This is a genomic window from Bittarella massiliensis (ex Durand et al. 2017) (genome assembly GCF_009876955.1).
GTDB classification, from domain to species: domain Bacteria; phylum Bacillota; class Clostridia; order Oscillospirales; family Ruminococcaceae; genus Bittarella; species Bittarella massiliensis.
The window spans coordinates 1-57,671 of record NZ_WWVY01000007.1 but is presented as its reverse complement, the minus strand read 5'-3'; the positions used below and the strand labels follow the sequence as shown (position 1 = coordinate 57,671).

54 protein-coding genes and 2 pseudogenes are annotated in these 57,671 nt (G+C 57.2%); 46 read left to right on the top strand and 10 right to left on the bottom strand.

Annotation, left to right across the window (positions count from 1 at the left end; genetic code table 11):
- Nucleotides 1–56: 56 nt before the first annotated feature.
- From GT748_RS09020 to GT748_RS08900, 23 genes and pseudogenes are all read left to right on the top strand, one after another.
- Nucleotides 57–242 (top strand): hypothetical protein, encoded by a 186-nt coding sequence (locus GT748_RS09020; protein ID WP_033118356.1) that lies wholly within the window; start codon nt 57–59, stop codon nt 240–242.
- The gene (locus GT748_RS09015; RefSeq protein WP_006859272.1) at nt 243–575 is read left to right on the top strand and encodes a hypothetical protein; all 333 of its coding nucleotides are present in this window, start codon (nt 243–245) and stop codon (nt 573–575) included. It abuts the gene before it with no gap.
- Complete coding sequence (locus GT748_RS09010) at nt 572–874, top strand: DUF3847 domain-containing protein (protein WP_006859273.1); 303 nt, start codon at nt 572–574, stop codon at nt 872–874. Before GT748_RS09015 ends, GT748_RS09010 begins: the two co-directional genes overlap by 4 nt.
- A gap of 289 nt (nt 875–1,163) precedes the next feature.
- Nucleotides 1,164–1,466, top strand: a complete 303-nt coding sequence (locus GT748_RS09000; protein WP_161213471.1) for a TfoX/Sxy family protein — start codon at nt 1,164–1,166, stop codon at nt 1,464–1,466.
- Nucleotides 1,467–1,655: 189 nt separating this feature from the next.
- Nucleotides 1,656–3,245, top strand: a complete 1,590-nt coding sequence (mobQ, locus tag GT748_RS08995) for a MobQ family relaxase (RefSeq protein ID WP_161213472.1) — start codon at nt 1,656–1,658, stop codon at nt 3,243–3,245.
- Between the two features lie 63 nt (nt 3,246–3,308).
- Entirely contained in the window at nt 3,309–3,944 is a 636-nt protein-coding gene (locus GT748_RS08990) for a CHC2 zinc finger domain-containing protein (protein ID WP_161213473.1), read from the top strand.
- A gap of 13 nt (nt 3,945–3,957) precedes the next feature.
- Nucleotides 3,958–5,250 (top strand): VapE domain-containing protein, encoded by a 1,293-nt coding sequence (locus tag GT748_RS08985; RefSeq protein WP_161213479.1) that lies wholly within the window; start codon nt 3,958–3,960, stop codon nt 5,248–5,250.
- A 241-nt stretch (nt 5,251–5,491) separates the two neighbouring features.
- Entirely contained in the window at nt 5,492–5,689 is a 198-nt protein-coding gene (locus tag GT748_RS08975; RefSeq protein WP_015544974.1) for a hypothetical protein, read from the top strand.
- 6 nt (nt 5,690–5,695) lie between these two features.
- On the top strand, nt 5,696–7,360 hold the full coding sequence (locus tag GT748_RS08970) for a recombinase family protein (protein WP_161213474.1): 1,665 nt from the start codon (nt 5,696–5,698) through the stop codon (nt 7,358–7,360).
- An 89-nt stretch (nt 7,361–7,449) separates the two neighbouring features.
- A pseudogene (locus GT748_RS08965) lies at nt 7,450–7,533 on the top strand (Maff2 family mobile element protein); the annotation flags it as partial.
- A 73-nt stretch (nt 7,534–7,606) separates the two neighbouring features.
- Nucleotides 7,607–8,470, top strand: coding sequence for a VirB6/TrbL-like conjugal transfer protein, CD1112 family (locus GT748_RS08960; RefSeq protein WP_002604481.1), 864 nt, complete (start codon nt 7,607–7,609; stop codon nt 8,468–8,470).
- 10 nt (nt 8,471–8,480) lie between these two features.
- Nucleotides 8,481–9,029: an MT-A70 family methyltransferase gene (locus tag GT748_RS08955; protein WP_002604480.1), complete on the top strand. Its 549-nt coding sequence runs from the start codon at nt 8,481–8,483 to the stop codon at nt 9,027–9,029.
- 1 nt (nt 9,030) lies between these two features.
- On the top strand, nt 9,031–9,423 hold the full coding sequence (locus GT748_RS08950) for a PrgI family protein (protein ID WP_002604479.1): 393 nt from the start codon (nt 9,031–9,033) through the stop codon (nt 9,421–9,423).
- A complete protein-coding gene (locus GT748_RS08945) occupies nt 9,383–11,779 on the top strand; it encodes a VirB4-like conjugal transfer ATPase, CD1110 family (protein ID WP_002604478.1) in 2,397 nt (798 codons plus the stop codon). The genes GT748_RS08950 and GT748_RS08945 overlap by 41 nt, the downstream gene beginning before the upstream one ends.
- Nucleotides 11,776–12,732: a DNA-methyltransferase gene (locus GT748_RS08940; protein WP_002604477.1), complete on the top strand. Its 957-nt coding sequence runs from the start codon at nt 11,776–11,778 to the stop codon at nt 12,730–12,732. Before GT748_RS08945 ends, GT748_RS08940 begins: the two co-directional genes overlap by 4 nt.
- 38 nt (nt 12,733–12,770) lie before the next feature.
- Nucleotides 12,771–14,699 (top strand): CD1108 family mobile element protein, encoded by a 1,929-nt coding sequence (locus tag GT748_RS08935; protein WP_425516017.1) that lies wholly within the window; start codon nt 12,771–12,773, stop codon nt 14,697–14,699.
- A gap of 13 nt (nt 14,700–14,712) precedes the next feature.
- Nucleotides 14,713–15,435, top strand: a complete 723-nt coding sequence (locus GT748_RS08930) for a phosphoadenosine phosphosulfate reductase domain-containing protein (protein ID WP_002604475.1) — start codon at nt 14,713–14,715, stop codon at nt 15,433–15,435.
- Nucleotides 15,436–15,441: 6 nt separating this feature from the next.
- A complete protein-coding gene (locus GT748_RS08925) occupies nt 15,442–15,708 on the top strand; it encodes a DUF4315 family protein (protein ID WP_002584965.1) in 267 nt (88 codons plus the stop codon).
- Nucleotides 15,698–16,447 (top strand): DUF4366 domain-containing protein, encoded by a 750-nt coding sequence (locus GT748_RS08920; RefSeq protein ID WP_002584964.1) that lies wholly within the window; start codon nt 15,698–15,700, stop codon nt 16,445–16,447. The genes GT748_RS08925 and GT748_RS08920 overlap by 11 nt, the downstream gene beginning before the upstream one ends.
- A complete protein-coding gene (locus GT748_RS08915; protein ID WP_002584963.1) occupies nt 16,444–18,519 on the top strand; it encodes a type IA DNA topoisomerase in 2,076 nt (691 codons plus the stop codon). The genes GT748_RS08920 and GT748_RS08915 overlap by 4 nt, the downstream gene beginning before the upstream one ends.
- Nucleotides 18,516–18,884, top strand: a complete 369-nt coding sequence (locus GT748_RS08910) for a cysteine-rich VLP domain-containing protein (RefSeq protein WP_002584962.1) — start codon at nt 18,516–18,518, stop codon at nt 18,882–18,884. Before GT748_RS08915 ends, GT748_RS08910 begins: the two co-directional genes overlap by 4 nt.
- 125 nt (nt 18,885–19,009) lie before the next feature.
- On the top strand, nt 19,010–22,357 hold the full coding sequence (locus GT748_RS08905) for a YodL domain-containing protein (protein ID WP_002584961.1): 3,348 nt from the start codon (nt 19,010–19,012) through the stop codon (nt 22,355–22,357).
- A 4-nt stretch (nt 22,358–22,361) separates the two neighbouring features.
- A complete protein-coding gene (locus tag GT748_RS08900; protein ID WP_002584960.1) occupies nt 22,362–22,571 on the top strand; it encodes a transposon-transfer assisting family protein in 210 nt (69 codons plus the stop codon).
- Nucleotides 22,572–22,772: 201 nt separating this feature from the next.
- Here GT748_RS08900 and GT748_RS08895 read toward each other — a convergent pair whose 3' ends face one another.
- From GT748_RS08895 to GT748_RS08885, 3 genes are all read right to left on the bottom strand, one after another.
- The gene (locus GT748_RS08895; RefSeq protein WP_155202595.1) at nt 22,773–24,107 is read right to left on the bottom strand and encodes a relaxase/mobilization nuclease domain-containing protein; all 1,335 of its coding nucleotides are present in this window, start codon (nt 24,105–24,107) and stop codon (nt 22,773–22,775) included.
- The gene (locus tag GT748_RS08890) at nt 24,068–24,397 is read right to left on the bottom strand and encodes a plasmid mobilization protein (RefSeq protein ID WP_002584958.1); all 330 of its coding nucleotides are present in this window, start codon (nt 24,395–24,397) and stop codon (nt 24,068–24,070) included. The genes GT748_RS08895 and GT748_RS08890 overlap by 40 nt, the downstream gene beginning before the upstream one ends.
- A gap of 201 nt (nt 24,398–24,598) precedes the next feature.
- A complete protein-coding gene (locus tag GT748_RS08885) occupies nt 24,599–24,955 on the bottom strand; it encodes a helix-turn-helix transcriptional regulator (protein WP_002584957.1) in 357 nt (118 codons plus the stop codon).
- Between the two features lie 398 nt (nt 24,956–25,353).
- Between GT748_RS08885 and GT748_RS08880 the strand changes: the two genes are divergently transcribed.
- The 10 genes from GT748_RS08880 to GT748_RS08835 all read left to right on the top strand — a co-directional run bounded on the left by GT748_RS08880 (nt 25,354) and on the right by GT748_RS08835 (nt 36,808).
- Nucleotides 25,354–25,539, top strand: coding sequence for a cysteine-rich KTR domain-containing protein (locus GT748_RS08880; protein ID WP_003431289.1), 186 nt, complete (start codon nt 25,354–25,356; stop codon nt 25,537–25,539).
- A gap of 16 nt (nt 25,540–25,555) precedes the next feature.
- The gene (rlmN, locus tag GT748_RS08875) at nt 25,556–26,539 is read left to right on the top strand and encodes a 23S rRNA (adenine(2503)-C(2))-methyltransferase RlmN (protein WP_002584956.1); all 984 of its coding nucleotides are present in this window, start codon (nt 25,556–25,558) and stop codon (nt 26,537–26,539) included.
- A 473-nt stretch (nt 26,540–27,012) separates the two neighbouring features.
- Complete coding sequence (locus GT748_RS08870; protein ID WP_002604474.1) at nt 27,013–27,450, top strand: sigma-70 family RNA polymerase sigma factor; 438 nt, start codon at nt 27,013–27,015, stop codon at nt 27,448–27,450.
- Entirely contained in the window at nt 27,434–27,676 is a 243-nt protein-coding gene (locus GT748_RS08865) for a helix-turn-helix domain-containing protein (RefSeq protein WP_002604473.1), read from the top strand. Before GT748_RS08870 ends, GT748_RS08865 begins: the two co-directional genes overlap by 17 nt.
- A 458-nt stretch (nt 27,677–28,134) precedes the next feature.
- The gene (locus tag GT748_RS08860; protein WP_002604472.1) at nt 28,135–28,308 is read left to right on the top strand and encodes a transposon-encoded TnpW family protein; all 174 of its coding nucleotides are present in this window, start codon (nt 28,135–28,137) and stop codon (nt 28,306–28,308) included.
- Between the two features lie 77 nt (nt 28,309–28,385).
- Nucleotides 28,386–30,059 carry a recombinase family protein gene (locus tag GT748_RS08855; protein ID WP_002604471.1) on the top strand — a complete coding sequence of 558 codons (1,674 nt, stop codon included), beginning with the start codon at nt 28,386–28,388 and terminating at the stop codon, nt 30,057–30,059.
- 65 nt (nt 30,060–30,124) lie between these two features.
- Nucleotides 30,125–31,420, top strand: a complete 1,296-nt coding sequence (locus GT748_RS08850; RefSeq protein WP_161213475.1) for an extracellular solute-binding protein — start codon at nt 30,125–30,127, stop codon at nt 31,418–31,420.
- Between the two features lie 39 nt (nt 31,421–31,459).
- On the top strand, nt 31,460–34,468 hold the full coding sequence (locus GT748_RS08845; RefSeq protein ID WP_021659862.1) for an EAL domain-containing protein: 3,009 nt from the start codon (nt 31,460–31,462) through the stop codon (nt 34,466–34,468).
- A 271-nt stretch (nt 34,469–34,739) separates the two neighbouring features.
- Entirely contained in the window at nt 34,740–35,960 is a 1,221-nt protein-coding gene (locus GT748_RS08840) for a glycoside hydrolase family 25 protein (protein ID WP_073261284.1), read from the top strand.
- 305 nt (nt 35,961–36,265) lie between these two features.
- Nucleotides 36,266–36,808, top strand: coding sequence for a DUF1062 domain-containing protein (locus GT748_RS08835; RefSeq protein ID WP_021661324.1), 543 nt, complete (start codon nt 36,266–36,268; stop codon nt 36,806–36,808).
- A 77-nt stretch (nt 36,809–36,885) separates the two neighbouring features.
- Here GT748_RS08835 and GT748_RS08830 read toward each other — a convergent pair whose 3' ends face one another.
- Nucleotides 36,886–37,137, bottom strand: coding sequence for a hypothetical protein (locus GT748_RS08830; protein WP_021661325.1), 252 nt, complete (start codon nt 37,135–37,137; stop codon nt 36,886–36,888).
- Between the two features lie 151 nt (nt 37,138–37,288).
- Here GT748_RS08830 and GT748_RS15535 point away from each other — a divergent pair, with 151 nt between their 5' ends.
- The 7 genes from GT748_RS15535 (at nt 37,289) to GT748_RS08795 (ending at nt 43,550) form a co-directional block, all read left to right on the top strand.
- Nucleotides 37,289–37,762, top strand: a complete 474-nt coding sequence (locus GT748_RS15535) for a MarR family winged helix-turn-helix transcriptional regulator (protein WP_021661327.1) — start codon at nt 37,289–37,291, stop codon at nt 37,760–37,762.
- 3 nt (nt 37,763–37,765) lie between these two features.
- On the top strand, nt 37,766–39,031 hold the full coding sequence (locus GT748_RS08820) for an alkyl/aryl-sulfatase (protein ID WP_073261281.1): 1,266 nt from the start codon (nt 37,766–37,768) through the stop codon (nt 39,029–39,031).
- 200 nt (nt 39,032–39,231) lie between these two features.
- Nucleotides 39,232–40,632 carry an MATE family efflux transporter gene (locus GT748_RS08815; protein ID WP_021659060.1) on the top strand — a complete coding sequence of 467 codons (1,401 nt, stop codon included), beginning with the start codon at nt 39,232–39,234 and terminating at the stop codon, nt 40,630–40,632.
- A gap of 279 nt (nt 40,633–40,911) precedes the next feature.
- On the top strand, nt 40,912–41,349 hold the full coding sequence (locus tag GT748_RS08810) for a LytTR family DNA-binding domain-containing protein (protein WP_021659061.1): 438 nt from the start codon (nt 40,912–40,914) through the stop codon (nt 41,347–41,349).
- A 13-nt stretch (nt 41,350–41,362) separates the two neighbouring features.
- Complete coding sequence (locus GT748_RS08805) at nt 41,363–41,785, top strand: DUF3021 family protein (protein ID WP_021659062.1); 423 nt, start codon at nt 41,363–41,365, stop codon at nt 41,783–41,785.
- Nucleotides 41,782–42,699 (top strand): ABC transporter ATP-binding protein, encoded by a 918-nt coding sequence (locus GT748_RS08800; RefSeq protein WP_021659063.1) that lies wholly within the window; start codon nt 41,782–41,784, stop codon nt 42,697–42,699. The genes GT748_RS08805 and GT748_RS08800 overlap by 4 nt, the downstream gene beginning before the upstream one ends.
- Nucleotides 42,693–43,550, top strand: coding sequence for an ABC transporter permease (locus tag GT748_RS08795; protein WP_021659064.1), 858 nt, complete (start codon nt 42,693–42,695; stop codon nt 43,548–43,550). Before GT748_RS08800 ends, GT748_RS08795 begins: the two co-directional genes overlap by 7 nt.
- 147 nt (nt 43,551–43,697) lie before the next feature.
- Here the strand turns inward: GT748_RS08795 and GT748_RS08790 are convergent, their stop codons facing one another.
- Nucleotides 43,698–44,255: a manganese efflux pump MntP gene (locus GT748_RS08790; protein ID WP_021658413.1), complete on the bottom strand. Its 558-nt coding sequence runs from the start codon at nt 44,253–44,255 to the stop codon at nt 43,698–43,700.
- A gap of 346 nt (nt 44,256–44,601) precedes the next feature.
- Between GT748_RS08790 and GT748_RS08785 the strand changes: the two genes are divergently transcribed.
- From GT748_RS08785 to GT748_RS08760, 6 genes are all read left to right on the top strand, one after another.
- The gene (locus GT748_RS08785; RefSeq protein WP_073261279.1) at nt 44,602–45,030 is read left to right on the top strand and encodes a MarR family winged helix-turn-helix transcriptional regulator; all 429 of its coding nucleotides are present in this window, start codon (nt 44,602–44,604) and stop codon (nt 45,028–45,030) included.
- Nucleotides 45,031–45,044: 14 nt separating this feature from the next.
- Nucleotides 45,045–45,815: a sulfite exporter TauE/SafE family protein gene (locus tag GT748_RS08780; RefSeq protein ID WP_021660664.1), complete on the top strand. Its 771-nt coding sequence runs from the start codon at nt 45,045–45,047 to the stop codon at nt 45,813–45,815.
- 589 nt (nt 45,816–46,404) lie between these two features.
- Nucleotides 46,405–47,079 carry a response regulator transcription factor gene (locus GT748_RS08775; RefSeq protein WP_021660661.1) on the top strand — a complete coding sequence of 225 codons (675 nt, stop codon included), beginning with the start codon at nt 46,405–46,407 and terminating at the stop codon, nt 47,077–47,079.
- A complete protein-coding gene (locus GT748_RS08770) occupies nt 47,070–48,104 on the top strand; it encodes a sensor histidine kinase (RefSeq protein WP_044993073.1) in 1,035 nt (344 codons plus the stop codon). The genes GT748_RS08775 and GT748_RS08770 overlap by 10 nt, the downstream gene beginning before the upstream one ends.
- Nucleotides 48,105–48,212: 108 nt before the next feature.
- The gene (locus tag GT748_RS08765) at nt 48,213–48,977 is read left to right on the top strand and encodes an ABC transporter ATP-binding protein (protein WP_021660659.1); all 765 of its coding nucleotides are present in this window, start codon (nt 48,213–48,215) and stop codon (nt 48,975–48,977) included.
- A complete protein-coding gene (locus tag GT748_RS08760) occupies nt 48,967–50,979 on the top strand; it encodes an FtsX-like permease family protein (RefSeq protein ID WP_021660658.1) in 2,013 nt (670 codons plus the stop codon). The genes GT748_RS08765 and GT748_RS08760 overlap by 11 nt, the downstream gene beginning before the upstream one ends.
- A 1,879-nt stretch (nt 50,980–52,858) precedes the next feature.
- Here GT748_RS08760 and GT748_RS08755 read toward each other — a convergent pair.
- From GT748_RS08755 to GT748_RS08735, 5 genes and pseudogenes are all read right to left on the bottom strand, one after another.
- A complete protein-coding gene (locus GT748_RS08755; RefSeq protein ID WP_021660652.1) occupies nt 52,859–54,124 on the bottom strand; it encodes an O-acetylhomoserine aminocarboxypropyltransferase/cysteine synthase family protein in 1,266 nt (421 codons plus the stop codon).
- 423 nt (nt 54,125–54,547) lie between these two features.
- The gene (locus GT748_RS08750) at nt 54,548–55,483 is read right to left on the bottom strand and encodes a tetratricopeptide repeat protein (RefSeq protein ID WP_161222336.1); all 936 of its coding nucleotides are present in this window, start codon (nt 55,481–55,483) and stop codon (nt 54,548–54,550) included.
- A 91-nt stretch (nt 55,484–55,574) separates the two neighbouring features.
- Nucleotides 55,575–57,197 carry a recombinase family protein gene (locus GT748_RS08745; protein ID WP_021391045.1) on the bottom strand — a complete coding sequence of 541 codons (1,623 nt, stop codon included), beginning with the start codon at nt 57,195–57,197 and terminating at the stop codon, nt 55,575–55,577.
- A gap of 95 nt (nt 57,198–57,292) precedes the next feature.
- Nucleotides 57,293–57,490 carry a hypothetical protein gene (locus tag GT748_RS08740; protein WP_032548367.1) on the bottom strand — a complete coding sequence of 66 codons (198 nt, stop codon included), beginning with the start codon at nt 57,488–57,490 and terminating at the stop codon, nt 57,293–57,295.
- Between the two features lie 58 nt (nt 57,491–57,548).
- Nucleotides 57,549–57,671: pseudogene (locus GT748_RS08735) on the bottom strand (MobV family relaxase); the annotation flags it as partial.

Genomic DNA, 57,671 nt, shown 5'->3' with positions numbered 1-57,671 from the left:
CGCCTGTTCCCGTTGTTACGGCTGAAATGGGCGGATTTTCTATGATAGGAGGCACTATGCCGAGAATGAGCAAGAAACGGAAGTTGGAGCTTTCCTTCTTCCTCAATGACCGGGGGCGTGTGGCCTACAACGACCTGTGCCGGAAGTGCCAGCATAAGTGCAAGCAGAGTTTCCGGGCTGTCGTGATAGACTGCCCCCATTACCTGTCAAAACGAGCCAAGCGAAAGGAGAAAATCAGTTAAATGGAATTTGAATTTATGAGCGCAGACACGGTTCTGCCGCCTTGTATGCCGCTACCCGCCGCAATGCTTCGGCTGCCGATCAGCAGCACAGCAAAAGTCATGTATGCCCGTCTGCTGAACACCACCCTTACGGCAGGGATAGAGGATAGCAACGGCATTTTGTTTGTCCGTTTTCCTATCATGGAATTAGCGGCAGCCCTCTCCCGCAGCCCCGTCACTGTGAAGCGTTCCCTGAAAGAATTGGAGGACATCGGGCTTATCCTGCGGGTGCGCCGGGGTGTGGGAGAACCAAACCGCATTTACACGCTGCTTCCCAAAGGAGGGCTGCCATGATAAATGAGAAGCTGGAAAAGCTGAATCAGGAGATTGCCAAAGGCGAAGCCAGACTGCGGCGGGCGCAGCATGAAGAAAAAATACTGGAACACCAGGTGAAGCAGCTTACCCGGAAGGAACGGACGCACCGGCTCTGTACCAGAGGAGCTATGCTGGAAAGTTTCCTTTTAAGGCCGGAAGTGCTGACAGACGAGGATGTGATGGACATTCTGAAACAGGCATTTTCTCAAAGTGGCATGAAGGAAATAGTTGCAGAAAGCGTGAAAGGGCGGGTAGCCGGGGAATCCCTTACGGAGTAAGGGCGCAACTATACACCGGTCGAGCCGGTGCGTTGCGCCCTGCCGGGGGCTTCCTGCGGAAAGCGGATGATTTCCAGCACACTTGCGGTTGCTTCCAATCATCACAGGGGACGCTATGCTTCCCCTGCGCTGGCTGCGCCAGCTACCCTTTTGTGGACTTGCCGCCCGGAAACACCTTGCACTGCAAGATGTTCCCGTCCGACAAGTTTTACAAAATCCAGCTATACATTTCCGGATAAATGAAATATAATGAAGTCAGTGACAAATTCCTTTTTGTGGAGGTGTTCGAATGGCTTATGAATTAGAAAATATAGTCCGAGAGTGGATGGATCATCTTAAAGGCTTGAATGTAGAAGTGAAAAAGATGTTTGGCTGCTATTGCCTGTACTGTGATGGACAGGCGGTCGGATGGATTCACAATAGTGTTATGAGCTTGCGAGAAGTCGGACTGGATTATTTGCCGAAAGACATAAAAAGGCCGACCAAGGAAGATAAAATCCAAGAGTTGGTAATTCCCTTGGATTATGCAAATGCTGATTGGCTTCCGAAAGCGGTTCAAGATACGGCTGCTATACGAAAAAGGAATGGATGACTTTCGGCTTGATTAACTGGAAAACTTTCACTTTGTCTGACTGATAAACCACCGAAAAATGAATACCCGCCGTCCACTGGCGGCACCACCGAGCAGGAAATCAGAAACGGTTTCCTGCTTTTCTTTTGCCCAAAATGAGGTGGCAAACCACCACCCCATCCAATCACCCACAGGAAGGAGGAAGCCGTTATGCTCTGTCCCCACCATGATATAAAAATCGTTCAGCGCAGCAACCGCCAGTCAGCCGTAGCCGCCGCAGCTTATCAGAGCGGCGAACGGTTGTTTTCCGAGTACGACCAGAAGCAGAAATACTATGCAGAGAAACGAGGGATCGTCCACACAGAAATCATGCTGCCGCCCCACGCCCCGCCGGAGTACGCAGACCGCAACACCTTGTGGAACGCCGCCGAAGCCGTAGAAAAACAATGGAACTCCCAGCTTGCCCGAAGGATCGTACTTGCCATACCGAGGGAAATCCCCCGGTCACAGCACGCCGGCCTGATCCGGGACTATTGCCGGGAGTTTTTTGTTTCCAAAGGCATGATTGCCGATTTTGCCATTCACGACAAGGGGGACGGGAATCCCCATGCCCACATCCTGCTGACCATCCGGGCAATGGACGAAACCGGGAAATGGCTTCCCAAGAGCCGGAAGGTTTATGACCTTGACGAGAACGGCGAGCGTATCCGGCTCCCGTCCGGGAACTGGAAAAGCCACAAGGAGGACACCGTGGACTGGAACGACCAGAAGTACGGCGAGATATGGCGGCAAGGCTGGGCGGCTACGGCAAACCGCTATCTGGAAGCCAATGACCGCCCGGAGCGCCTTGACCTTCGTTCCTATGAGCGACAGGGGCTTGATAAAATCCCCACTGTCCACATGGGGCCAGCGGTCAGCCAGATGGAGAAAAGAGGGATACAGACCAACATCGGCAACTTGAACCGGGACATTACCGCCGCCAACCGGCTCATGCAGTCGATCCGTCAGATGGTGCGCCACCTGAAAGGCTGGATTGCAGACCTGAAGGAGAAAAAGGCCACCCTGCTGGAAGCCTTGCAGGAAGCGAAGGAACCCACCCTGCCGGAGCTGCTGGGCCAATATCTGGATTTGCGCCGGGAGGAGCGCACCGGCTGGACGAGCAAAGGCCAGCTCAAAGGCACTGTGAACGACTTCAACAAGGTTATGGTCGCCATCCGCTATCTGCGGGAAAAGGAGCTGTCCACCGTGGAGAGTTTGGACGCCTATCTGGATACCGTCAGCGGACAGGCCGTTTCCATCCGGGCAGAGATGAAGCCGAAGGAAAAACGCATGAAGGAGGTCGACACCATGCTTTCCCATATCGCCAACTTTGAAGCCCACAAGCCGGTTCATGCGGAATATGCCGCTATTCGGTTTAAGAAACCAAAGGAACAGTTTGCAGCCGCCCATCGGGACGAGCTGGACGCCTACAATGCCGCTGTCCGCTATTTCAAGGTGCATTTGGAGGGAACCAAGTACAGCACCAAAAAGCTGAATGAGGAACGGACGCAGCTTGCCGGAGAGGTGGCCGAGTATAAGGAACGCCTGTCAGCGGTGCAGGAGGATGTGAAGATTCTCCGGGATGTGCGCCACTGGCTCAATCAGGTGCTTCCGTCCGAGCAGTACCGCCAGACCGCCGAGCCGGGCAAGAAACCATCCATCCAGCAGGCAGTCAAAGGCCGGGCACAGCGTATCCGGGAGGAACAGGCCGAGAAACGCCAGCAATCCCGCACAGAGAAAAAACAGGATATGGAACTTTAACAGGCGCTTGCCATTTTCTTTTCGAGAATGACAGGCGCTTTTCTTATTTTCAGGAGGATTTAGTTGAATGTATTTGAAGCTGTCAAGCAGTTTGTTACCACCCGGCAGGCTGCCGAGCATTTCGGAATCCGGGTGGGACGAAACGGGATGTGCGTCTGTCCCTTCCATGCCGACAAAAACCCAAGCATGAAGGTTGACCGGCGCTTTCACTGTTTCGGCTGTCAGGCAGACGGGGATGTGATCGACTTTGTTTCCCGTCTGGAAGCTGTCAGCCCAAAGGAAGCCGCCCTTATACTGGCACAGGCGTTTTCCATCCCCTATGAGGACAAGGAGCCGTCCAGCCACAGGAAACCACCGCAGGAAACCCCGGAACAGCGGTTCCGCCGTATGGAGCGTTACTGCTTCCGGGTGCTGTGCGATTACCGAAACCTGCTGCGCCGCTGGAAACGGGACTATGCCCCCAAGACACCAGACGAGGATTTCCACCCGCTGTTTGTGGAAGCCCTGCAAAAGCAGGACTATGTGGACTATCTGCTGGATGTGCTGCTCTCCCCGGATATGGAGGAACGGGCAGCCTTTATCATCGACTGTGGAAAGGAAGTGAGCAATCTTGAAAGACGAATGGCAGAGCTTGCCGCCGGAGATACGGCAGGCCGCAGAACAGACCATGCAAGAAGCACCGCCACCCCGGAGCGTTGAGGAAGTCAAAGCCATGCTGGAAAGCACCGAGAAAGGCGGCGTCCGCAACAGTATCCGCAACTGCCTGACCGTCTTTCAGAATGACCCGCTGCTTTCCGGGGCAATCGCCAAAAATCTGCTGACCGAGCGCACCGACATCATCAAGCCCATCGGATACCACCGTACCGGCACCGCCATCACGGACACGGATATGAATTATCTGCTCCTGTATCTGGAAGAAACTTATGGACTGACCAGCGAAAAGAAGATTGCCGCCGCCATCGGGATCGTTGCCAACGAAAACGGCTATCACCCCATCCGGGACTACCTGAACGGCCTGACCTGGGACGGAACCGAGCGTATCCGTACCTGTCTGCACCACTTTTTAGGAGCCGACAGCGACCAGTACACCTATGAAGCCCTGCGGCTGTTCCTGCTGGGAGCCATCCACCGGGCATTTCATCCCGGCTGCAAGTTTGAGGTCATGCTCTGTCTGGTGGGCGGTCAGGGAGCCGGAAAATCCACCTTTTTCCGGCTGCTGGCCGTGAAAGACGAGTGGTTTTCCGATGACCTTCGCAAGCTGGACGATGACAATGTGTACCGCAAGCTGCAAGGCCATTGGATTATCGAGATGTCGGAGATGATCGCCACCGCAAACGCCAAGAGCATTGAGGAAATCAAGTCTTTTTTGAGCCGACAGAAGGAGGTCTATAAAATCCCATACGAAACCCACCCGGAGGACAGACTGCGGCAATGCGTGTTCGGAGGAACTTCCAACGCCCTGGACTTCCTGCCCCTTGACCGTTCCGGCAACCGGCGCTTTCTGCCAGTCATGGTGTACCCGGAACAGGCGGAAGTTCATATTTTGGACGATGAAGCCGCTTCCAGAGCCTACATGGAGCAGCTATGGGCGGAAGCCATGACCATTTACCGCAGCGGGGATTTTAAGCTGTCTTTCAGCCCCGAAATGGCGCGTTATCTCAAAGAGCACCAGCGGGATTTTATGCCGGAGGACACCAAGGCCGGGATGATCCAAGCCTACCTTGACCGCTATACCGGCAGCATGGTGTGTTCCAAGCAGCTTTTCAGGGAAGCCCTCAACCACCCCTTTGACGAGCCGAAGCAATGGGAAATCCGGGAGGTCAACGACATTATGAACCACTGTGTCACAGGCTGGCACTACTTTTCCAATCCCCGGATGTTCCCCGAATACGGCAGGCAGAAAGGCTGGGAGCGTGAAGCCCCGGCAACGGATACCAGCAACGGAGCCGAAAAAATCCCGGAGGGATTTGTGGAGGTCACAGAGCAGATGGAGCTTCCTTTCTGAAAATCCCGCCCCGTTGCCGACTTTGTTGCACTCCCGTTGCCGGGCTGGTTGCCGGGGAAAGCCCCGTAACTGCGGGCTTTTTCCCCTATCAGCAACCAAAGCAACAGAAAAATAAAAGAAAATATAAATTGTAACCAAACCGCCAGACAGAGATGGTTTTGAGGTTTTTTGAAGCCCGTTGCCGGACTTCGTTGCCGACCTTCTCCTTGTCTGGCTATTCTATTATGGAGGATAACTGCCTATGGCAAAAACGAAAACAGAGATTCATGTTACCACAGTTTTTGACGGCGAGCTGGACGCAGCGGATGTCTTTGTGAGCCTGATTGCCCAAAAATATGGGCAGAATACCGGCAAGGATAATCTTGCGAAAACACAAGATTTAGGATATAATAAAGACGAGGTTCAGAAAAACCGTGTTCCGTCTGGATTGTGCGGGTAAACGGTTATGATGAACGGATACGAATACACAGGCATGGACGCAATTCTGGCGGGCAGCTTCCGGGCGGCCATCTATTGCAGGCTTTCCAAAGACGATGACCTTGACGGGGAGAGCGCCAGTATTGCCAACCAGCGGGATATGCTGGAAAGCTACTGCGAAAAGCAGGGATGGGAGGTTGTGGCAGTCTATCAGGACGATGGCTACACGGGGCTGAACATGGAGCGCCCCGACCTGAAACGGATGTTAAAGGCCATCGAGCGCAGGCAGATAAATCTTGTGATAACAAAAGATTTATCAAGGTTGGGTCGAAATTACTTGCAGACCGGCACACTGATCGAAGACTTCTTCCCCAGGCACGGCGTCCGCTATATCGCCATGAATGACGGTATCGACACCATGCGGGACAACAACGACATTGCGCCGTTCAAGAACATCCTGAACGAGATGTACAGCAAGGATATTTCCAAGAAGGTACATTCCTCGTATCTTCTGAAAGCCCAGCAAGGCCAGTTTACCGGCTGTGTGGCTCCCTTTGGGTATCGGAAAGACCCGGAGGACAAAAACCACCTGCTGGTGGACGAGGAAACCGCCCCCATTGTCCGGCAAATCTTCCTTTGGGCGCTGGAAGGACACGGCCCCAACTTCATCCGGCGCAGGCTGGAAGAACAGAAGGTGCCTTGCCCTACATGGTGGAACCGGGAACGGGGCTTCCGCAATGTCCGCACCAAATGGGAGAAGAAAGACCCGGAAAACGGGCGGTATATGTGGGACTTCTCCGTGATAAAGGACATCCTGATGAATCCCGTTTATACTGGGGCGATAGCTTCCCAAAAGAAAGACTACCGCTTCAAAATCGGCACCATTGGCGAGAAGAAGCCGCAGGACTGGATTGTGGTGGAGGAACGGCACGAGCCGTTGATTGACAGCAAAAGTTTTGCCATCGTGCAGGACAAGCTGAAATCCCGCCAGCGCCCCCGGCAAGACGGGGAAACCAGCCTGTTTGCCGGGCTTATCAAGTGCGGCGAGTGCGGCAAGTCACTGACCATCCGCACCACCCACGCCAAGCACCCGCAGCAGATTTACGCCTGTAAGACCTATGGTGCGTTCGGCAAGAACCATTGCACCCAGCACCGGGTGGAATACGATACCCTTTACCACCTTGTCCTGAACAAAATCCGGGAGTGCGCCAAGGCTGCCCTGACCGATGGGGAAGCCATTGCCGGGAAACTGACCAACACCTGTGAAGCCGAGCAGAAAGGCCAGCGGGAAGCGTTGGAGCGTTCCCTGACAAAAGACGAGGAACGGATTGAGGTACTGGAAAAGATGGTGCTGCGGCTCTATGAGGATATGGTTGCCGGGCGGATCAGCGAAGCCAACTTCAATCTCATGCTGGACAAGACGCAGAAGGAACAGGCCGAACTGAAAGAACGGGTTGCACAGGGGCGCAAGAAGCTGGCTGATGAAATGCGGCTGGCGATGGACGCCAAACAATGGGTGGACGCCATTCAGGAATATGCCGACATCACGGAGTTGGACGCCGCCACCTTAAACCGCCTGATTAAAGAAATCGTTGTCCATGAACACATCGACAGCGATAAGACACGACACATTTCTATCGAAATTCACTTCAATCTCAAACCCATCCCGGAGGTGGAACAGGTCAAGGGCTGACCTGTCCCCTCCGGGGCGGTTCTAAAACAATTCCATATATTTTTTGACACGCCGCCGCCTGCCATCGAGCAAGGTTTTACTCCTATTTGGGGATAAAACAGTTGATGGCGGGCGGCGGCGTTGCCCTTATCGGCCTTACCCTTGTCCCGCTGCTCTCCGGCCTGTTTGGATAATGCCACAAACTAACACTACCCGCCGCGCTCTCCCGCTTCACGCGGGAGGGCGCGGGAAAGGAGGGATTAGCTTTTGATATGGCAGATGATTGAAGATTGGTTTCGCGGCATTTTGACAGACGGAATACTCTCTAATCTCTCCGGGCTGTTCGACAGCGTAAATACAGAGGTTGGAGAAATCGCAACGCAAGTCGGCACAACCCCCGCCGGGTGGAACGCGGGCATATTCAATATGATACGCAGCCTATCGGAAAACGTCATTGTGCCGATTGCGGGCGTTATCATTACCTTTGTCATGTGCTACGAACTAATCCAGCTTGTAATTGAGAAAAACAATCTGCACGATCTCGACACTTGGATTTTCTTCAAGTGGATTTTCAAAACCTTTGTTGCGGTGCTGCTGGTAACAAATACTTGGAACATCGTCATGGGCGTATTTGACATTACACAGAGCGTCGTCAACGACAGCGCGGGCGTTATCATATCCGACACAAGCATAGATATTGCAACCGTTATCACCGATATAGAAGCAAAGCTGGACGCTATGAGCGTCGGCGGGCTTTTGGGGCTATGGTTTCAATCACTCTTTGTGGGGCTTACCATGAAAGCGTTGTCTATCTGTATCATGCTGGTGGTGTACGGGCGCATGATTGAAATATACCTTGTAACGAGTATCGCCCCTATCCCCGTTGCGACAATGGTAAATCGTGAATGGGGCGGCATGGGACAGAACTACTTAAAATCCTTGCTTGCCCTCGGTTTTCAGGCTTTTCTAATTCTTGTGTGCGTCGGTATTTATGCGGTTTTGATACAGACAATCGCAGCAACCGATGACATATCCGGCGCGATCTGGTCTTGCATGGGCTATACCGTCCTCTTGTGTTTTACGCTTTTCAAAACGGGAAGCCTTGCAAAATCCGTATTCAGCGCGCATTAAGGGGGTGCAGATGAAGAAATACAAAATCATTTACGCCGATCCCCCTTGGAGATACGCGAGAAGCAAGGTACAGGGCGCAGCGGAAAAGCACTATCCCACTATGAGTATTGAGGAACTTTGCGCTTTACCCGTCAAAGAAATTGCGGATAAGGACTGTATTTTATTCCTATGGGCGACGTTCCCGCAGCTTAAAGAAGCGTTGCAGTTAATCAAGGCTTGGGGATTTACCTATAAATCCGTTGCCTTTGTATGGTTAAAGCAAAATCGGAAATCGCCCACTTGGTTTTATGGCTTGGGCTTTTGGACGCGAGGAAATGCGGAAATCTGCTTGCTTGCTACCAAAGGACACCCGAAGCGACAATCAAACAAGGTACATCAATTTATTATTTCCCCTGTTGAGCAGCACAGCAAAAAGCCGGATATAACGCGGGAAAAGATACTTGCCCTTATGGGCGACCTACCGCGTATTGAACTGTTTGCAAGGCAGCATACCCCTGGTTGGGACGTATGGGGAAATGAAATCAAAAGCGACATACGGTTTGCCGGAAAGGAGGTTTGAAATGGCGTATGTAACCGTCCCAAAGGATTTAACCAAAATCAAGAGCAAGGTAATGTTCAACCTTACCAAAAGACAATTACTCTGTTTCGGCGCGGCGGTGGCTATCGGGCTACCGCTATTCTTTTTGACAAAGGACAGCGCGGGAACGACAACGGCGGCTTTGTGCATGGTGCTTGCCATGCTGCCCATGTTCCTACTCGCTATGTACGAGAAGAACGGGCAACCGCTGGAAGTGATTATACGGCAATTTGTGGAAGTGAAGTTTCTTCGCCCCAAAGAGCGACCTTATCAGACCAACAATTTTTATACCGCCCTTGCGCGGCAGGAGCGATTAGATAAGGAGGTACGGGCGATTGTCAAAGGAAAAGGGAAAGACCCAAAACAAAAAGCGTAAACTTACGCGGCAGGAAAAGAAACAGATCGACGCGCTTATCCGGCAGTCAAAGGGCGACGGGAAGCCCCATACGGCGCAGGACAGCATACCGTTTGAACGAATGTATAAGGACGGGATTTGCCGCCTTGCAAACGGGCGGTATTCCAAGTGCATTGAGTTTGAAGATATTAATTATCAGCTTGCGCAGCCGGACGACAAGACCGCCATTTTTGAAGCCCTTTGCGATATGTATAACTCTTTTGACGCTTCTATCAGTGTGCAGCTTTCCTTAATCAGCCGCCATGCGAACAAGGAGGATTTCAAGAGCAGTATCACGATTGCCCCACAGAATGACGACTTTGACAGTATCAGAGCCGAATACACCGAAATGCTGCAAACACAGCTTGAACGCGGCAACAACGGGCTTATCAAGACAAAGTTTCTCACCTTTACCATTGAAGCAAAAGATATTAAATCGGCGCGGGCGCGGCTTGCCCGTATCGAAACGGACACCCTCAACCATTTTAAGGTGATCGGCGCGGCGGCGCGGGTATTGGACGGGAAGCAGCGGCTTGAAGTGCTGCATGGGCTTTTCCACCCGGACGGGGAACGCTTCAACTTTGCGTGGGAATGGCTACCCGTAAGCGGCCTTTCCGTCAAAGACTTTATTGCCCCGTCCTCTTTCCGTTTTGGCGACGGGCGAATGTTTCAAATGGGCGGGAAGTTTGGCGCGGTTTCCTTTTTGCAGATTGCCGCGCCGGAACTTTCAGACCGTATGCTTGCCGACTTCATGGAAGCGGAAAACGGGATTGTCGTCAATCTGCACATTCAGAGTATCGACCACAACGAAGCGATCAAGACGATCAAGCGGAAAATCACCGACCTTGACCGTATGAAAATCGAGGAACAGAAAAAGGCAATCCGCAGCGGCTACGATATGGATATAATTCCGTCCGACCTTGCCACCTACGGCGGCGAAGCGAAAAACCTTTTGCGGGATTTGCAGAGCCGGAACGAGCGAATGTTTTTGCTTACGCTGTTAGTTTTGAATGTGGCAGACACAAAGCAGAAATTGGACAACGACGTATTTCAGGCCGCAAGTATCGCACAGAAATACAACTGTATGCTCACCCGCCTTGACTACCGGCAGGAACAGGGGCTTATGTCCTCTATCCCATTGGGCGAAAACCTAATCCAAATCCAGCGGGGCTTGACGACTTCCAGCACCGCCATTTTCGTCCCCTTTACGGTACAAGAGCTGTTCCAAAGCGGCGAAGCGTTGTATTACGGCTTAAACGCATTATCGAATAACATGATTTTGTGCGACAGGAAAAGGCTGAAGAACCCTAACGGCTTGATACTCGGCACACCCGGCAGCGGCAAGAGTTTTTCGGCAAAGCGCGAGATCACCAACGCTTTTCTCATTACCGCAGACGATATTATCATTTGCGACCCGGAAGCGGAATATTACCCCCTTGTGGAACGGCTGAAAGGGCAGGTTATCAAGGTTTCGCAGAACAGCACGCAGTACATTAACCCGATGGATATAAACCTCAATTACAGCGAGGGCGACACGCCCATAGCCTTAAAGAGCGATTTTATCCTTTCCTTTTGCGAGTTGATTATGGGCGGCAAAAACGGGCTGGAAGCGGTTGAAAAGACTTTGATTGACCGCGCCGTTATCAGCGTGTACCGCAGCTACCTTGCAGACCCGAAGCCGGAGAATATGCCGATTTTGGGCGACCTCTACAATGAAATCAAGAAGCAGCCGGAAAAGGAAGCGCAGCGTATCGCGTCGGCATTGGAACTCTATGTAAATGGCAGTTTGAACGTGTTTAACCACCAAACAAACGTTGACATTCACAACCGCCTTGTCTGCTTTGATATTAAAGAACTCGGCACCCAGCTACGAAAACTCGGTATGCTCATTGTCCAAGATCAAGTTTGGAACAGAGTTACCATAAACCGCAGCGAAGGCAAGGCGACGCGGTACTATATCGACGAGTTTCATTTGCTGCTCAAAGAGGAACAGACCGCAGCGTACAGCGTTGAGATTTGGAAGCGTTTTAGAAAATGGGGCGGTATTCCGACAGGTATCACCCAAAACGTGAAAGATTTGTTATCGTCCCGCGAGGTGGAGAACATTTTTGAAAACAGCGATTTTGTGTATATGCTCAACCAAGCCCAGGGCGACAGGGAAATCCTTGCAAAGCAGCTTAACATTTCGCAGCAGCAAATGACCTATGTAACCCATTCCGACGCGGGCGAGGGGCTTATCTTCTATGGCAACGTGATTTTGCCCTTTATTGACCGTTTCCCGCAAGATACGGAACTCTATCGTGTAATGACGACCAAACCCGGCGAGGTGTCGGCATGAGGATAGAAATGGACAAAATCTATTGCGGCGACAGCTTGCAGGTGCTTCAAACCTTGCCGGAAAATGCAGTTGATTGTTGCGTAACGTCCCCACCCTACTATGCCTTGCGGGACTACGGCGCAGACGGGCAGATCGGACGGGAAGCAACGCCGGAGGAATATGTTTCCCGTATTACGGCGGTATTCCATGAGGTAAAGCGGGTGCTTACGCCGGAGGGTACTTGTTGGCTGAATATCGCGGACACTTATTGCGGCACAGGCAGCAAAGCCGACCACCAAGACCCCAAATACCCCAAAGGCAGGAACGGGCAGCAAGTGGCGTTTAACCACCGCGCCCCCGGCTGCAAGCCCAAAGATTTAATTGGTATTCCGTGGCTTGTAGCCCTCGCCTTGCGGGGCGACGGTTGGTATTTGCGCAGTTCTATCATTTGGCACAAAACAAACCCCATGCCGGAAAGCACGCGGGACAGGCCGACCCGCTGCTATGAATATGTGTTTCTGCTTACCAAGTCAAAGAAGTATTATTACGATTGGCAAGCAGTAGCCGAGCCGATAGCCCCCACAACGGCGGGGCGGCTGAAAAGCGGAGTTAGCAAAGGAAATAAGTATAACGTTACTGTTCCGGGGCAAAACCAACCGCAGAAAATCAACCGCCCCCGCGAAAAGGGCGCATACGCCGACGAGTTGATTTCTCCCGTCCGCAGCCGCCGCAACGTTTGGCAGATTAACAATGTCGGCTATCATGGCGGGCATTTCGCAGCGTTCCCGCCGAAACTTGCGGAAACGTGCATTTTGGCGGGCTGTCCCATCGGCGGGATTGTCCTTGACCCCTTTTTCGGCAGCGGCACGACGGGCATGGTAGCAAAACGGCTTAACCGCCGCTATATCGGCATTGAGTTAAACCCCGACTATTGCGAACTTGCAAAACAGCGGATTGGAGGTGATGAAGATTGAGCAAGGAACTGAAAGCCCCCGACAAGGTAACGCAAAAAATGACCCGCGACGGTGCGGTTGCGGAAAACCTCACGACGGGCGAAACGTCCAGTATCAGCGAAAGGCCGCAGGAAGAAAACTATTCAGCCCCCGCAGGGGTGGCAGCGGAAAAGGTTGTGCAGCATATCGGCGCAGAGATTGAGCGACACGCAGCAAAAGGCGCGGAGAAAAAAGCCCTTGACGCGACGCAGCCTAAAACCCATTCTTCCCGCTTGCAGTTTTCCGAAGCGGAACGGGCAACGCCGGAACTTCAAAAAGCGATCAAGAAATCGGATAAGGCGGCAGACTGTTTAGACGCAGCGCGGGCGGCTATCCCCAAGCAGACCAAAATCAAGAAAGAGCGCGTTTTTGACGAAGCGAAAGGCAAGGCAAAGACGCGCCTTTCCTTTGAAAAGACGGATAAGCCCCCAAACGGCAAGTTGCGGCATAACCCCTTATCCCGTCCGGCACAGGAGTTAAACAGTACCGTACATGGGAAAATCTACGAGGTAGAGAAAGAAAACGTCGGTGTGGAAAGCGGGCACCGGGTAGAACTTGCCGGAGAGAAAGCGGGCGGCATGGCGGCGCGGGCAGTTAAGGGCGGCATACGCCGCCATAAGCTGAAACCCTACCGGGCAGCGGCGGCAGCGGAAAAACAAGCGGTAAAGGCAAACGCAGATTTTCTCTATCAAAAGGCGTTGCACGATAACCCCGCGCTTGCGCACTCCAACCCCATTTCCCGTTTTTGGCAGAAGCAGCGCATTAAAAAGCAGTATGCAAAAACGCTGAAAGCGGGCGGCAAAGCGAAAAAAACCGCTGAAGCCACCGCAAAGGCGGCGAAGAAAACCGCGCAGGAAACCAAACGGGCGACGTTCTTTGTTGTCCGGCATTGGAAAGGCTGCTTGATTGTGGGCGGGATTGCCTTTATCGTGCTGCTGCTTTTCGGCGGGCTGTCCTCTTGCTCCCTCTTTGGCGGCAACAGCGGCAGCGGCTTGATTGCGTCGTCCTATCTCTCCGAGGACGCGGATATAACGGGCGCGGAAAGCGCGTATGCCGCTATGGAAGCCGAGTTACAAGATATGCTGGACAATATCGAAAGCGAATACCCCGGCTATGACGAATACCGGGTAAACGCGGACGAGATCGAGCATGACCCCTATGTGCTAATTTCTATCCTTTCCGCGTGGCATGAGGGCGTGTTTACACTCGATGAAGTGCAAAGCACCCTTGAAATGCTCTTTGAGAAACAGTATATCTTGACGGTCGAGGAAGAAGTACAGGTACGCTACCGCACCGAAACAAGGACGGACAGCGAGGGCAACCCCTATACGGTTGAAGTCCCCTATAACTATTACATTCTTCATGTGGATTTGGAAAACTTCAACCTCTCCCATGTCCCCGTTTACATCATGGGCGAAGAACAGCTATCCATGTACGCTATGTATATGTCGTCGCTGGGAAACAGACCCGACCTTTTCCCGCAATCCGGCTATGTGTCTAAATACTATGAAAACCCGCCCGCCGATTATGAAGTACCCGCCGCGCTGCTGGGTTCCGATGAAAAGTTTGCGCGGCTCATGGAGGAAGCAGATAAATACGTCGGTTTTCCCTATGTGTGGGGCGGCAGCACCCCGGAAACCTCTTTTGATTGCAGCGGCTTTGTGAGTTATGTGTTGACGAACAGCGGCCTATACAATACGGGCAGACTTGGGGCGCAAGGGCTTTACAACATCTCAACCCCTGTTTCTAACCCGCAGCCGGGGGATTTGGTGTTCTTTACGGGTACATACGACACCCCCGGCGTTTCCCATGTGGGGATTTATGTGGGCGAGGACGGGGACGGAAGCCCCGTCATGCTGCATTGTGGCGACCCTATCCAGTATTCAAAGCTGGACACCAGCTATTGGCAATCCCACTTTTACGCCTACGGGCGGTTAAATTACAATTAAAAGGAGTTGAAAAATGAATATTGTATCTTTTGGCGGCGGCACGAATAGTGCCGCCTTACTTATTGGCCTATACAAGCACAAAATCCCGATTGACCTTATCACCTTTGCCGATACGGGCGCGGAACACCCGCATACCTATCAATTTATCGAGATAATCAATCAATGGCTTGCGGAACACGGTATGCCGCAGATTACCGTTGTGCAGTATGTTGACCGCTACGGCAACCGCCTATCTCTTGAAACCGAGTGCTTGCGCTCTCATACGCTCCCGTCGATTGCCTACGGGCATAAGCGTTGTTCGCAGAAACACAAAATCGCACCGCAGGAAAAGTTTTGCAACCACTATGCGCCTTGCCGCGAAGTATGGCAGCGCGGCGAGAAAGTCAACCGCTATATCGGCTATGACGCGGGAGAAGTGAAACGGTATGAACATTCCCGCAAGTACAACGAAGCCGACAAAAAATATCATAACCGCTACCCCCTCATTGAAGAATGGGGCTGGAACAGGGACGATTGTATCCGGGAAATCAAAGCGGCAGGATTGCCGCAGCCGGGTAAATCGTCCTGTTTCTTTTGTCCGAGCATGAAGAAACAAGAGATTTTATATCTCAAAGAACACTATCCCGATCTATTTAACCGGGCGGCGACTTTGGAAGAAAACGCTATGCCCTATCTTAAAACCGTTAAGGGATTGGGGCGCAGCTATTCATGGAAAGAACAGTTTGGAAAGGAGTAAATGACTATGGCGAACACGAAACTTGACCGTATCGAAAGGGATATTGAGAAAACGAGGGCAAAAATCCTTGAACAGCAAAAGAAGCTGAAAGACCTTGAAGCGCAGAAAGTCGAGGAAGAAAACGCGCAGATCGTGCAAATGGTAAAGGCGGTACACCTTGACGGGACGCAGCTTGCCGCGTTCCTCTCCGCTTACGCCAGCGGCGAAATCACCTTGCCGCAGCCGGAAGCCACTTACCCCGCCGAACAGGAGGACAACGACAATGAAGAATAAAAAGATAATCCGAAAGTTTACCGTATTGCTTGCCGCACTGGTTATCATGTGCGGCTTTTCTGTTACCGCTTATGCGGGCGGTGGCGATGAAAGCGACGACACGCCTACCCCCGTAACCGAGGAAACCCCCGCGCCGGAAACCGAGCCGGAAGAAACGACGGGCGGCTATGAGCCGCAGCCCCTTACCCCGGACGGGAATATGTCCCTTGTGGACGATATAACGGGTGAAGCGTCCGGCGACAAGCAGTTTATCACCGTCGTTACCAAAAGTGGCAACTATTTTTACATCATCATTGACCGCGCCGAGGACGGGGAAAATACCGTCCATTTCCTTAACCAAGTGGACGAAGCGGATTTAACCGCCCTTATGGAGGACGGGCAGACCGAAGCCCCCGTTTGTAGCTGCACCGATAAATGCGTTGCCGGAAGCGTCAACACCGCTTGCCCGGTTTGCAGCGTCAACATGAGCGAGTGCGCGGGTGTGGAAGCCGAGCCGGAGCCGGAAGAAACCGAGCAGCCGCCGGAAGAAGAAAAAGGCGGCGGCATGGGTATTCTGCTTGTCGTGCTGCTTGTTGCCGCAGCGGGCGGCGGCGCGTTCTACTACTTTAAGATTTTGAAGCCCAAAAAGGACGCGGCGAAAGGCAGCAGCAGCCTTGACGACCTTGATTTTGACGAGGACGACGAGGAAACGGAAGTAGTCGAAACCGAACAGACCGAGCAGGAGGACGATAATCTATGAAACTTGTAATTGCAGAAAAACCGAGCGTCGGGGCGGCGATTGCCGCCGTTATGGGCGCGAATGAAAAGCGCAGCGGATATTTTGAGGGCGGCGGCTACCTTGTGTCGTGGTGTATCGGGCATTTGATTAGCCTTGCAGACGCGGCGACCTACAATGAACAATTCCGTAAATGGAAGTACGACGATCTTCCCATTGTCCCGCAGGAGTGGCAGTTTATTGTTGCCAGCGGCAAGGAGCAGCAGTTTTCCATTCTCAAAGACCTTATGCACCGCAGCGACGTTACCGAGATTATCAATGCTTGCGACAGCGGGCGCGAGGGGGAACTCATTTTCCGCTTTGTCTATGAACAGGCGAATTGCAAAAAGCCCTTTTCCCGCCTTTGGATTAGCAGCATGGAAGCAAGTGCAATCCGCGAGGGCTTTTCAAATCTCAAAGACGGGCGCGGCTATGACAACCTCTATCAATCCGCGCTTTGCAGAGCAAAGGCCGATTGGCTCATTGGCATTAACGCGACCCGCCTTTTCTCTATCCTCTACCATAAAACATTGAATGTCGGCAGAGTGCAAACGCCCACCCTTGCTATGCTGGTAAACCGCGACTATGCAATCAGCAGCTTTAAGAAAGAGAAATATCATGTCGTCCGGCTGGACGTTGGCGGCGTTGCCGCCCTTTCCGAAAGGCAGGACGACGAAGCGGCGGCGCGGCAGATGAAAGCGGCTTGCGAGAAATCGCAGGCCGTTTGTACTTCCCTTAAAAAAGAGAAAAAGACCGCAGCCCCGCCGAAACTGTTTGACCTCACCGCCTTGCAGCGGGAAGCAAACCGTTTGTATGGGTTTACGGCGAAACAGACCCTTGACTATGCGCAAGCCCTTTATGAAAAACGGCTTTTGACCTATCCCCGCACCGACAGCAAATATATCACTTCCGATATGGAGGGCAGCACAAAGGAACTTATCACCGGCCTTTGCGCTGCTCTCCCCTTTATGCAGGGCGTGAAGCTGCAAGCCGACCTTGCGAGGATTTGCGACAACAGCAAAGTAACCGACCATCACGCCATTTTGCCGACAGCGGAGTTTGTGAAAACGGGCTTTTCTTCCCTTGCCGAAAGTGAGAAAAAGCTAATGACCCTTGTGTGCGCAAAACTGCTTTGCGCCGTTGCCGCGCCCTATGAGTATGAAGCGGTTACGGCGGTTTTCACTTGCGGCGGCTATACCTTTACCGCAAAGGGCAGGACGACGCTTTGCGAGGGTTGGCGCGAGATTGAAAGACTATCCCGCGCCGCGTCCGGGGAACAGGACGAGGACGCAGAGCCGGAAGCGGTTTTACCCCCGCTTGCCGAGGGGCAGACCTTTGACAATCCGGCAGCGGAGATCTCCGAACGTTACACGCAGCCCCCAAAGGCATTTACCGAAGATACGTTACTTTCGGCTATGGAGAGTGCGGGAAAGGAGGACACGCCGGAGGACGCGGAGCGCAAAGGGTTAGGCACCACCGCGACGCGGGCGGGTATCATTGAAAAACTCATTAGCGCGGGCTTTGCCGAGCGCAAGGGCAAAAAGCTAATCCCCACAAAGGACGGGTATAACCTTGTCGCTATTCTGCCCGACAGCCTTACGTCCCCGCAGCTTACGGCAGAATGGGAAACGCGCCTTACCGGGATTGCAAAGGGCAGCGACAGCCCCGCCGACTTCATGCGCGGGATTGAGGAAATGACAGCGGGGCTTGTCAAGACCTATTCCGCGATTTCCGAGGATAAAGCGAAGCTGTTTACCCCGCAGCGGGAAGCAATCGGCACTTGCCCCCGTTGCGGCGCGGCGGTTTACGAGGGCAAGAAAAACTTTTACTGCTCCGACAGGGCTTGCAGCTTTGTGATGTGGAAGAATGACCGCTTTTTTGAGCAGCGCAAAAAGGCTTTCACAAAGGCGATTGCCGCCGCCCTTTTGAAAGACGGAAAGGTAAAAATCAAAGGTATGTACTCGACCAAGACGGGAAAGACCTTTGACGGAGTTGTGCTGCTTGCCGACACAGGCGGCAAGTATGTAAACTTCCGCGTCGAGCAGAACCGAAAATGATAAGGCTTGATGAAAAGCAATACCGCGCCGTAAAGAAAATGACCCGCGCCGCTTGTGCAAACAACGATTGCGGGAATTGTCTGCTGCTGGACGACGGGGAAACTTGCGTTTGTGTGCAGAGTATCAGCTATTCGCTGCTATGCCGCTATTTCCGCGAAGCGGTATTACCCGCCGACAGGCAGCTTTGCGAACAGATCACCCGCAGCGGGGAAACCGATTTGAAGCGTTGCGCGGTATGCGGCAGCACGTTTGCGGCGGGCAGCAACCGGGCGAAATACTGCCCCGATTGCGCGGCAAAGATACGCCGCAGACAGAAAGCCCAAAGCGAGAGAAACAGGCGTTTACGGATAAAAACAACTACATAGCAAGCACAGCAAACGAGTACCCGTTTGCGAGAAATGCCCGCGCTTCCCATAGAGAGCGCGGGCATTTTGCTTGTTGGGATAGTCCCAAACCCTTATATGACCGAGAAAGGACGTGATGAAAGAATATGCCGTATTCCTCATACGACCATGACAAATTAGAAGCCGCCGAAACCATGCGGATAGAACGCCGGATATATTTTGAAGCAAAGGACAGGGAGATTGCCCCTTATGCTTCCTTGCCGATTGCGCAGCTACTTTCCATGCGCAGCGAAAGCGCGGCGGCAGAACAGGCGATTTTTGACGACCTTAAAGAACGCGCCGCCGCATGGGAAGAACAGGCGGGAAGAACGCTTTTGCTGGATAAAACACTTGAATATGTGAGAACGCCGCACGTCCAGCACACCGCTAACGAGTGGCAGACCACCGAGCATAACCGCCATATTCGCAGCAACCGGGTATATCAGATGAATTACTACATTTACGAGAATACCCGCTACGACAAAGAAGCGCAGAAATCTATCCCGTATTCATGGACGCTTACATGGAGCGTGCGCACCAACAGCCCAAGCAGAACCCAAGCGAAGATTGCCGGACAAGATAGAAAGGTTTTCACCGACAAGGCAGCTATGGAAAAGTATCTGAATGGGCGTATCAAAGCGTATGACCGCTTGTTTACGGAAATCTCCCCGCCTATCCCGCAGGAGTACGCCGACTATTTCAAAGTAAACGGTATGCTCATGCCGGACTACACCATAGAGGGCGAAGAACCCCCGCAGCAGCAACAGGCGGCAGCTATCCCCGAAAATACCGGGCAGGAAAAGGAGCGTGAACACATGAGCGAACAGTTTTCTATTATGATAGGCAACCGCAGCCGCTTTGACGCGGGCGACCCCGGCGGCTATTGGTTGGATATGCCCGCCACAAAGGAGCAGTTGCACGAAGCTATGCGGAACGTCGGCATTACCGCCGACAACCCGCAGGATTTTTCCATTCGCGGCTATTCCGACGACCCGGAGAAACATATTGCCTTGCCTTATGAAATGGTATGCGCCGCCGACGTGGACGAACTCAATTTTCTTGCGGCGCGGCTCGAACAGCTTGACCCCGCCGAGGTTGGCAAGCTGAACGCAGCTTTGCAGCAGAAAAACGGGCTTGCAAATATTGGACAGGTAATTGACTTCACCTACAACGTGGATTTTTACGTCCATATCCCCGAAGTACATAACTACCACGATTTGGGCGACTATTACTTAAATCAATCCGGCATGGTACAAATGCCCGAAGAATGGAAAGGCGGCATTGACCTTTCTACTTTTGGCAGGAACGCTGCCGCGCAGGAAAAAGGCGCGTTTACCGAGTACGGCTATATCGTGGAAAGCGGCGACGAGTGGGAACGGCAGTTTGAGGGGCGCGAAGTGCCGGAAGAATACCGCATTATGAGTTACCCGCAGCCGGAGCGCGGCGAACAGGACAAAGCCTATATGGACGCAGCCGAAACGCAGCAAGCAGACGCACAGGCCGCAGAGCCGCAGCAGCCCCGCCCCGTCGTCCCCATTATCCTTACTTCCGAAAAGCCCGCCGAAAAGGTAAAGGAGATCACCGCGCGTTTGGAACAGGGCGTACAGGCGATTTTTGACAGCGACCGCTACAAAGAGTTTCTAACCGCTATGTCAAAGTTCCATGATTATAGTTTGAATAACACTATCCTAATTGCTATGCAGGGCGGCAATTTGGTAATGGGCTTCCGTCAATGGGAAAAGGAGTTTGACCGCCATGTAAAGAAAGGCGAGAAAGGCATTAAAATCTTTGCCCCCGCGCCCTACAAGGTGAAAAAGCTGGTTGATAAAATCGACCCCGAAACGAGAAAGCCCATGCTTGACCGCGAGGGAAAAGTGGTAAAGGAAGAAAAGGAAATCACCGTCCCCGCCTTTAAGGTTATAACCGTCTTTGATATTTCGCAGACCGAGGGCAAGGAGTTTCCCGACCTTTCCGTTAAACCGCTGCTTGCCGATGTGGAGCAGTACGAGGATTTTTTCGCCGCCCTTGAAAAAGCGTCCCCCGTCCCGATTGCATTTGAGCAGATCACAAACGGCGCAAATGGGTATTTCAGTTTGACCGACAAGCGTATTGCAATCAAAGAGGGCGTGAGTGAATTACAGGCGGTAAAGACCGCCATTCACGAAATCGCCCATGCGAAGCTGCACGACGTAGACTTAAACGCCCCGCCGGAGCAGCAAAACCGCGTTGACCGCCATACCTGCGAGGTAGAAGCGGAAAGCGTCGCTTATACGGTTTGCCAGCATTTCGGCCTTGATACTTCCGATTACTCTTTCGGCTATGTGGCTGGTTGGAGCAGCGGCAAGGAAATGACCGAGTTAAAAGCGTCCCTTGAAACAATACAGACCACCGCAAAGGAACTCATTACCGAGATTGAGGGGCATTTTACCGAGTTGCAGCAGCAGCGGCAAGCCGAGCAGGAGCAGGGCGATACCTTTTCCATTTATCAGTTAAAGCGCGGGGACGAAACAAGGGACTTGCGCTTTGAGCCTTATGACCGTCTGCAAGCGGCTGGACTTACCATTGACCGGGTAAATTATGAACTCGTCTATACTGCACCGCTTACAAAGGATATGACGCTGGGCGACATTTGGGAAAGGTTTAATATCGACCACCCCGCCGACTTTAAGGGGCATAGCCTTTCCGTTTCCGACATTGTTGTGCTTCATCAGAACGACGAGGACACCGCCCACTATGTAGACAGTATCGGTTTTCAGCAAGTGCCGGAGTTTTTGCAGGAGCAGCAGACCCCCGTATTTGACAAGCTGCCGCCCGAACAGCAGCAAGCCTTGTCCGACACCGTACAAGACACTTTGCAAATGCTGGTTGACGCAGACAAGCGGATTTATGGCGACGTTACGGGCAAGACCCTTGAAGCAATCGCGGCGCAAGGATATTCCTACAAGGACGGGCAGCTTGAAAAGCAGCAGCCGGAAGCGACCCCCGACAGCCTTTTGACGGGTGAAACCGTTAGAACGCCGAGGGGCAATTTTCATATTACCGATATGAGCCGTGAACAGATCGAAGCGGCGGGATTTGGTTTTCACCATGCGTCGGAGGACGGGAAGTATCTCATTATGGGGAATGGCACACAGGCTTATGCCATAGCCGCCGAGCAGCCGCAGCGGGATAATCCCTTAAAGCACGTCGAGGACACCATAGAGCAGAACGACAACAATTTTGACGGGCTTATCAACAATACGCCGCAAACGCCCACCGTTGCAGATTTTGAGCAGCGGGCAAAGGCGGGGGAAGCGATTTCCGTTACCGACCTTGCAAAAGCGGTAAAAGCCGAGAAACGGGAACAGCCGCAGAAAAAACCGTCCATTTTGAAGAAGCTGGACGAATACAAGAAACAGGCGGCGCAGCAGCCGAAAGATAAACAGAAAGAGCATAAAAAGGATTTGGAGGTTTGATAGCATGAATACCCGCTTTACCATTGAGGAAGAAAACATTGTTGCGATCTACGCCGAGGACAGCCGGGAAACAACGCTTGAAAATATCCTTGCCGCCATGCCCTACATGGACGAGGATATGCGCCAGCTTGCCGCCGCAGCGGTGAACAAGCTGCAAGCCATGACGGACAGCGAGTTTTCCGAAAGGGAGTTTATCTTGACCGACGAGGAATAGCCCATAGAGAACAGGGGCGCGGTTGCCGATTTCCGGCACCGCGCCCCTGTTCTTTTTTTGTCCTTGCGTGGACAATTAGAAAGCCGTTTTTGCGGGTTTGAATATACTTTATCGTCTATGTCGTTTTCATGCGCTGGAAGCCGCAGAAACACAGGCGTTTTCAGCCCTTAACATTCCACTTGCCACCCCATGTTTTGCGCCTTATCGCTCCTGCTCCCGCGCCCTGCTTTGGGACGGGTAAAGAATACTATCGACGTTCTTTTTGACAACGCCGTATTCCTGCATTTGCTTCTTGGCTTGCCAATAATCTTCATACAATTTGGTTTTCCTGTCGTTTAAGCTTCTATACTCCTTGCGCAGCGCGGCGAGATCGGGCAGCTTCTTTATCTGCATTTCCTTTAATGCCCTTGCCGCAGCTTCAAACAGGATAATTTCGCTTTCATGCCCCCGCAGATACTTTTCCTTGTCCGGCGATTTTCGGTATTCATCGTAAATCGGTTTTAACTGTCGGTATGTGGTGGTGTGCTTGATAAGCAGCGACAAATCAGACATACGCTGTTCCACTTCCTTAACCGCCTTTGCCGCCGCGTCATGAGCGGTCATAATATCGGCTATCTTGCTTTCAAGTTCGCTATAATACTCAATCTTGTTTTCGGTTAGGAAGTTCATGCTTTTAGCAGCCTGTTTCAGATTATGGATTTTTGCCCACCGTTCATAGCCCGCCGACTGTTGGGCTTTGATACTGTTTTCAAGATCGACGACAAGCCGGATTTTCTTATCTTCCCGCAGCGTTTTTGTTTTGGCAACATACACGCCCTTGATACGCTCCTTTATCGCTTCTTCCGTATAGGCCGCGCCGAGCGTCTTTGTGCGGGTAAACCGTTCCTGTCCGGCAGCGCGAAAGGAAATGTATTTGCCCTGTTTGATTTCATACCCCATTTCCTGCAAGCGGCGCAGCAGTTCGTCAAAATCTTTCACTTGGGGAATGAGAGTATCTATCGCCGTTTTCAGCTTTGCTTTGTAGCTTGTCCCTTGCTTTTCGGCGGTGTATTCTGCATAGCTTTTTCCCTTGTCCTGTCCCGGTACGACGACGGATAGCCCATGCTCTTTACATATCCTGTCGCTGGTGCGCCGGATAAAGTGATAGCTTTGCTTGTTGGAATGGTACTTTTTGTAGTCAACGAAGCTAACCGCGTTGAAAATCAAGTGATTATGCAGATGGTCTTTATCGACGTGAGTTGTCAAAACAAACTCATACTTGCCGCCTAATACCGCCCCGGCAAGTTCCATGCCGATTTTGTGCGCTTCTTCCGGTGTGGTTTCTCCCACCGCAAAGGATTGTATCAAGTGCCGCCCTAAATGTGTGCCGCGATCTCCGGCAGCTTCCCGCGTCCATGCAAACTCAATATCGGCGGTTTCCAGCCCGCAGCCGAAAGAGGACGCAAGCAGCTTCCCGTCTGTCTTTTCGGGATTTAAGATATAGTCTATCGCAGCCTTTAAGGTTGATTTAATAGGGTGCGTCTTTGTAACCGCCATATCTCGTCCACCGCCTTTTTAATGTCCTCTATATCCTGCCTGTAAACCGTCCCCGTCGCATTGGCGCGTTTTGCAATTTGGTTGATGTTCCGGCTCACCGCTTGCAGTTCCCGGATATATGCTTTTGTGTCGCTTCGGTCAACGACAAGAATATACCCGTCTATCGCCATTTTACGGAAGTATGCCCCATACTGCTTTATGGGAAGCTGCTTCATCTTCTCGTCGATCAGCCGCTTTTCTTCTTCCGTAACGTAAAACTTCATCTGTATATTTCTCTTTCGGTTTTCCATTTCCGCACCGCCTTTCGGTATAAGGGTTTGGGATTATCCCAACAAGCATTTTCCGCAAACGGGTACTCGTTTGCTGTGCTTGCTATCTACTCCATACCCCCACCGAAAGGCGGTATTTGTTGCGCGTTCCTTTGATTTTGGACGCAAAAAAAGATTGCAGCCGCCATGCGCTGCAATCTCCCGATTTCTCATATTGTGAGGTTAATCCTCTGCTTTTTCGACTTCCGTTATCTCCCTTGCTGTTGCGGTTACAATCCGTATGCCTTTATCGCTCATACCGTCCAGCAGCGCGTCAAGCTGCCGCCGCCCGGTGGATTTCTCCGCATTGCTGTTCGGGAAGAAAAATTGATCTACCGAAATATGATACCGGGTTACAAGGTCATAGAATACCTGTAAACTCGGCTGTTGTCCCTTGTTCTCGATATTCGCAAGGTAGCGCGGGGAAATATATAACTCGTCGCTTACCTTTTTGCGGCTCTCGCCGTATTCATTTCTCGCGGCTTTTATAGCTGCCCCGAAAGCCTTAAAGTCGTACAATGGTACGGGTCTTTTTGCCATTTTCATTCACCCTGTTACATTTTACAGTTCACCTTTCTTTTTGGATATGTCCACACAATTCATATCATTAGGTTAAATACTTCCTGTTGTGTATTGACAGTAGACTGATTTTCTGATAAAATAAAATTTATGTAAAAGGAGGCGGCGTTTATGTTGCATAGCATGCGTATTAGATAAGCATTGAAAAAAAGGATTTTCCCATTTTCAACATGGGCTTTTTTGTCATGCTTATTTTGCGGATGCTATACAAAAAACTAACGACGTATAGATATAGTATAGACATAGTGCAAGCTATGCCTTAGTTTTGTTGTACTGCTCTGTGCATTATAAATGCAGGTCAATGCTCATGTTGAGGATTGACCTGCATTTTTTTGTGTAAAAAGGACGAGTGAAATATAATGCTTAAAAAATATTGGATAAAATGTCCGATTTGTAACGGAAAGACGAGAGTTCAAGTATTTCATAATACTGTATTAAAAGATTTTCCTCTTTTCTGCCCTAAATGCAAATTGACGCATATCATTGATGTAGAAAAATTAGAGATTGTAATCAAAAATACAGAAAAACAAACTTTTATTATTTAGAAGAAAGGATATAAAAATGAAACGTTTACCTAAATATACGCCTGCGGAAGTACGGAATGATCCATACGGATTTACTTACAAAGAAATGTCGGAAGTTATTGGCGAGAATGAAGCAAAAGCCTTATATGAAGAATTATATAAGCAATTACCACGCAAAAAAAATCTATCAATGTTGGTAAAAAATATTTGCAAAAGCAGTGATACTGAAAAGTATGTTTACGAACTGAAAGACAACAAATACATTGAAACGGTTTTTATCAAGCGGCGAGATGGTGGAACTGTTTGCGTGAGCACACAAGTCGGTTGTCCTGTTGGTTGTATTTTTTGTGAGTCCGGGCGAAATGGCTTTGTTCGTAATCTAACATCGTCAGAAATCGTACAACAGATTATATTGTTGCGTCGAAAAGTAAACCGTATCGTTTTTATGGGTATGGGAGAGCCTTTATTCAATTATGACAACTTGATAAAAGCAATCCATATTCTCCGAGATAGATATGGGCTCAACTTTCCAACCGACGGCATTACCATATCAACAGTTGGTCCGGTCGATCAATTAAAAAAATTGCGCGAGGAACATCTTAAAATTCAGTTGACAATATCTTTACACGCAGCAACACAATCTGCAAGAAATCGTATTATTCCTCACATGCGCATATATGCTATTGAAGATGTTGTTAAGCAAGCCTTATCCTATTCTGAAAGGCATAATCGCAAAATTGTCTTTGCGTATTTGCTTTTACCGGGTATAAATGACCGGCCCTCAGATGTAAGACAACTTGCAAAATGGTTTCGGGGCAAAAAAGTTATGATTAACGTGTTACAATACAACCCAACAAGCAATTCAAGAATTAAAGCACCACAGAAACGGGAAATAGTTGCATTCAAACATCAATTAGAGCAAGCAGGACTTGAAGTTACTATGAGAGTTTCTCATGGCAGAGAGATTAACGCGGCTTGTGGACAGTTAGCTAACACATATAATAAATTCAAAAAAAAATGATTAAAAGTGCCAGACGCATAGACGCAGAGCCGATAACGCATTAGGTCAAAAAACCTATGTGTTATCGGCTTTTTTATTTAATATTGCGCAAAAGCCGCTGTTCCCTATTATAGAATGGATTGCGGGTAGTGTATTAAAGTCGCCCTTTTTTAAGGATACGGCGGTATCGGGGAGGTATCGCCGTGTCCATTTTTATTTACTGTAACCCGCCTAATGCTTTGCGGTCAAAAAAAGCTATGCTCCGCAAGCGGGATATTCCGGCTATGAATGTGAACTGTCAATACATTTAGCTACTGCTTACATTTCCTTTGCGCCCGTCCGCGTCTTGCGGACGGGCGCATTTTGCTTTTTTCAACTTTTTTCTGAAAAGCGCACTCAAGAGCCATCTCCCGAACGGGTACGGAGCGAAAGGGGCAGAGAGGACAAGCCCTTAACTCCCGTCCTCTACTCCACGCGGGAAGGAGGTGAACTCTATGGAGCTATCTTCTTCCGACAAGGAAAGAATACAACATCAGTACGACGCATTAGCAAAGAAAACTTTGGTCGGCGAAGCGAAAAGCCACCGTCGCACTCTTGCGAAACGCGCAGCACGCGAAGTTACTTTTTCGGATTTGAGCGAAAGCGAACTCGCGCAGCTTTTCACAACGGACGAATACGAAAGCGATTATTTCCGTTTTCAAGTGTCCGGCTTTGATGTACTCGTCAAAAATGAACTGCTTGCCGAAGCCCTTAACGCTTTGCCCGAAAGGAAACGCGACATTATCCTTTTGTCCTACTTCTTGGATATGAGCGACGCGGAAATTGGCGAACTGCTGAATGTTGTACGCACGACGGTTTTCCGGCACAGGAAATCCGCGCTTGCGAAAATCAAACAGTATTTGGAGGGAAAAGCAGATGATGAATACCGTTAGGAAGTCTGAAAATCTGTTGCCGTTCCCTGTCATTTCCGCAGCGGCAAACGGCGACACAACCGCCATGTGCGCGATCTTGAAGCACTACGAGGGTTACATAGCGAAACTTTGTACCCGCACGCTGAAAGACGACGCGGGCAATACCTATTCCTATGTGGACGAGGAAATGCGTAACAGGCTGCAAGTGCGCCTTATTACCCGCACCCTTGCTTTTCATGTAGGATAATCTTTTAGCCCATGCGGGGAGCGTGTCCCCTTTCCACGCTTCCCGTTATGGGCTATTTGTCGTTCCGCAAAAGCATATCCGCTGTTGATGTGCTTTTGCAGGCCGACAAAGCCTATTGTTCTTTGACAAAGAAAGCGGCCTTTGGTGCGCAGCATAACAGGCAAACGGGTACATTCCGTCTGTACCGAGCCAGTCGGCGGGTACGCCATGACAGCTTTTCCCCATAGGGGAAAAGCCGAGCGAGAACTACCGCGCCGTAAAACAGGTTTAGCAGCTTGTGGGCGACGACATACAAGGCGGCACAATGATACTCCCGCGTTGAACACCCTCAAAGTATTGCGCGGCGCACCCATAAGCATGGGCCGGGGTGAAACTCCCGTGAGGTTGCAGCTAACAACCGCCCGTTTTTGCCTTTTGACGAATATAGTTTATCCATACAGGAAAAGGAGGTTTTTCTAATGGATAAAAAACAGACAATTACAACCGAACGCAAAATAGGGAAAATCACCTATCTTGTTCAAGCGTTGCCGAGTGAAAAGGCAACCGATACAATCCATAAAAAGATTGAGAAACTCATTGTAAAGGATTTGCAGAAAAAGCCCGGAAATCCGGGATTTTTAGCGTCCGAGTAGTGCATTAGGCGGCGGGATATGGTATAATGATAGCAACACATTATACCTGTTTATTCGGCTGTCGGAAAGGAGGACTAATGTTACAGTCGAATAAAATCACCGCCCTTTACTGCCGTTTAAGTCAAGAGGATATGCAAGCCGGAGAAAGCGGAAGCATACAGCACCAAAAAATGATACTTCAACGCTATGCGGACGAACACCATTTTTTGAACACAAAGTTTTTTGTGGACGACGGATTTTCCGGCGTGAGTTTTGAGCGCGAGGGGCTGCAAGCGATGTTGCAGGAAGTGGAAGCCGGACGAGTGGCGACGGTCATTACCAAAGACCTTTCCCGTCTTGGCAGAAACTATCTGAAAACGGGCGAACTCATAGAGATTGTATTTCCCGAAAACGGAGTACGCTATATCGCGATCAACGACGGAGTTGACACAGCGCGGGAGGATAACGAGTTTACCCCCTTGCGGAACTGGTTTAACGAGTTTTACGCCCGCGACACAAGCAAGAAAATCCGCGCAGTTAAACAGGCACAGGCGCAAAAAGGCGAGCGCGTCAACGGGGAATATCCATACGGCTATATCCCAGACCCGAACAACCGCCACCACCTTATACCCGACCCGGAAACCGCGCCGATTGTCAAACAGGTTTTCGCTATGTTTGTTAGCGGCGTGCGTATGTGCGAAATCCAAAAATGGCTTGCGGAAAACAAAGTCTTGACGATTGGAGCGTTGCGCTATCAGCGTACAGGACAGGCGCGGTATCAGCGGGCAATGATCGCCCCCTATACTTGGCCGGACAAAACGCTCTATGACATATTAGCAAGGCAGGAATATTTAGGGCATACCATAACCGCGAAAACTCACAAGGTATCCTACAAGTCGAAAAAGACCCGGAAGAACGAAGAAGAACAACGCTATTTCTTCCCAAACACCCATGAGCCGCTTGTTGACGAGGAAACCTTTGAACTTGCGCAAAAGCGGATTGCTACCCGCCACCGCCCGACAAAAGCAGCGGAGATTGATATTTTTTCCGGCTTGCTGTTTTGCGCTGGTTGCAGACATAAGATGTATTACCAACAGGGCGTAAATATCGAGCCGCGCAAGTTTTCCTATTCTTGCGGCGCATGGCGCAACAGGGCAAGGACAGGCAGCGAGTGTACCTCTCATTATATCCGCAAAAACGTACTTCTTGATTTAGTGCTGGAAGATATGCGGCGGGTTTTGCGGTATGTTAAGGAACACGAACAGGACTTTATCTGTAAAGCTACCGAGTACGGCGACATGGAAGCGAGAAAGGCATTAGCGCAGCAGCAAAAGGAACTTTTCAAAGCACAGGCGCGTATGACCGAACTTGACACGCTTTTCCGCAAGCTGTATGAGGACAACGCATTAGGCAGACTGACAGATGAACGGTTTGTGTTTCTAACTTCCGGCTATGAGGACGAAAAGAAATCCCTTGCCGCAAGGATAGACGAGTTACAACAGCAGATCGCAACCGTTACCGAGCGAAAAAGGGATATATCAAGGTTTATTCAGATTGTCGGGAAATACAGCGACATACAGGAATTGACCTATGAAAACGTCCATGAGTTTATCGACCGTATTTTGATACATGAATTAGACCGGGAAACCAACACCCGGAAAATCGAAATCCATTATAGCTTTGTCGGACAGGTTGATACCGAGCAGGAGCCGACGCAAGTTGTCAACCATGACCGCCGCAACATGGTAGATGTAAAAAGTATCGCTATCTAACCCCAGCAAAAGACAGCCCGGTCTCCATCTCCATCTGGCACTACTACAACGGCGCCCAGAAGCAGATGTTCGACGAGATGGTCACTGAGTTCAACGAGTCGGTGGGGGCCGAAAAGGGGATCGTGGTCCAGGCCTACAGCCAGGGCAGCGTCAACGACCTCACCGCCAAGGTGATGGACGCCATCGACAAGAAGGTCGGCGCCGAAGAGGTGCCCGACGTCTTTGCCGCCTACGCCGACACCGCCTACGAGATCAACCGCCGGGGGATGGCCGCCGATTTGAGCCAGTACCTCACCAAGGAGGAGCGGGACAGCTATGTCTCCGCCTACCTGGACGAGGGGGCCTTCAGCGAGGAGGGGAGCATCAAGCTCTTCCCCACCGCCAAGTCCACCGAGGTGCTCACCCTCAACAAGACCGACTGGGACAAATTTGCCGCCGCCACCGGCGCCAGCGAGGAGGACCTGCAGAGCTGGGAGGGGATCTGCAAGCTGGCCAAGAGCTACTACGAGTGGACCGACAGCCTCACCCCGGAGAAAAACGACGGCAAGGCCTTCTTCGGCCGGGACGTGATGGCCAACTACTTCATCATCGGCAGCATGCAGCTGGGGCAGGAGCTGTTCTCGGTCGAAAACGGCCAGGTCACCTACAACCTGGACAAGGCGGTGATGCGCCGCCTCTGGGACAACTACTACACCCCCTATGTCAGCGGCTACTTCACCTCCATCGGCCGCTTTCGCAGCGATGACGCCAAGACCGGCGACATCATCGCCCTGGTGGGCTCCACCAGCGGCAACACCTACTTCCCCACCGCCGTCACCCTGTCCGACGGCAGCAGCTATCCCATCGACGCCAAGACCTACGCCCTCCCCAACTTTGAGGGGACCAAGCCCTATGCGGTGCAGCAGGGCGCGGGGATGATGGTCACCAAGAGCGACGAGACCCGCGAGTACGCCGCCACCCTGTTTTTGAAGTGGTTCACCGAGAAGCAGCAGAACGTCCGCTTTGCCATCGGCTCGGGCTACCTGCCGGTGAAAAAGGACGCCAACACCGCCGAGGCCATTGGCGAGGCGGTGGCGACTTCCCCCGAGCCCATCTCCGAATTGATGGAGGAGACCCTCCTCACTGGGGTGGAGATCACCCAGAACTACACCCTCTACACCAACGAGGCGTTTGAAAATGGGACCGAGGCCCGGGCTGTGGTGGAAAAATCCCTCCAGCAGAAGGCCGTCACCGACCGCGAGGCGGTGAAAGCCCTTTTGGACGGGGGCAGCACCCTGGCCGACGCGGTGGCCCAGTACGACACCGACGAGAACTTCGAGAGCTGGTACCAGGACTTTTCCGCCCAGCTCGCGGCGCTGTAAGCGGGGCGCCGCCACCAAACCGGGGAAGGAGATGAGGGGATGAAGGCCGGTCGAAAAAGGAGCGGGCGCACCATCTTGCAGAAGATGCTGATCCCGGTCACCGCCATCGTATTGGCCCAGGCGGCCCTCTACGCCGTGGTCTTTTTGCAGGGCGGCGTCCTCTCTCACACCGATGCCAACGCCTACGACATCCTGGGGGAGCGCACCATCAACCGCCAGCTCTACCTGGAAAACGAGATGGTCCACCGCTGGTCCAACGTCAAGGAGCACGAGACCGCCATCCTCTCCTCGGTGGAGGAGACCCTGAAGGCGCAGGGCGCCACCCTGGGCGACATCGCCACCGACGCCGCCCTCAATGCCCAGATCCTCGACGGCCTCTCCGACAGCTTGGTCTATATGCTGCGCAAAAACGGGGTCACCGGGGCCTTCGTCGTCCTCGACGGCGTGGGGGTGCAAGGAGACGAGAGCGGCCAGTCCAGGGCGGGGCTCTACCTGCGGGACTTGGACCCGGTCAACAACTCTTCCGGCGTCTCCGACATCCTCATGGAGCGGGGGATGCCCACCACCTCCCGGCGGATGGGGATCCCGCTGGACAGCTACTGGCGGGCCGACTTCCTCTTCACCGGGGAGGAGGGGCGGGCCGACGAGCAGTTTTTCCTCGCCCCCCTGAACGCCGCCCGGGCCAGCACCAACCGCGAGAGCAGCAACTTCGGCTACTGGAGCCCGGCCTTCTCCCTCTCCGGCCAGGACGGGCAGGTCATCACCTACTCCATCCCCCTCATCGCCTCCGACGGCACCGTCTTTGGGGTGATGGGGGTGGACATCACCCAGAGCTACCTCACCTCCCTCATGAACTACGAGGAGTTGGGGGTGGACCACAGCGGCGCCTACATCCTGGCGGTCACCGACAAGGAGGGGCAGCAGTTTCAGACGGTCTTTTCCAGCGGCTCCCTCTACCAGGTGAAATTCGGCGTCAGCCAGGAAATCGTCGGGAAGAAGAGCGAGCACAAAAACATCTCCACCTTCACCCGCACGGGGGAGGGGGGGAAGAGCGACCTCTACGGCAGCGTGCAGCCCTTTTCCCTGTACAACACCAACACCCCCTTTGAAGGGCAGCAGTGGGTGCTCATCGGCCTCTGCGAGGGGGACACCCTGCTGCAGTTTTCGCACCAGATCCGCCAGATCATCTACCTGTGCACGGTGGCGGCCCTTCTGCTGGGCATCCTGGGGGCCGTCCTGGCCTCGCGGATGGTGGCAAAGCCCATCACCGCCCTGGTGCAAGACCTCAAGCGCAGCGACCCCAACAAGCCCATCAAACTCAAAAAGCTGGACATCGAGGAGATCGACCAGCTCACCATCTCCATTGAAAACCTCAGCAACGCCGCGGCCGAATCGGCCTCGAAATTCGGGCAGATCATCTCCACCACCAACATCCCGGTGGGGGTGTTCGAGTACGCCCCCCAAGCCCCCTCGGTCTTTTGCAGCACCAACATCTTCCCCATTTTGGGCTGGCCCCAGGAGGAACAGGTGGATGGCCGGCTCCCCCGCGAGGTCTTTGAGCAGCGGATGCAGGCGCTGCAGGAGTGCCTGGTGGAGGACGGGGAGGAGGGGCTCCTCTACCGGCTGCCCTCCGGCCCGGAGGGGGAGCGCTGGGTGCGCCTGACCTTCCTCAAAGAAGGGGGGCAGATCCTGGGCGCCATCACCGACGTCAGCAAGGACATGGCCGAAAAGCGGAAGATCGAGTACGAGCGCGACTACGACATCCTCACCAACCTCTACAACCGCCGCGCCTTTGCCGCCAACATGGAGCGGCTCTTCGAGACCCCCGAGGTGCTGGGTACCGCCGCCCTTTTGATGTGGGACCTGGACAACCTGAAGTTTGTCAACGACAACTACGGGCACGACAGCGGCGACCGCTATATCGAGGCCTTTGCCCGCTGCCTCTCGGCCTTCCTCTCGGAGCAGAGCCTGGTGGCCCGCCGCTCCGGCGACGAGTTCTACGTCTTCCTCTACGGCTACCAGAGCAAGGAGAAGATCCGCCAGATCATCCGCAAGGTGTGGATGCAGATCGGCCACACCACCTTCCCCCTGGCGGGAAAGGACTTCAAAATCCGGGTCTCCGGCGGGCTGGCCTGGTACCCCGACGACGCCTCCAGCTACGAGGATCTCATCCGCTACGCCGACTTTGCCATGTACAGCGTCAAACACAGCGAAAAGGGCAGCATTCAGGAATTTGAGCGCACCTCCTACCAGGCCGACTCCTTTTTGGTGCGCGGCCAGGAGGAACTCAACCGCCTCATCGACCACCGGCTGGTGCGCTTTGCCTACCAGCCGGTGCTGGAGGTGGCCACCGGCAGCGTCTACGGCTACGAGCTGCTGATGCGCTCCCAGGTGGAGGCGCTGCGCAGCCCGGTGGACGTGCTGCGCATTGCCAGGGCCCAGTCCAAGCTCTACCAGATCGAGCGCCTCACCTGGTTTGAGGCCATGGCCTCCTTCAGCCAGCAGGTCAAGGCCGGGCAGATCGGGCCGAACGAGCGGGCCTTTGTCAACTCCATCGCCAGCCAGAGCCTCACCGGTTCGGACATCACCGCCCTCGAGGACCTCTACGGCCCCTACCTGGAGCGGGTGGTGATGGAGATCACCGAGCAGGAGCCCTGGGACAACGAGCGCACCCGCTTCAAGATCCGCACCGCCAAGCGCTGGGGCGGCCAGCTGGCCATCGACGACTTCGGCTCGGGCTACAACAGCGAGTCGCTGCTCATCTTCCTCTCGCCGGACATCGTCAAGGTGGACATCGCCATCGTCCACGACATCGACCGGGATGGGGACCGCCTCAGTTTGCTGGAAAACCTGCTCTCCTACGCCCACAGCCGGGGCATCAAGGTGCTGGCCGAGGGGGTGGAGACCCGCGCCGAGATGGAGACCCTGGTCGCCCGCGGGGTCGACTACCTGCAGGGCTACTACGTGGCCCGCCCCCAGCTGGAGATCGCCCCCGTCGAGCCAGATGTCCTCCGGGCAATACAGGCGGCCCGGGAGAAAATACGGTGACACCCCTTTGCAGACGGGGCGGCTTTGGCCGCCCCGTTTGGTCACGGTTGGGCATCGGCGGGGAGGGAGTGGTGACAAAACCGCAGAGCGATGCGGTTTTTGGGCAACATTTCCCATCTGATTTTTTGCGCAAATAGGGGCGAAATGGCAGCGGTTTCCTTGTAAAGAGGGAGAATCTGTGCTACAATTGGGAACCGTCTAGAGAAGTATTTTGCGGGGCATTGCGCCCCTTTCCCCCGCGGGGGTCTGTGAAAAGAGGAGGAGAGAGGCGATGTTTAAAAAAATCGTGTCGGCGGCGGTGGCCTGTGCCATCCTGCTGGCCTTCAGCAGCTGCGGCGTCGACAAGGGCGCCGAGGGCAGCTCCGGCGGGCAGGAGGGCATTGCCCTGGCCGTGAATCGGATCGACACCAAGGAGTACATGGCCGCCCTCTCGGCCGACCTGGAAGAGGCGATGGCCGCCGAGGCCCAGGCGGCGGAAGAGGCCGAGGCCCAAAAGGCCGAGGAAGAGGCCGCCAAACAGCGGGAAGAGGCTGCCGCCAAGGCCAAGAAGGCGGCGGAGGAGGCCCAGAAGGACACCAGCAAGTACAAAAACGACAGCGCCCACAGCTACGAGGACCCGGGCAAGCAGGACAACCAGAAGCAGGAGAGCGAGATCGAGGACTCGGTGGTCGTTCCCCCCACCCCCGAACCCGCCCCTGAGCCCGCTCCCACCCCGAAACCCGACAACGGCGGGGGGAGCGCTTCCGGCGGGAACACCGAGCCCGCCCCCACCCCGGTGCTCAACGGCTGGCAGGTCATCGGCGGCAAGACCTATCTCTATGTCAACGGCAACCCCCTGACCGGCTGGCAGACCCTCGAGGGCATCAAGTACAAGTTTGACAACAGCGGCGTCCTCAAAAGCCGCTGGGGGGTGGATGTCTCCAAATACCAGGGCAATGTCAACTGGAGTGCGGTCAAGGCCGCGGGCTGCTCCTTTGTCATGATCCGGGTGGGGTACCGGGGCTACGGCACCGGCGCCATCGTCGAGGACCCCTACTTCCGCCAGAACATCGCCGGGGCCAAGGCCGCGGGGCTGAAGGTGGGCGCCTACTTCTACACCACCGCCATCAACGCCGAGGAGGCCGCTGAGGAGGCGGGCGTGGCCGCGGGCATCATCCGCTCCACCGGCTACAGCCTGGACTACCCCCTGGCCATCGACATCGAGTGCACCCAGGGCCGGGTGGCGGATATGACCAAGGCCCAGAATACCGAGGTGGTCAACGCCTTCTGCGCTGCCGCCAAGAGCCTGGGGTACCAGACCATGGTCTACGCCAACAAAAACTGGCTCTACAACAAGTTGGACACCAGCCAGTTCGGCAGCTATAAAATTTGGCTGGCCCACTACACCAACCAGACCGACTACTCCGGCCGCTACAACATCTGGCAGTACACCAGCGGCGGTTCGGTGCCGGGCATCTCCGGCAAGGTGGACATGAACGTGGAACTGCTGTAAAGTTTGCCTACATAATCAAACACAGGGTGCGGCCTGCCGGCCGCAGGGAACGAGCGCCAGGGGAGACCGCGGGGTTTCTCCTGGCGCTCCTCTCTGTGCCTCCGCCCGCCCCTGAGAGAGGAGCGCCAAATGGATACGCCGATCTTTTAAGAGCCTGTCATCCCGCCATTCCCTTGAAAAAGGAGGTCGTCTTTTGATGCTGGCTCCCATCTACCAGATTGCATAGCAGAGGCTATTGCAATCTTCCAAAAAATTGCTGAAATAGCCTCTGCACACCCGATTTTATCAAAATCAGGAGATGCAAGATGAGCTATTTTCCCCTTTCGGGGGCCTTTCGGATGGTCCCCACCGACACCTATACCATTGTGCGCGGCTGCGCGGGCTGCGGCGGCAAGAGCACCTACCGCTGTGCGGACAGGTTTCGCGTCAACGCCAACGGCAAGCGGCTGGACGTCTGGCTGATCTACCGCTGTGAGCGCTGCAAGCACACCTACAATCTGCCGGTCTACTCCCGCGCTTTGCGGGACGCCCTCTCCGCGGAGGAGTACCGGGCCCTGCTGGCAAACGACCCCGCAGCCGTGGCCCGCGTCGGGCGGGATCGCGCCCTCTTCCTCCGCTGCGGCGCCCAACTGGGGGGCGAACTGCCTTACCGGCTTTCGCGGCTGCCCGACCGGGTGGGGGAGGAGGGGCTGTGGGTGCAAAACCCCGGGCGGATACGGGTCCGCCCCGACAAGCTGCTGTCCCAGTGCCTGGAGATCCCCCGCGCCCGGGCCAAGGCGCTGCTGAAGGGCGGCGAAGTGGTCGCCGAGGCGACGGAGGACGGCTGGCGGTTCACATCCGCCCGCTGACCCGTTATATAGAGAGAGGCGTCCCGAGGGCCTGTGCCCCGGGACGCCTCTCTCTTTTCTGTCCGCCTCGCCGCCCCTCAGCCCTTGAGCCCGCGGGACTGGCGGTCCATGTCCTCGATGACGATGTCGAATATCTCCCCCAGCGAGGCGCAGTATTCCAGCACCTTCCAGGGCTCGTTGGTGTGAAAGTGGATTTTGACCAGGTCCTCGTCCCCCACCGCCAGCAGGCAATCCCCCTGAAAGTGGTCGGTGAAGTAGTCGTTTATCTCGTCTTCATCCAGGTTTTCCCCTTCCAGCAGCAGTTGGGTGTCGTATTTGAATGTGAGCACAGCAGGGCCCTCCCTCTCGTTTTTCTGCCCCTATTTTACCCGTTTTGGCGCCCTTTTGCAAAGAGAGGTCCCCCTTTTTTCAGTTCACCCCCCTTGCAAATACTTTGACATCAAAGTATAATGGGAGAAAACGGAAGGGGGGGAGCGGCCTGTGGAGAGAGACGCGCCCAGTCGCGCCGACTGGAGCCGGGACGACACCGTCAGCCGCATCAGCCGCACCCGGGCGGCGGCCAACGCCTTTTTGCAGGCCCGCCTGGCCCGGCTGGGGCTGGGGGGGCTGGCCACCTCCCATGGCGAGATCCTCACCGCCCTGCTGGCGCGGGGGGAGATGCAGATGGGCCAGCTGGCCGGCTGCATCGGCCGCGACCCCTCCACCGCCACCGCCCTGGTGAAGAAGCTGGCGGCCCTGGGCTACCTGCAGACCCGGCCCGCCCCCCACAGCAGGCGGGCGGTGCTGGTCTCCCTCACCCCCCAGGGGCGGGCGCTGGAGGAGGCCTTTTCGTCCATTTCGCAGCAGTTGCAGGAGAGCTACCGGGCGGGCATCGACGAGGGGGAGCTGGCGGTCTTTCGCCGGGTCCTCTCCCAAATCGAGGAGAACCTGCGCCGGGCCACAGAGGAGGAGTAAGAGTTGAAAGAGTACACGGGAGAGAAACGGCTGCAGGCCGCCGCCGGGAACGGGGAGGCGCGGGGCGTCTACAAGGTGGGGGAGCGGGTCTGGTTTATCGCCGGGTTCGGCGCCAGCAACGCCACCCTCATCGAAGGGGAGCACAGCTGCACCCTGGTGGACAGCCTCAACGACAGCAAGATGGCCGAGCTGGCCCTGGCCGAACTGGGGGAGCTGCTGGCGGCAAAGCCGGTGCACACCCTCATCTACACCCACCAGCACCCCGACCACACCGGCGGCGCCGGGGTGTTGGCCGCCGGCGCCCGCCAGGTGATCGCCCGCCGCCCCGACGTGCCGACCTACGGCCGCAGCGGGCAGCTGGGCCGGATCGGCGGGCTGCGGGGGGACCGCCAGTGGGGCTTCTCCCTCACCCCGGAGGAGGCTATCTCCATGGGGGCCGGCCCCCTGGGGGAGCGGGGGGGCAAACCCTGCCCCCTGCCGGTGACCCGGTGGATGGAGGGGACGGAGCTGGCCCTCGACCTGGACGGGGTGCCCGCCGTCCTCCTGGCCGCCCAGGGGGAGACCGACGACCAGACCTACCTCTGGCTGCCCGAGGACAGGGTGGTCTGCTGCGGCGACAACTACTACCAGTCCTGGCCCAACACCGCCCCCATCCGGGGCGGCCAGTACCGAGACGTGGCGGCCTGGGTGCGCTCTTTGGACAAACTGCTGACCCTCCCGGCCGAACACCTGCTGCCCGGCCACACCCGGGCGCTCCACGGGACCGCCGCCATCCGGGAGGAGATCGCCCTCTACCGCGACGCCCTCTCCTGGGTGCTGGACGAGACCCTGCGGCTGCTGGACGAGGGGCTCACCTTTGACCAGGTGGCCGCCGCCGTCGCCCTGCCCGAGCGGTGGCGGGGCCAGCCGGCCCTGGACGAGTTCTACGGCTCGGTGGCCTGGACGGTGCGGGGCATCTGCGCGGGCTATCTGGGCTGGTTTGACGGCGACCCCGCCGACCTCTCCCCCCTGGCCCCGGACGACCGGGCCCGGCGGGAGGTGGCACTGATGGGCGGCGCCGGGCAGGTGGCCGCTGCCGCCGCCCAGGCGCTGGCGGCGGGGGAGTGCCGGTGGGCGCTGGAACTCTGCCGGAAACTCCGCCTCGCGGGGGCGGAGAGCGGCGACTCCCAGGCCACCTGCCGCCAGGCCCTGACCGAGCTGGGCCGGCAGGATGAAAACGCCTGCGCCCGCCACTACTTCCTCACCTGCGCCCAGGAGCTGGAGGGGTAGGACCTCCCACCCCATCTGCGCGAAACTTGTTGACATTTCACCCGACAGTTGCTATACTGGGGTCGATCAAAAAGAACTGTGTCCTGTCACGGCTTCCTTCGATCCCCCTTTGCTGCGGTGTCAACGAAAGGCTAAAAACGACCGCCACTTGTGGGGGTCGTTTTTTTTTGTGCAGGACGCGAAAGAAAAGGAGTGTCTATATGGAGCAAACCAACCTCAAAGAGAACAAAATGGGCAGCATGCCCCTGCCCAAACTGATTTTCAGCATGTCCCTGCCGGCCATCTTCTCCATGCTGATCCAGTCGCTTTACAACATCGTCGACAGCATGTACGTGGCCCAGATCGGGGAGAACGCCCTCACCGCCGTCTCCCTGGCCTTCCCCATTCAAACCCTGCTCATCGCCGTGGCGGTGGGCACCGGCGTCGGCTGCAACTCGCTGATTTCCCGTCGGCTGGGCGAGCAGCGCCACGACGTGGCCTCCCAGGCGGCCAGCCACGGCCTGGTGCTGGCCCTTCTCTCCAGTGCGGTCTTTGCGCTGTTGGGCTTCCTCTTCGTAAAGCCCTTTTTCGCCGCCTTCACCGGCGACGCCGAGGTGCTGCAGATGGGCTGTGACTACGGCTACATCGTCACCATCCTCTGCTTCGGCTCCTTCCTGCAGATCGCCTGCGAGAAGGTTTTGCAGGCCACCGGCAACATGATCTACCCCATGGTCTTTCAGCTCATGGGCGCGGTGATCAACATCGTCCTCGACCCCATCCTCATCTTCGGCTACTTCGGGCTGCCGGCCATGGGGGTCAAGGGCGCGGCCATCGCCACCGTTGCCGGGCAGATCATCGCCATGCTCTTCAGCGTCTACATCCTCCTCACCAAAGACCACGAGATCCACATCACCTTCAAGGGCTTCAAGTTCCAGGGCAAGGTGGTGAAGGACATCTACAAGGTGGGCTTCCCCTCCATCATCATGCAGTCCATCGGCTCGGTGATGATGGTGGGCCTCAACGCCATCCTCACTAGTTTCTCGGGGGCGGCGGTCTCCATCATGGGGGTCTACAACAAGCTGCAGTCCTTTGTGTTCATGCCCATCTTCGGCCTCAACCAGGGGTTGATGCCCATCATGGGGTACAACTACGGCGCCCGCAACAAAAAGCGGCTGATGGGCACCCTGAAGATCGGCATGGGGGCCGCCTTTGCCATCATGGCCCTGGGCACCCTGCTCTTCAACTTCCTGCCCACCCAGCTGTTGGGGATGTTCAACCCCTCGGCCGAGATGAGCCGCATCGGCATCCCGGCGCTGCACATCCTCTCCATCTGTTTCCTGCCGGCGGCCTACTCGATGATCCTCTCCACCCTCTTTCAGGCCACCGGCCACGGCACCAGCAGCCTCTTCACCTCGGTTTTGCGGCAGCTGGTGGTCATCCTCCCCCTGGCCTTCTTCCTCAGCCGCTTCTGGGGGGTCACCGGGGTCTGGGCGGCCGTGCCCCTGGCGGAGATCGCCGCCATCGTCGCCAGCACCGTCATCTTCCGCAGCATCTACAGCAGCGAGATCCGCAACCTCGACGCCGCCTCCCTCTCCGCCGAGCGGGAGCAGCCCCAGGGCTGACCGGCTGGCTGTACCCTGTAAAAGGGCCCGTTTTCGGGTCCTTTTTTGTTCTTCTTTTTCATTTACCAGGATTGGAAAGATATTTCTCCGCCCCCAGAAGGCCCCTTGAAGGAGGGGAGAAACGACGGCTTTTTGGCCGCAAAAAGGGCGGCTCCAGGGGGGATTTGCCCCGCCTTTTTGCATCTTGCCCCCGGCAGGGCGCAGGTGGCCCGCCCCCGCCTTGAGCCGCGGGGCCAAACATGGTAGGATGAAACCCGGAGCGAAAGGGGAGAACTGATTTTGAAACTCATCATCGAGCAGTCGTTGGAACTGGCCGAGCCGGAGATCACCATCCGCTGCGGCCTCATCGACGAGCCGCTGCGCCGCCTCATCGAACAGGTGCGGCTCTACTCCTTCTCCATCACCGGGAGGAGGGGGGAGAGCAGCCGCATTTTTCGCCTGGAAGAGGTGTTCTACTTTGAGTCGGTGGACGAGCGCACCTACCTCTACTGCGAAAAAGAGGTTTACGAGTGCGACCCCAAGCTCTACGAGTTGGAGCGGCAGTTGGAGAACACCGCCTTTGTGCGGGTCAGCAAGAGCTGTATCCTCAACACCGCCCGGCTCGAAAGCGTCCGCGCCCTGGCCGGGAGCCGGATGGAAGCCAAGTTGGAAAACGGCGAGTCGGTGGTGATCAGCCGCCACTACCTGCCGGCCTTTAAAGAGAAATTCGGCCTGTAAAGGAGGGAAGACGATGTCGACATTCAAGCAGTATTTCACCTACGACTGCATTTCCTACACTATCTTGATGATGATCGAGTGCACGCTGGCGAGCGTGCAGGGCCACCGAGAGGGGATCGACGCCAACGTTGCCATCCAGATGTTTTTGATGACCAGCCTCATCTCGGTGGTGATGTTCCTCACCGACAAGATCCAGGTCGCCAGCTTCCCCCTGCGCGCCCTCATCGACGTGGCCGACATTGCCCTGGTGGTCTACCCCCTGGGGCTCTGGTGGGGCTTTTTCGAGGCGGATGCCTTCACTCTGGTGGGGATCTTTCTGGTCATCCTGACGGTCTACGCCGGGGTGGTGGGGGTCTCCCTCATCCGCGCCAAGAGCGACGAGGGGAAAATCAACCGGGAGCTGCGGGCCCGCAGGGAGAGAGGAGAAAAGCGATGAGCGAGATCATCGAGGTACAGGGGCTGAAAAAGCACTACGGCCCCATCGAGGCGGTGCGGGGGATCGATTTTTCGGTCCGCCGGGGCGAACTGTTTGCCTTTTTGGGGCAAAACGGGGCCGGCAAGTCCACCACCATCAGCATGTTGACCACCCAGATCGCCCCCGACGGGGGCCGGGCCGAGGTGGACGGCTGCCTGCTGGGGCGGGAGAACGGGGCCATCCGCCGCAAGATCGGGGTGGTCTTTCAGGAGAGCCTGCTGGACGGCCTGTTGAGTGTGGAGGAAAACCTCCTCGCCCGGGCGGCCCTCTACGGCCTGCGGGGGGAGCGGGGGAGAGAGGCGGCCCGGGCGGCCATGGCGGCGGTGGGGGCCCTCGATTTGAAGGACCGCCGCTACGGCCGGCTGTCAGGCGGCCAGCGCCGCCGGGCCGACATCGCCCGGGCCCTGGTGCACCGGCCGGAGATCCTCTTTTTGGACGAGCCCACCACCGGCCTTGACCCCCAGACCCGCAAGGCGGTCTGGGAGACGGTGCGCGCCCTGCAGCGGGAGGGGGGGATGACCGTCTTTCTCACCACCCACTACATGGAGGAGGCTGCCCAGGCCGACGCGGTGACGGTCATCGGCGACGGGGCGGTGCTGGAACAGGGCACCCCGGGGGAGCTGAAGGCCCGCTACGGGCGGGACAAACTCTACCTGAGCCCCCGGGACGCCGATGCCCTGGAAGGGGTGCTCCGGCAGATGGGCCTTGCCTACACCAAGCCCCGCCGGCGCTATCACCTGGCGCTGGGGAGCACCCTGGAGGCCATCCCCATCCTCGAGCGGTGCCGGGACCTGCTCGACGGGGCCGAGCTCATCGGCGGCACCATGGACGACGTGTTTTTGCAGATCATCGAAGGGGGGGAGCGGCCGTGCTAGCCATTGCCAGAAGGAATGTGAAACTCTTTTTCAGGGACAAGGGGGGCGTCTTCTTCTCCCTGATGTCGGTCTTTATCGTCCTCGGCCTCTACGCCCTCTTTCTCAAGAGCACCATCCTCGGCGGGGATCTGGCGGCGCTGGAGGGGGCCGGGCGGCTGGTGGACAGCTGGCTCATCGCCGGGGTGCTGGCGGTGGCGGCGGTCACCACCACCCTCTCGGGCTACGGGGCGATGGTGGAGGACCGGGCCCGCGGGGTGGACCGGGACTTCGCCGTCTCCCCAGCCAGTTCGGGGGCCCTGTTGGGGGGCTATATCCTCAGCGCCCTGGCGGTGGGGCTGGTCCTCTGCGCGGTGACCTTTGTGGCCGGGCAGGTCTACCTGGTGGCCGCCGGGGGTGAGCTGCTCACCCCCTTGCAGATGGCCCAGGCCCTGGGAGTCACCGCCCTCTCGGTGGCCGCGTCGGCGGCTATGCTCTACTTTCTCACCCTCTTCATCAAGACCCAGAACGCCTTCACCGGGGCCTGCACGGTGGTGGGGACCCTGGTGGGCTTCCTCACCGGTGTCTACATCCCCATCGGGACCCTGCCCAGCGCGGTGCAGGTGGTGGTGAAGTGTTTCCCCCCCACCCACGGCGCGGCCCTGCTGCGGCAGATCTTCACCGCCGGGCCGATGGAGACCACCTTTGCCGGGGTGCCGGCCGGACTGGTCACCCAGTTTAAAGAGGAGATGGGCATCTGCTTTGCCTGGGACGGGGGGACCTTCCCCGTCTGGGGGCACCTGGCGGTGCTGGCGGGGGGCGCAGTGCTCTTTGCCGGGCTCTCCCTGCTGGTGAAATGGTGCAGGAGAAGATAGAAAAAGGGCGCCGGGCAGGGGATTTCCCTGCCCGGCGCCCTGGGTGAAAGGCCCCCTTTGCAGTGGGGGAGCGCCCTGCAAGCGGAGAAGCGGTGTGAAAAGCGCCCGGTGAGTTTCCTCACTGGGCGCTTTTGCCGTGGAAGGGGGTCACCCCCAGATGCCCAGGTGGTCCAGCAGGATCTTGGTGCCCATGGCGATGAGGACGATGCCGCCGCAGAGCTCCGCCCGGGACTTGTACTTGGCACCAAAGACGTTGCCCACCTTGACCCCGACAAAGGAGAGCAGGAAGGTGACGCCGCCGATGAAGCTGACGGCGGGGACGATGTCCACCTGCAAAAAGGCGAAGGTGATCCCCACCGCCAGGGCGTCGATGCTGGTGGCCACCGCCAGGGGGAGCATGCTCTTGGGGCCAAAGTCCCCCGCCGGGCACTCCTCCTGGCGGGACTCCCGCACCATGTTGAAGCCGATGAAGGCCAGCAGCACAAAGGCGATCCAGTGGTCGAACTGGGTGATGAGGGAGGCAAACTGCCGCCCCAGCAGGTAGCCCACAAGGGGCATCAGGGCCTGAAAGCCGCCGAAGTAGAGCCCGGCGATGAGGCAGTGCTTGGCCCCCGCCCGCTGCACCGAGAGCCCCTTGCAGATGGAGACGGCAAAGGCATCCATCGACAGCCCGACGGCGATGACAAAAAGTTCCCACAAACTCATGTTTTCTCCTCCTCGCGCGGGGGCGCTCGGGACGAAAAAGACCCACGGCACCGCCCGGCCCCCCTGTTTTGGGCGGCCGCGCGATCCCGTGAGTCTCGTTTTTTAAGGCAGGCCAGGTCTGCGGGCGCAGACCAGCGTGTTGACATGCCAGCGCACCGGGTGCGCCCACTACTCCCCCACACAATCAACTGTTCTATAAAAATAGCATCCATCCCCGAGAATGTCAACGATTTTGCCAATATCTGACGAAAAATCCCCCATACCTCCCTTGACAGGGGGAATATCTGTGTTAAAATAGTTATTGTTTGAACTGTTCTGTAAAGAACTTTTGAAAGGGGGAAGGGCCGTGTTCTCTTCGACAGACGCCCTCAAGGTGGGGCAGGCCTTTGCGCGGGGCTATAACCGGGCTCTCGGCGGAATGGCCGAGGAGTGGGGGCTGAGCCGGGCCGAGGTGGACGTGCTGCTCTTTTTGCAAAACAACCCCGGCTGCAACACCGCCAGGGAGGTGGTGGAACTGCGGGGGATGGCCAAGTCGGGGGTTTCCAAGGCGGTGGACGCCCTGGTGCGGCGCGGCTATCTGGCCGCCGCGCCCGACGGCAGGGACCGGCGGGTGGTGCGGCTGGAACTGCTGCCCGCCGCCCGCCCGGCGGTGGAGGCGGGGTGCGCCGCCCAGGCCGCCTTTTGGGAGAGGCTCCGCCGGGGCATCTCCCCGCAGGAGGGGGCGGTCATGGCTGCCGTCTTTGCCAAACTGATGGACAATTTGAAGGACTGCTGAAAGGGGCATACACTGTGTTTTGGAAACTGATCGTCTGTATCATTGCGGGTCTGGGGGCCGGGGTGGGCACCGGCTTTGCGGGGATGAGCGCGGCCGCGGTCATCTCCCCCATGCTGATCACCTTTTTGGGCTTTCCCGCCTACGAGGCGGTGGGCATTGCCCTGGCCTCCGACGTGCTGGCCTCGGCCGCCTCGGCCTACACCTACGGCAAGAACAAGAACATCGACATCAAAAACGGGCTGGTGATGTTGGCGGCGGTGCTGGTCTTCACCATGGCGGGCAGCTATGTGGCCTCGCTGGTGCCCAACGCCTCCATGGGCAGCTTTTCGGTCTTTATGACATTGCTTCTGGGCATCAAGTTCCTGGTGCGCCCGGTGATGAACACCAAGGAGGCCCAGGAGGGGAAGACCCTGCGGCAGAAGGTGGTGCAGTCCATCATCTGCGGGGCCTTCATCGGGATGATCTGCGGCTTTATCGGCGCCGGCGGCGGGATGATGATGCTCCTCATCCTCACCAGCGTGCTGGGGTATGAACTGAAGACGGCGGTGGGCACCAGCGTCTTCATCATGACCTTTACCGCCCTGACAGGGGCCCTCTCCCACTTTGCCATCGGCGGCGCGCCCGACGTCTTCGCCCTGGTGGTCTGTGTGGCGGCCACCCTGCTGGGGGCCCAGGTGGCGGCCAAAATCGCCAACCGCGCCCAGGCAAAGACCCTCAACCGGATCACCGGCGGGGTGCTCACCGGCCTGGGGGCGGTGATGATTGCCATGAAACTGTTTGGCTGATAGGAGCCGATGAGAGATGGGGGGTTGGCGCTCTGGATGGAGCGCCGGCCCCCTCTGTCCACCATCAAACCGGTGGGCGGGAGAGCTGCCCCCCTTCTTGCGGATGCCGGGGCCGCCCCTTTCGACCGCTTTTGTGCGGCAGAGCGGGCAATCTGCCCTTTCTTCGCCCTGACCGAAGGGAGGAGCGCCACATCTGCACCCATTTCTGTCATTTGAATATCTATCTGCTGCGCGGCTATGGCCCGTCAAGACCGCCCTCTGGCAGCCATATCCCGCGCTGGCGTCAGAGAAAAATCTGCTTGTTTTTCTCTCTTTGAGAGTCCCACAGACGGCGCGCACAAAATCGCCGCGCCTACCGCGATCCACACCGCCGTATAAAATATCCTCGCCTTTGTGATCCCCCTTTTTATCCGGGCTGCCCTTTCCCCATCAAAGCATATCCCCCGCCTCCCTTCCCAAAGGGTGCGGCCGAACCGGCGCCGGTTGGGGTGTTTTTCCGCGCCGGGGGCGGGGATGCCGCCCCCCTCCTTTGCCTGGGAGAGGGGTTGTGGTATACTGGACAAAACGCGAGACAGGGAGGAGAGAGACCATGGCAGAGACCATTATGGTGGTGGAAGATGACCGGCAGATGGCAAGAGAACTGGTGCGGCTGCTGGAAAACTACGGCTACCGCGCCCTGCAGGTGGAGGATTTCAGCCGGGCGGTGGAGGAGATTTTGGAGGCGGCCCCCCACCTGGTGCTGCTGGACATCAACCTGCCGGTGCAGGACGGGTACACCGTCTGCCGCCAGCTGCGCCAGCAGAGTCAGGTGCCCATCATCATTGTCACCAGCCGGGACACCGAGATGGACGAGCTGATGGGGATGAACCTGGGCGCCGACGACTTTGTGGCCAAGCCCTACAACCCCCAACTGCTGCAGGCCCACATCGCCCGGGTGCTGGCCCGCAGCTACCAGAGCGGGGAGAGCCGGGTGGCCCGCTTTGGCCGGGTGGAACTGGAACTCTCCCGCAGTGAGGCCATCTGTGGCGAGCGGCGGGTGGAGTTGACCAAGAACGAGCGCCAGATCCTCTGGGTGCTGATGCGGGCCCGGGGGGAGATCGTCTCCCGGGACGCCCTCATCAACGAGCTCTGGCAGTCCGACGAGTTTGTGGACGACAACACCCTCACCGTCAACATCAACCGGCTGCGGGGCAAGCTGGCTGAGATCGGGGTGGAGGGCTATCTGCTCACCCGCCGGGGCCAGGGGTACCAACTGTGCGAGTGAGGGACCTGCTGGCCCAGCGGCTGCCCCTGCTGCTGGCCAGTGCCGAGGGCTGCGCCCTCTCGGCCCTGCTGCTGCACCTGCTGGGGGTGGGGGGCGCACCCACCGCCTTCATCTGCCTGGTGCTGTTTGTGCCGGTGGCCGTCTGCTGCGGGGTGGAGGCCTACACCCGCAGCCGCTACTACCGACACCTGGCCCGGGTGCTGGGGGAGCTCGACCGCAAGAGCCTGCTGCCCCAGTTGATGGAGGAGCCCCCCTTTGCTGAGGGCCGCTTCTGGAAAGAGGTGCTGGCCGCCTGCGGCAAGTCGATGAACGACCAGATCGACCGCCGGGCGGTGGAGGCCCGGGAGTACCAGGAGTACATCGAGACCTGGGTGCACGAGGTCAAGACCCCCATCGCCTCGCTGCTGCTGTCGGTAGAGGGGGGGCGGCAGCCCGACCCCGCCGCCGTCCGCCGGGAGGCCGAGCGCATCGACGGCTATGTGGAGCAGGCCCTCTACTACACCCGCAGCGGCGCCCCCGAGAAGGACTACGCCATCCGCCCGGTGAGCCTGCGCCAGCTCACCGCCGACGCGCTGAAGAAAAACGCCCCCCTCCTCATTGAAAGCGGGGCCCGGGTGCGCTCGGAGGGGCTGGACCGCACCGTCTACACCGACGCCAAGTGGGTGGTCTTCATTCTGGGGCAGCTGTTTCAAAACGCCGCCAAGTACCGGGGGGAGGAGCCCCTCTCCCTCTCCCTGCGGGGGGAGGCCGGGGCGGAGGGGGTCTCCCTCTCGGTGGGCGACCGGGGGGTGGGCATCCCCCCGCGGGACCAGGGCCGGGTCTTTGAAAAGGGGTTCACCGGCGAAAACGGCCGCGCCTTTGCCCGCTCCACCGGCATGGGCCTCTACCTCTGCGCCACCCTCTGCAAAAAGCTGGGGATGGGCATCCGGCTGGAGTCCCGGGTGGGGGAGGGGACCTGCGTCACCCTCACCTTCCCCAAGGGGAGCTACCACCTGGCGGGCGGCGAGGCGGGCGAGACAAGGTGACAAAAGCGTAAGGAGGATGTAAGGTAGTTCCCTTTCTCCCCCCTGGGTGTGCGGGTATACTGATACCAGAGCCAAACACAAAGCGGATACAAGGAGGGAGCGCTTCTTATGGAAATTTTGCGTGTGGAACACCTGCACAAATACTACGGCGGCCGGGGGAATGTGACCAAGGCCGTGGACGACATCTCCTTCTCGGTGCAGAAGGGGGAATTCCTGGGGGTGATGGGGGCCTCGGGCTCCGGCAAGACCACCCTGCTCAACTGCATCTCCACCATCGACACCGCCACCAGCGGCGGCATCTTCGTGGGGGACCAGGACATCACCCGGATGCGGGGAAAGAAGCTGGCGGCCTTCCGCCGCAGCCAACTGGGCTTTGTCTTTCAGGACTTCAACCTCCTAGACACCCTCACCGCCCGGGAGAACGTGGCCCTGGCCCTGACCATCCTGCGCACCCCCGCCCGGGAAATCGACGTGCGGGTGCAGAACGTGGCAGCCGAATTGGGGATCGCTGAGGTGCTGGAGAAGTACCCCTACCAGCTCTCCGGCGGGCAGAAACAGCGGGTCGCCTGCGCCCGAGCCATCGTCACCAACCCACAGTTGGTGCTGGCCGACGAGCCCACCGGGGCGCTGGACTCCAAGTCCGCCCGGATGCTGCTGCACAGCCTGCAGACCATGGTACAGGTGATGGAGGCCACCATCCTCATGGTCACCCACGACGCCTTTACCGCCAGCTACTGTGACCGCATCCTCTTCATCAAGGACGGGCGCATCTTCTCGGAACTGGTGAAGGGGGAGCAGAGCCGAAAGGAGTTCTTCGCCCGCATCATCGAAGTGGTGACCCTGCTGGGAGGTGAGAGTGCAGATGTGCTGTAAACTCGCCTTTCGCAACGTTCGCCGCAGCCTGAAGGACTACTTCGTCTACTTTCTCACCCTGACCTTCGGCGTCTGCATCTTCTACGTCTTCGGCTCGATGGACGCCCAGCAGGCCCTCACCAACCCGGTGCAGTCCTCGGTCTTTGTCATGCTGATCCAGATCATGGACGTTCTCTCGGTCTTTGTCTCCATCGTCCTCGGCTTTTTGATCCTCTACGCCAACACCTTCCTCATCAAGCGCCGCAAAAAGGAGCTGGGGGTCTACGCCCTGTTGGGGATGCCCAAGGGCAAGGTCAACCTGATCTTCCTGCTGGAGACGGCGGTGGTGGGGGCCCTCTCCCTGGCCTGCGGGCTGGGGCTGGGGGTGGCCGCCTCCCAGGCGGTCTCCCTGTTGACCGCGCAGGTGTTTGAGGTCAAGCTGGACACCTTCCACTTCGTCTTCTCCCCGGCAGCGGCGGGGAAGACCATCCTCTACTTCGCTATCATCTTTGTGGTGGTCATGGCCCTGGGCAGCGTCTCCATCTCCCGGCAAAAGCTCATCGACCTGCTGTCGGCCCAGAAGAAAAACCAGACCTTCCGCGCCAAAAAACTCTGGCATTCGGTGGTGCTCTTCCTGCTCTCGGTGGCCCTCATCGGCACCGCCTACTGGATGTTCATCCGCAACGGGATGCGGATGCTGGGAAGCGAGATCCCCCTGATCATGCTCATCGGCGGGGTGGGGACACTGCTCTTCTTCATGTCCCTCTCGGGGTTCCTGCTGCGCATCTGCAAGTCCAACAAGCGGCTTTACTACAACAAGCTCAACATGTTTGTGCTGCGCCAGCTCAACAGCAAGATCAACACCACCTACCTCTCGGTGACCTTCATCTGCCTGATGCTCCTGCTGTCGGTGGGAGCCCTCTCCTTCGGCATCGGGGTGGCCCAGTCCATGCAGGACCAGCTGGCCGAGATCACCGTCTACGACGTCAGCCTCTACAACGGCTCGAAGGAGCACAGCGAGCGGCCGGTGATGGACATCCTGCGGGAGCACGGCTTTGACCTGGAGGGGTATCTGGACGGCTCGGTCACCTTTGCCTACCACGACACCGGCATCCACAAGGCCGACCTGCTGGCCGGCTGCTACGAGGGGGATGATGTGCCGGGGACCAACATCACCGTCGACGCCGTCTCCGAGAGCGACTACAACGCCCTGATGGAGCTGTCCGGCCAGCCCACCTTCGACCTGCCCGAGGGCGAGTTCGCGGTGATCGCCCTCTCCCACGACTCCCAGCAGGCGGTGAAAAATTACCTCAAAAGTGAGCGCACGGTGACCCTGGGCGGGCAGACCCTGCGCGCCCACCGGGACGGCTATCTCACCGGCGCGCTGGAGACCAGCACCGGTGTCGGCGCGGCGGAGGACGTGATCTTTGTCCTCCCCGACCGGGTGGCGGCCGCCATCCCCGCCTACCGCTCCACCATCAGCGGCTTTTACGCCGGCGACAAGGAGGCGGCGGAAACGGCCTTCCTCGACTTTGTCAACCGGGTGGGCGACGAGATCGAGAAGGGGAGCGGCATCAAGATCTACGGCGCCACCTCCACCCTGGTCTACCAGATCGCCCTGGGCAGCAAGGTGACCTTCCTCTACATCGGCATCTACCTGGGCATCGTCTTCCTGCTGGCCAGCGCCGCCATCCTCGCCCTGCAGCAGCTCTCCGAGGCGGCCGACAACAACCAGCGCTACCGGCTGCTGCGCAAGCTGGGCACTGCCGACGGGATGCTGCGGGGGGCGGTTTTCTCCCAGGTGGCCCTCTACTTTTTCATCCCCCTGGCCCTGGCGCTGGTGCACTCGGCGGTCTTCTTCTACGTGATGCAGAGCGCCCTCACCTCCATCGGGGTGCAGAACATCTGGCCCAGCACCCTCTGGACCCTGGGCATCGTCCTCGTCATCTACGGCGCCTACTTTGCCCTCACCTACTTCGGCGCCCGGCGGATGGCCACCGAAACCTCCCTGGCGACCAAGTAAAACAGCACCCCAAAAGCAAAGAGGAGCCCTTCCCGCCCGCCGGGAGGGGCCCCTTTTTGCAATCGAATAGAGGAAAGGCAGACACCTTTACAGAGACGGCGCGGCTTTTTGACCTGCCCGCGGGAGAGGAGCGGCGGCGGGATGCCCCCTGCCAGCGGCCCCTCTCTGGGGCCCGGCGGCTATGATGGACGGGGGGAGGGACAACAGAACGGGTGTCCCCCTTTTCAGCCCCCTGCCAGGGGGGAAGAGGGCCGACTGGCAGGGGCCAACAGGGTCTGCCGCGGCGGATAACTGGTCGAGAAGGCGGTTCAGGGTCACTCTGGCCTGGGTGTCGCCTGCCCGAGCGGTAGTGCCTCTAGGTCGGGCCGAGACCGATTCGCCGCCCGGCAGGGTGGGTAAACCGGCGGGGGAGCAGGCGGCCGGTTGCCCGGATCCGGCAGGGTCCTCTGCGGCAGATGACCGGCTGGGGGGAGTTCCGGGTCTGCTTTGGCCTGACTGCCGTCTGCTTGAACGAGGATGATGCCCCTGGGACGGCCAAAACCAACTCGCTGTTCGGTAGGATGGAAAAACCGGCAGGGGAGTGGAACAGATGACCGGCTGTCCGGGCCTGGCGGAGCCTTCCGCTGTGGACAGTCGGCCTGGGGGAGTTCCGGGTCTGCTTTGGCTTGACTTGTCGTCTGCCTGAACGAAGGTGATGTCCCTGGGGCGGTCAAGACCGACTCGCCGTCCGGCAGGATGGAAAAACCGGCAGGGGAGTAGAGCAGATAACCGGTCGCCCGGGCCCGGCAGGACCTTCCGCTGTGGACAGTCGACCTGGGGGAGTTTTCGGCCCGATTTGGCCGGGGCACCCTTCCCCGAGGGGGGCGGCGCTCCTGGGGCGGTCAAAACCAGCTCGCTGTCCAGCAGGATGGAAAAACCGGCAGGGGAGTAGAGCAGATAACCGGTCGCCCGGGCCTGGCAGGACCTTCCGCTGTGGACAGTCGGCCTGGGGGAGTTTCCGGCCCGCCTTAGTCGGGGCACTCCTCCCGGAGGGGGGCGGCGCTCCTGGGACGGTCAAAACTGGCTTGCTGTCCAGCAGGAAGGAAAAGCCGGCAGGGGAGTGGAGCAGATGACCGTTGCCCGGGCCCAGCAGGACCTTCCGCTGTGGATAGTCGACCTGGAGGAGTTTCCGGCCCGATTTGGCCGGGGCACTCCTCCCCGAGGGGGAGGCGCTCCTGGGGCGGTCAAAACCGGCTCGCTGTCCGGCAGTACGGAAAAACCGGCAGGGGAGTAGAGCAGACGCCCAGCTGCCCGGGCCCGGCGGAGCCTTCCGCTGTGGACAGTCGGCCTGGGGGAGTTTCCGGTCCGCCTTGGCCGGGGCTCCCTTCCCCGAGGGGGGCAGTGCTCCAGGGTCGGTCAAAACCGGCTCGCCGTCCGGCAGGATGGAAAAACCGGCAGGGGAGTGGAACAGGCCGCCCGGGCCCGGCAGGGCCTTCCACTAATGACCAGATTTTGAGACCGACCCATCGGCCGGGCAGTGAGCGCCATGGGCGCTGCAAGATAGGGGCAAGGACCCCAAAGAAGGAAGGGGGGGCGGCCGCCCTTCGACCGTGTCCCGGTCGAAGCGGAGGTGGGGTCTCGGCGCTCCCCTTCCCGTGCGGCAGTGGATTCCGGGTTGCCGTTGCCCTGTTTATGGTTGGCGAAATCCGCCCCCGTCACAGGGGAAAAGCCCTGAAAAAGGAGACAATTTGTTGTATTTACAAAATATTATACAAATTGTATTTAAAAATCCGCAGAAAAAGGCCGCTTCTCCACCCACTGTGTCGCAGCGGGGCGGAGGAGTGGCCTTTCTGTCGGCAGTATACAGGGGGAGGGGAAACATTTTCTGAGAGAAGAAGGACTAGACCTTCTCCAGGGCCTGGCGGGCGTCGTCCATGATGTCGTCGATGTGCTCGAGCCCCACCGAGAAGCGGATGAGGCCGGGGTTGATGCCGGCGGCCACCAGCTGGGCGTCGGTCAACTGGCGGTGGGTGGCGCTGGCGGGGTGGAGGACGCAGGTGCGGATGTCGGCCACATGCACCTCGTTGGTGGCCAGCTGCAGGCTGTCCATAAAGCGGACCGCCGCCTCCCTGCCGCCCTTGATGGTCAGGGAGAGAACGCCGCTGCAGCCGTCGGGCAGGTATTTCTGGGCCAACTGGTGGTAGGGGTCCCCCGGCAGGGCGGGGTAGCTGACCGACTCCACCTTGTCGCTGGCGGCGAAGAAGCGGGCCATCTGCTCGGCGTTTTTGCAGTAGCGCTCCATCCGCACCGGCAGGGTCTCCAGCCCCAGGTTCAGGTAGAAGGCGGCCTGGGCGCCGGGGTAGCAGCCGAAGTCCCGCATCAGCTGCACCCGGGCCTTGGTGATGTAGGCGGCGGCCCCAAAGTCGCGGACATAGCGGACCCCGTGGTAGGACTCGTCCGGCTCGGTCAGCTCGGGGAAGCGGCCGTTCTGCCAGTCGAATTTGCCGCTGTCCACGATCACCCCGCCCACCTGGATGGCGTGGCCGTCCATGTACTTGGTGGTGGAGTGGGTGACGATGTCGGCCCCGAACGCGAAGGGCCGGCAGAGGATGGGGGTGGCGAAGGTGTTGTCCACCACCAGGGGGACCCTCTGCTCGTGGGCCACCTGGGCAAACTTTTCGATGTCGAAGACGCTGATGGCCGGGTTGGCGATGGTCTCGCCAAAGACCAGGCGGGTGTTGGGCTTGAAGGCGGCCCGGATCTCCTCGGGGCTGGCGTCCCCGTCCACGAAGATGCACTCGATCCCCAGCCGTTTGAGGGTGACGGCAAAGAGGTTGATGGTGCCGCCGTAGATGGTGGGGACGGCCACCAGGCTGTCCCCGGCCGAGCAGATGTTGAGCACCGCCAGCAGGTTGGCCGCCTGGCCGGAGGTGGTGCAGAGGGCGCCGATCCCCCCTTCCAGGGCGGCGATCTTCTCCTCCACCGCGGCCACGGTGGGGTTGGAGATGCGCGAGTACATGTGCCCCGGGGCGCTCAAGTCAAAGAGGGCGCCGACGTGGTCGGTGGAGTCGTACTTGTAGGTGGTGGACTGGTAGATGGGCAGGGCGCAGGGCTGGCCGTTTTCCGGGGCGTAGCCGGCGTGCAGGCACTTGGTTTCCAATTTCATGGGGGATCCTCCTTTTCGCTGTTTGTCCTTCGCGGCACAAGACCGGCCGATGGGGGGAGAGGGGCAATAAAAAAGCCCCCGCCCCAGAGCGCATGATCTGCGCTGCAAGGGCGAGAGCTGTCAGCTTCGCGGTACCACCTTGATTTTGCCCGAAAAAAGCGGGCCTCGGCGGGTGCGGACGGGCGGGGCTTTTCCCCCTTTTGCCTGTCGATACCCCGGCGCGGTAACGGGCGCCCCCGTCGCAGCCTAGGGGCTTTTCCGCCCGGTCGGTGCGCAGCTCCGAGACCATTTTCCGCCCCGCCTTTCGCACCCCTTTTCACCGTCCGGGGCTCTCTTTGGCGACTGTGCGAAGCGTACTCTTCTCTTCATTGCCTGTGTCGGTCTTTGTGATGTGTTCTATGCTAGCACGGCGCGCAGCCCTTGTCAACTGGATTTTTGAGCGGTTTCTCTTCCCAGGCCGTCGGCGCTCTCGGCCAGCCGCCGGAGGGCGGCCTGATAGCGGGGGTGCGCCAGCAGGGGGGCAAAGCGGTGGTCCTCCTCCAGCATCCGGGCGATGAGGAGGCGGTTGTTCTTCACCTGGCGGGGGTCGGGGCGCTTGAGGGGGGCGGCGGAGAAGTGGGGGCTCTGGGAGAAGTCGAAGTTCAGGCGGGACAGGTCGTCCACATAGCGATCAAAGGCGTCCAGCGCCTGCTCGATCGCCCCCTCCCGGGCCAGGTACTCGGCCTCCACCTCCCAGCCGCCAAAGGCGCCGCCCACCCCAAAGCGGCCGGTCAGGGCCGCGCAGTCAGCCGCGTAGAGGCGAAGGCGCTGCTCATCCCCCCGCTGGCGGGCGATGTTTTGCAGCTGCCCCAGGGCGAGCCCCGCCGTGGCCAGGGACTGGTAGAGCCGGCCCTGGGCACTGGCCTCGGCCCTCTCCAAGTCCCCCTTGGCCAGGTAGAGGGAGGTGTAGAGGTCGGCGGGGTCCACCTCCTGCCGGGGCAGGCCGTCCAGAAGCTGCTCGGCCCGCTCGAACTCGCCCCCGGAGAGGTAGAGACCCGCCAGCACCGCGGCGGCGGGGCCCTTCAGCCGGGGGTCGCCCCCCTGCTCCACCTGTTCGAGGAGGGCGGCGGCCCGGCGCAGGGCCGCCTGGGCCTGGGCCTCGTCCTCCTCTGGGGTGGGGGTCATCCCCAGCCCCATCTGCAAGAGGCCGGCCAGGCGAAATTTCAGGTAGTCGCAGTTGGGGTACTGGTGCAGCAGCTCCTCCAGCCGGGCGCAGCCGGCGGCAAACCCCTCGGTCTGCATGAGGGCGCGCACCTCCCCCTCGGCGGCCTGCACCTCCTCGTCGGCGAGGCCGGGGGTGAAGGAGAGCAGCCGGTCCACCGTGGACCCCAGGGCCCGGGCCAGGGGGGCCAGCAGGACGATGTCGGGGCAGGTGACCCCGGTATCACATACTTAAAGATATTGGTGTCATTCAATCAATTTTGCCGATGAAGCGGTAGAAGATTTCTACCTCCTGTTCCCGGCTTCCGTCCTCGTTCTTGACCGCCTCATGGACAAGGATTTTTTCAATCAGCGTGTTCAAGAGTTCAGCGGTGAGTTCCGTGGGATTGACGCACTCTTTCATCAAGGCAATCCATTTTTCTGCGTCTGCGGCACTCTGGCTTTCAGCGGCAATAGCAGATTGAAGCTGTTCAATCTTTTCTTCCAGTTCCGCCTGTTCGCTTTGGTACTTCCCGGACAGCATATTGAAGTTGTATTCTGTGATACGCCCCGCCGCCCAGTCCTCATACATCCGGGCAAACAGGGTATCGACCTCGGCTTTCCGCTTCTCCGCTTTTTTCAGTTCAGCAGCCTGTTTTTTTCTTGCGGCGGCCTGTCCTTTGTCATTGGCGTTCAGCAGCCGTTTCAAAAGCTGTTCTTCATCGTGCTGTACCAGCGCCGACCAGTATTGCAGACGGGAGAGGACATAGGCGTAAAGCACATCATAGCGGATGTAGTGCATGGAGCATTGGCGTGTGCCTTGCCCGTTCTTGCTACAATGGTAGTAGCCATAGGGCTTGCTGTTCTGTCTGTTCTCCCCGTAGGCCAGCGACCAGCCGCAGTCCGCACACTTTATCAGCCCCGCAAAAATCTGTGTCGTGCCATTCTTGCGCTCCCTCCGGCGGCTTGCGATCTGCTCCTGTACCTGCCGGAAAACCTGTTCGCTGATAATCGGCTCCTGCGTGTTCTCCACCCGCACCCATTCGCTTTGGGGCTTGCGTATCCTCCGCTTGTTCTTAAAGGAAATATTGGTCTCCCGGTAGTGGATGGTATGGCCGATGTAGGTTTCATCTTTCATAATGCTTTTGACCTGCGCTATCGTCCATGCGTAGCCTTTTTCCTCTGGTGCGCCAGCATAGATATTGGCGAAAGTCCCGTCACGCTGGAAGTTGATAAATCCCGGCGTCGGTACTTTTTCCGCAATCAATATCCTTGTAATGCTGGCCGCCCCTTTGCCGTGAATAGCAAGGTCAAAAATCTTCTCCACGATCCAGCGGGTTTCCTCGTCGATTATCAGCTTGTTCTTGATTTCCGGGTGCTTCTTGTACCCGAGGGGAGCATAGGCGCTGATACGCTGTCCGGCGGCAAACTTTGCCTTGAAAGCAGTTTTTACCTTGCGGCTGGTGTCCTTTGCGAACCATTCGTTGAACAGGTTTTTGAATGGCACAAAATCGGACAGTCCCTTTTCTGTGTCCTCATTCTCCGCAACGGCGATGTACCGCACCCGTTTTTCCGGGAACAGAAATTCCAGATAGTAGTCCATCATCACATGCTCCCGCCCGAAACGGGACAGGTCTTTGGTGACAATGCAGTTTACTTTTCCGGCTTCCACATCGTCCATCATGCGCTGGAAACTCGGACGCTCGAAGTTTGTCCCACTCCACCCATCGTCCACATATTCCCCGACCACATGAAGCCCCTGCTCCCTTGCGTACTGTTGCAGGATTGTCCGCTGCGTTTCAATGCTTACGCTGTCACCATAGCTTTCATCGTCACGGCTTAACCGCATATAAAGAGCCGTGTTGTAAATGGTAGTATTGTAAGGTTGTTTCACCGTAAAAATCCTCCTTCTAAAGAAACAACCCACGCTTACAATACTTTTGCTCTATGGCAATTATATCATAAGCGTGGGCGTGTATCAACGATGGGTCACGAAGAAGCTGCCCTTGCCGCCGTGTGCCGGACGACATCCACAATCAGATCGCCAATCGGACGACCGCCAGCGGCAAAATGTTCGGAGATTTTGATACGGTTTTTCCCACATACAAAATACTGTGTGCCGTTCTCGTCAGTAATGACCTGCCCGGTGTGTATTGTATCAATAATGTCGCTTTCGCTTTTTACCATCCAGTGTCCTCCGTATGATTATTTTTCATCATGCAGCTTGAATTTCTGTTCATAGCGTTTACCTCCCTCTTGTTCGCTGCTGCCGTTTCAGCTCCGCCAGCACTTCCGGCGGGATACGGTCAACCAGCCGCTGTAAATTGTCCAGTTCGCTTTTCAGCTTTGCCCGTTCCATCGTATCTTT

Coding starts and splice junctions, on each gene's coding strand:
- GT748_RS09020 (WP_033118356.1), top strand. CDS start 57: ATGCCGAGAATGAGCAAGAAACGGAAGTTGGAGCTTTCCTTCTTCCTC.
- GT748_RS09015 (WP_006859272.1), top strand. CDS start 243: ATGGAATTTGAATTTATGAGCGCAGACACGGTTCTGCCGCCTTGTATG.
- GT748_RS09010 (WP_006859273.1), top strand. CDS start 572: ATGATAAATGAGAAGCTGGAAAAGCTGAATCAGGAGATTGCCAAAGGC.
- GT748_RS09000 (WP_161213471.1), top strand. CDS start 1,164: ATGGCTTATGAATTAGAAAATATAGTCCGAGAGTGGATGGATCATCTT.
- mobQ (WP_161213472.1), top strand. CDS start 1,656: ATGCTCTGTCCCCACCATGATATAAAAATCGTTCAGCGCAGCAACCGC.
- GT748_RS08985 (WP_161213479.1), top strand. CDS start 3,958: ATGCTGGAAAGCACCGAGAAAGGCGGCGTCCGCAACAGTATCCGCAAC.
- GT748_RS08975 (WP_015544974.1), top strand. CDS start 5,492: ATGGCAAAAACGAAAACAGAGATTCATGTTACCACAGTTTTTGACGGC.
- GT748_RS08970 (WP_161213474.1), top strand. CDS start 5,696: ATGATGAACGGATACGAATACACAGGCATGGACGCAATTCTGGCGGGC.
- GT748_RS08955 (WP_002604480.1), top strand. CDS start 8,481: ATGAAGAAATACAAAATCATTTACGCCGATCCCCCTTGGAGATACGCG.
- GT748_RS08950 (WP_002604479.1), top strand. CDS start 9,031: ATGGCGTATGTAACCGTCCCAAAGGATTTAACCAAAATCAAGAGCAAG.
- GT748_RS08940 (WP_002604477.1), top strand. CDS start 11,776: ATGAGGATAGAAATGGACAAAATCTATTGCGGCGACAGCTTGCAGGTG.
- GT748_RS08935 (WP_425516017.1), top strand. CDS start 12,771: ATGACCCGCGACGGTGCGGTTGCGGAAAACCTCACGACGGGCGAAACG.
- GT748_RS08930 (WP_002604475.1), top strand. CDS start 14,713: ATGAATATTGTATCTTTTGGCGGCGGCACGAATAGTGCCGCCTTACTT.
- GT748_RS08925 (WP_002584965.1), top strand. CDS start 15,442: ATGGCGAACACGAAACTTGACCGTATCGAAAGGGATATTGAGAAAACG.
- GT748_RS08920 (WP_002584964.1), top strand. CDS start 15,698: ATGAAGAATAAAAAGATAATCCGAAAGTTTACCGTATTGCTTGCCGCA.
- GT748_RS08915 (WP_002584963.1), top strand. CDS start 16,444: ATGAAACTTGTAATTGCAGAAAAACCGAGCGTCGGGGCGGCGATTGCC.
- GT748_RS08910 (WP_002584962.1), top strand. CDS start 18,516: ATGATAAGGCTTGATGAAAAGCAATACCGCGCCGTAAAGAAAATGACC.
- GT748_RS08905 (WP_002584961.1), top strand. CDS start 19,010: ATGCCGTATTCCTCATACGACCATGACAAATTAGAAGCCGCCGAAACC.
- GT748_RS08900 (WP_002584960.1), top strand. CDS start 22,362: ATGAATACCCGCTTTACCATTGAGGAAGAAAACATTGTTGCGATCTAC.
- GT748_RS08895 (WP_155202595.1), bottom strand. CDS start 24,107: ATGGCGGTTACAAAGACGCACCCTATTAAATCAACCTTAAAGGCTGCG.
- GT748_RS08890 (WP_002584958.1), bottom strand. CDS start 24,397: ATGGAAAACCGAAAGAGAAATATACAGATGAAGTTTTACGTTACGGAA.
- GT748_RS08885 (WP_002584957.1), bottom strand. CDS start 24,955: ATGGCAAAAAGACCCGTACCATTGTACGACTTTAAGGCTTTCGGGGCA.
- GT748_RS08880 (WP_003431289.1), top strand. CDS start 25,354: ATGCTTAAAAAATATTGGATAAAATGTCCGATTTGTAACGGAAAGACG.
- rlmN (WP_002584956.1), top strand. CDS start 25,556: ATGAAACGTTTACCTAAATATACGCCTGCGGAAGTACGGAATGATCCA.
- GT748_RS08870 (WP_002604474.1), top strand. CDS start 27,013: ATGGAGCTATCTTCTTCCGACAAGGAAAGAATACAACATCAGTACGAC.
- GT748_RS08865 (WP_002604473.1), top strand. CDS start 27,434: ATGATGAATACCGTTAGGAAGTCTGAAAATCTGTTGCCGTTCCCTGTC.
- GT748_RS08860 (WP_002604472.1), top strand. CDS start 28,135: ATGGATAAAAAACAGACAATTACAACCGAACGCAAAATAGGGAAAATC.
- GT748_RS08855 (WP_002604471.1), top strand. CDS start 28,386: ATGTTACAGTCGAATAAAATCACCGCCCTTTACTGCCGTTTAAGTCAA.
- GT748_RS08850 (WP_161213475.1), top strand. CDS start 30,125: ATGTTCGACGAGATGGTCACTGAGTTCAACGAGTCGGTGGGGGCCGAA.
- GT748_RS08845 (WP_021659862.1), top strand. CDS start 31,460: ATGAAGGCCGGTCGAAAAAGGAGCGGGCGCACCATCTTGCAGAAGATG.
- GT748_RS08840 (WP_073261284.1), top strand. CDS start 34,740: ATGTTTAAAAAAATCGTGTCGGCGGCGGTGGCCTGTGCCATCCTGCTG.
- GT748_RS08835 (WP_021661324.1), top strand. CDS start 36,266: ATGAGCTATTTTCCCCTTTCGGGGGCCTTTCGGATGGTCCCCACCGAC.
- GT748_RS08815 (WP_021659060.1), top strand. CDS start 39,232: ATGGAGCAAACCAACCTCAAAGAGAACAAAATGGGCAGCATGCCCCTG.
- GT748_RS08805 (WP_021659062.1), top strand. CDS start 41,363: ATGTCGACATTCAAGCAGTATTTCACCTACGACTGCATTTCCTACACT.
- GT748_RS08800 (WP_021659063.1), top strand. CDS start 41,782: ATGAGCGAGATCATCGAGGTACAGGGGCTGAAAAAGCACTACGGCCCC.
- GT748_RS08790 (WP_021658413.1), bottom strand. CDS start 44,255: ATGAGTTTGTGGGAACTTTTTGTCATCGCCGTCGGGCTGTCGATGGAT.
- GT748_RS08775 (WP_021660661.1), top strand. CDS start 46,405: ATGGCAGAGACCATTATGGTGGTGGAAGATGACCGGCAGATGGCAAGA.
- GT748_RS08765 (WP_021660659.1), top strand. CDS start 48,213: ATGGAAATTTTGCGTGTGGAACACCTGCACAAATACTACGGCGGCCGG.
- GT748_RS08760 (WP_021660658.1), top strand. CDS start 48,967: ATGTGCTGTAAACTCGCCTTTCGCAACGTTCGCCGCAGCCTGAAGGAC.
- GT748_RS08755 (WP_021660652.1), bottom strand. CDS start 54,124: ATGAAATTGGAAACCAAGTGCCTGCACGCCGGCTACGCCCCGGAAAAC.
- GT748_RS08740 (WP_032548367.1), bottom strand. CDS start 57,490: ATGGTAAAAAGCGAAAGCGACATTATTGATACAATACACACCGGGCAG.